Source organism: Nonomuraea sp. B1E8, from assembly GCF_039871515.1.
GTDB lineage: Bacteria > Actinomycetota > Actinomycetes > Streptosporangiales > Streptosporangiaceae > Nonomuraea.
The window spans coordinates 743,806-799,954 of record NZ_JBDPLS010000001.1; the positions used below are offsets into that span (position 1 = coordinate 743,806).

Sequence of the window (56,149 nt, forward strand, 5' to 3'; positions counted from 1 at the left end):
ACATCCTCCCGGCCATCGACATGGCCCGCGCCAACCCCGCGCTCGGCGCCCTGGTCGCCGACGAAGCCCCCGGGCGCCTCGACACCGCCCGCGTGGTGGCGGGCAGCGTGGTGTCCACGGCGGCGGCGGGCGTGCTGTTCTGCGAGCTACGCCGACGGGGCGGCCTGCTCACCCCCGTGATGCTGCATCTGGCCACCAACTCCTTCGGCTACCTCTTCGCCCGCCTCGCCGCCAAGCGAAAGCCAGGCCCTCCCGCCTCAGCCTGAGATCTTCCGCTCACCCCGTTTTGACCACGTACGGTGACGCCCCTCCGGCTCCGCGGTAGATCATCTACCCGTCCGGGAATGAAGGTTCTCCACCCGAGAGTGAAGATCCCTCCGGCGCCTTCTGGATCGTTCCACACGACCCCTACCTCGATGCTCTAACGTCTGCGAGGCGCCCTTCCCGGGAAATCGCTCCTCCTCGGGAAGGGCGTATATCAAGATCGCAGGTTCTGATATACGCTGGAGGTACGGAGGTGGTGTTGTATGCGTACAGTGATCGACATCGACAAGGAGCTCCTGGAGGAGGCCCAGCAGAAGCTAGGGACGCCGACCATGAAGGAGACGGTCCACATCGCACTGCAGGTGGTCATCGACAGGGACGCGGAGAGGGCCAGCGCGATAGAGGCCTTCGAGTTCTGGCGCACGGAGGGGAGCCCGGATCTGCTCGACCCGGAGATCATGAAGAATGCGTGGCGACGGCAGGACTGATGTATCTGCTGGACAAGAGCGCGCTGGCGCGCATCCGCACCAGCGACGCGGTCGCCAAGGCGCTCCATCCGCTCTACGCGGCACGGGCCGTGGCGACCTGCAGCATCATCGATCTCGAAGTCCTCTACAGCGCCCGCGACATCGCCCACTACCAACGCATCCTTCGGGCCCAGCGTGAGTGCGTGCTGCTCCCGATGGACCAGGAGGTGCAGGCACGGGCCCTGGACGTGCAGAAGCAGCTCGTAGCGATCTCTCAGCACCGCGGCATCGGACCGAACGATCTGCTGATCGCCGCCTGCGCCGAGGTGCACGGGGCGACGATCCTGCACTACGACCGTGACTTCGACATCATCTCCGAGGTCACAGGGCAGCCCGCGCTCTGGGTGGTGCCCCCCGGATCGGTGCCGTAGCACCGCGAGGCGGAGGTCAGGCCGTGGAGACGACCTGGAAGCCCTCCGCGTAGCGGCCCTCGCCGAAGCCGGCCTGCTCGCCCCAGGCGGCGAAGCGGCTCTTGACGAAGTCGGCGAAGCCCTCCACATGAGCGACCTGGCTCACATGTGACTGCAAGGCCGCGAGCTTGCGGTCCATGGCGCCGGTGACGTCCACCCAGTGATCCGGCGCGGGACCGCCGGTCAGCCACACCTCACGTACGGTCCACGCCTCCAGGCCCTCGTCCCGCGCCAGCTCGGGGAACGCGTAGGGGTTGCGGGCGTCGGGGTAGACGGCGTCGAGGGCGGCGCCGCCCACCGCGCGATGGTCGGGATGGCTGGGCGCGACGAACCGGTAGTTGCGATCCGGATGGTGGGTGATGACCAGGTCGGGCCTGACCTGCCGGATCACCCGGGCGATGGCACGCCTGAGCTCGAGCGACGGCACCACCTGGCCGTCCGGATAGCCGAGGAAACGCAGATCTGTGACGCCGACCGCCTTGGCGGCGGCCCGCTGCTCGGTCCTGCGCAGCTCGGCCATGCCCGAGTTGTCCAGAGTGCGTTCGTTGCCGCCCGCGTCACCGTCCGTGACCAGCAGGTATGTGACCTCCACGCCCCGGTCGACGAACAGCGCCACGCTCCCCGCAGCGCCGAAATCGGCGTCATCCGGGTGGGCGGTCACGACAAGAACCCGGTTGATCTCGCTCTCCGGCAGCATGGTTCCCCTTTCTGGACTTCCGTCGATCACAACCGGGGCACCGGCGATGGCATTCCGTGCGACGTTTGTCGGTGGGGCGTCTTAACCTAGGTAGGTGCCGACCCAAGTCTCTGTTGACCACCCCTTGCTCGATGGCCTCAACCCGCAGCAGCGCGAGGCCGTGATCCATCATGGCAGCCCGCTGCTCATCGTCGCGGGGGCAGGGTCAGGCAAGACGCGGGTGCTGACGCATCGCATCGCCTATCTGCTGGCCGAGCGCGACGCGCATCCGGGCGAGATCCTCGCGATCACCTTCACCAACAAGGCTGCCAAGGAGATGAAGGAGCGCATCGACCAGCTGGTCGGGCCGCGGTCCAAGGCCATGTGGGTGATGACGTTCCACAGCGCCTGCATGCGCATCCTGCGACGGGAGGCCAAGCGGCTGGGGTTCCCCTCCAGCTTCTCGATCTATGACCAGGCCGACTCCCAGCGGCTCATGGCGATGGTCTGCAGGGAGATGGAGCTCGACCCGAAGCGTTATCCGCCGCGCTCGTTCTCCGCCCAGGTCAGCAACTTCAAGAACGAGCTGGTCGACTACGAGACCGCGCTCGACAGGGCGGGCTCGCACCTGGAGAAGACGCTCGCGCAGGCGTACAAGGCCTATCAGCTCAAGCTGACCGAGGCCGGCGCGATGGACTTCGACGACATCATCATGAACACGGTGACGTTGTTCCAGCTCTTCCCCGAGGTGGCGGAGCACTACCGGATGCGCTTCAGGCACGTGCTGGTCGACGAATACCAGGACACCAACCACGCCCAGTACATCCTGATCAGGGAGCTGGTGGGGCATCCCGAGCTGCGCACCACCGACGGCGATCTGGTGCGGTCGGGGGCCGACCAGTCGGAGCTGTGCGTGGTGGGCGACGCCGACCAGTCGATCTACGCCTTCCGCGGCGCGACGATCCGCAACATCCTGGAGTTCGAGCGCGACTATCCCGACGCGCGCACGATCATGCTGGAGCAGAACTACCGCTCCACCCAGAACATCCTGGCCGCCGCCAACGCCGTCATCGCGCGCAACGAGTCGCGCAAGCCCAAAAACCTCTGGTCCGACCAGGGCGACGGCCCCAAGATCGTGGGCTACGTCGCCGACAACGAGCACGACGAGGCCATGTTCGTGGCCCAGGAGGTCGACCGGCTCAGCGACGAGGAGGGCGTCAAGGCCGGCGACGTCGCGGTCTTCTACCGCACCAACGCCGCCTCCCGCGTGTTCGAAGAGATCTTCATCCGCACCGGCCTGCCCTACAAGGTGGTCGGGGGCGTGCGCTTCTACGAGCGCAAGGAGGTCAAGGACCTGCTGGCCTACCTGCGGGTGCTGGCCAACCCGGCCGACGTGGTGTCGCTGCGCCGCATCCTCAACGTGCCCAAGCGCGGCATCGGCGACCGGGCGGAGGCCATGATCGAGGCGCTGTCGTCGCGCGAGCGCATCTCGTTCTGGGACGCGCTGCGCAGGGCCGACGAGGCCTTCGGCATGGCCACCCGCTCGCTCAACGCGGTGCGCGAGTTCGTCGCGATGATCGAGGAGCTGATCTCCAAGGCCGAGGGCGTGCCGCCGTCCGCACTGGCCGAGGAGGTGCTGGTGGCCACCGGCTACCGCGCCGAGCTGGAGGCCTCAGAAGATCCGCAGGACGAGTCGCGCCTGGAAAACCTCAACGAGCTCATCTCCGTGGCCTCCGAGTTCGAAGAGGCCAACCCGGAGGGCACGCTGGTCGAGTTCCTGGAGCAGGTGTCGCTGGTGGCCGACGCCGACCAGATCCCCGACGCCGACGGCGGGCAGGGCGTCGTCACGCTGATGACCCTGCACACCGCCAAGGGGCTGGAGTTCCCCGTCGTCTTCCTGACGGCGATGGAGGACGGCGTGTTCCCGCACATCAGGTCACTGAGCGAGCCCAAGGAGCTGGAGGAGGAGCGGCGGCTGGCCTACGTCGGCATCACCCGGGCCCAGCAGCGGCTCTATCTCACGCGCGCGGCCGTGCGCAGCTCCTGGGGGGCGCCGTCGTTCAATCCCGCCTCCCGCTTCGTCAACGAGGTGCCGGCGAAGCTCGTCGACTGGCGCACCGACCCGGAGAAGTCCGCCTGGAACGCGGCCACGCGGCGCGAGCCGGCCGCCCGGCCGGCCCCGGCGAAGAGCGGCGGGCGCACCGTGCCGTCGCTGGCGCCGGGCGACCGGGTCAGCCATGACGCGTTCGGGCTGGGCACGGTGGTGTCCGTCGACGGGGTGGCGGAGAAGACCAAGGTCAAGATCGACTTCGGCAGCGGCGGGGAGAAGACGCTGCTGCTGGCGTACGCACCGCTCGAGAAGTTGTGACTCCGGCCGGACCGGCGGGAAAGGGCCGGCGCGACCCCAGGACACCGGCGGCCAGAGCCGCGTTGACCGACCGGTGGTGAAATCCGCGCGACCGGTTGGCGCGCCGGTCCTCGGGCGGCGGTGTTCGTGCCGCCCGCCGCCGGCGGTGAGATCGCTGGTGGCGGGCGGCCAGGCAGACGGTCCGGCGGCCGGGGGTCAGACCAGGCGGCGCGCGGTGGCCCAGCGGGAGAGCTCGTGGCGGTTGGAGAGCTGGAGCTTGCGCAGCACCGACGACACGTGTGTCTCCACGGTCTTGACCGAGATGAACAGCTCCTTCGCGATCTCCTTGTACGCGTAGCCGCGCGCGATCAGCCGCAGCACCTCGCGCTCGCGCTGCGTCAGCGAGTCGAGCTCAGGGTCGATGGACGGGGCCTCCGACGAGGCGAACGCGTCCAGCACGAAGCCCGCCAGCCGCGGCGAGAAGACCGCGTCGCCCTCCGACACCCTGCGGATGGCGTCGGTCAGCTCCTTGCCGCTGATGTTCTTGGTGACGTAGCCTCTGGCGCCGCCCCGGATCACGCCGATGACGTCCTCGGCGGCGTCGGAGACCGACAGGGCCAGGAAACGCACCTGGGAGCCGGAGCCCAGGACGCGGCGCAGCACCTCCTGGCCACCGCCCCCGGGCATGTGCACGTCGAGCAGCACCACGTCGGGCTGCAGCTCGGCGATCGCCTTGACCGCGGAGTCCACGTCCTCGGCCTCGCCCACCACGTCGATCGAGTCGCCGAGTTCGGCGCGTACGCCGGAACGGAACAGCCGGTGATCATCGACGATCAACACCCGTGTCATGCCTTCTCCACCTTCATGGTCAACATCACTTCCGTGCCCTCGCCGGGCTCGGTGCGCACCCTGGCCGCGCCTCCGTGACGTTCCATTCTCCCGATGATGGACTCTCTGATCCCCATCCTGTCCAGGGGCACGGCGTCAAGATCGAATCCCTTGCCACGATCCTTCACGAAAATCGTGACCTCTTCACCCTCTACTTCTGCATAGACGGAGATGGACGGACTGCCAGAGTATTTGGCGGCGTTGACCATCGCCTGCCGGGACGCCTTGAGCATGGCGGCCAGCTTGCCCGCCGGGTCGAGGTCGATGTCTCCGACGCAGACGACCTCGATGGGCACGCCGTGCGCGTCCTCCTCCTCGGCCGCGATCCTGCGTACGGCGGCCGCCACCGTGGCGTCGGCGTCCTGGGCCGGCTGGTAGAGCCAGTTGCGCAGGTCGCGCTCCTGCGCACGGGCCAGGCGGGTGACCTCGCGCTGGTCGTGGGCGACCCGCTGGATCAGCGTGAGCGTGTGGAGTACCGAGTCGTGCACCATGGCGGCCACCTCGGCGCGTTCCTCCTGCCTGATGCGCTCACGCCGTTCGAGCTGCAGTTCCTTCCACAGGCCGGCCAGCCAGGGTGCGGCGATGACGGCCAGGCCGCCGACCACGACGGCGGTGAACAGCAGCCCTTGGCTGGCCTGGGCCAGCGCGTCCTGGGCGGCCAGGAAGCCGGCCGCGCCGATCACGACGAGCACGACGCCGAGCAGCGAGCGCACGCGGTTCTTCCGCATGCTGAGAGCGGCGCCGCTCATCCAGGTCTTGCGGCGTTCCGGGTCCGCCTGCTGCCAGAGGATGAGGGCGCCGATCCCGCCCACGGCGAACGGCAACATGCCGATGCCGCCTTGGGAGGCGCCCGTCAGCCAGCCGAACGCGAGCAGCGCCACCCCGATCGCGCTGAACGCGGCGAGCTGGCTCCAGTCACGCTGCGGCGGAGCGGTCCCCTGGTACGGCTGTTTCGGCGCGACCATCCACAACACCGCGTACGCGACCATGCCGATGCCGTCGACGACGCTGAGCAGCACGAACATCAGCCTGATCACCACCGGATCAAGCGAGAGCTGCGTCGCCAGCCCCTGGGCCACGCCGCCGATCAGGCGGCCCTCCATGGGGCGCATCATCCGCCGATAAGGCGTTTCGCCGGTGGGCTCGGCAAGTGTCTTCTGGTCAGCCATAACATGGCCATAGTCACACGTCCCGGGCACAAGGGCATCAGGGAACGACCCCCGGGTCGGGTCAGGGGTGTCCCGGATGCGGGCACACCGCACGCAGGTACACGATGGTGACATGACAGAAGCTCCGCCCAGGGAACCGGCCGCTCCTCACCGTGTGCTGCGACGCAGCAGCGAGGGGCGCTTCCTCATGGGAGTCTGCGCGGGCCTCGGGCGGCACACCGGCATCGACCCCGTGGTGTTCCGCGTGGGCTTCGCGGTGCTGATGCTCGGCTCGGGCATCGGCCTGTTCCTCTACCTCGCGGCGTTCCTGCTGATGAAGGAGCCGAACGGCAAGCCCGGCCTCATCGAGCAGTGGACCCGTCGCGACTTCGACGCCGACGCCGTGATGGCGCTGCTGGCCGCGGTGCTGGCGTGCGGCCTGGGGATCAACATGGCGACGGTGTGGCTGGGCGTGGGCACGCTGGTGGTGGGGGTGTTCCTGGCCGTGTCGCTGCTGGCCGCGCACGCGAGCGGGGTCGACCTGCTGGGGCTGGCCCGGTCGATGCCCGAGCGGCTCAGCAGGCGCAGGACCGGCGACGGGCAGCCGGCGCCGTCCTACACGCCTCCCAGGCCGGCCTCTCCGGTGCGGCCGCAGTCCGCGGCCACCGGTTTGAGCGAGACCGCGCAGACGTCGCCGGCATCGTCCCGGGCAGCGGTGACCGACCAGACTCAGCGGGCGGCCCCCGTCCAGAATCAGGGGGTGCCCGGCCAGGCCCAGGAGGCGTCCGGCCAGGCCCAGGAGGCCGCCGGTCGTTCGATCCGGCGGCCGTCCACCGAGCCGGCACAGGAGACGACCCGGGAGTTCACCGGGCTGGTGAACGAGAACGCGCAGGAGTCGCCTCCCGCCGGGCCCGCCCGGGCGCACGACGCCATGGAGCCGGATGCGGCCCTCGGCGACGCGGTGACTGCGGAGCATGCCGTGCCCGCGTACCAGCCGCCCGCCCATGGCCGGCGGCAGCCGGGCACGGCCGGCTACGGCGACCCGTTCGCCCCCAACGGCCCCTACCAGCCGCTCGATCCGGCCAGGAGAGGCGGCGGCTACTCGCCGTACGATCCCGCTCTGTACGCCCGCCCGGCCCCCGAGGAACGACCCAGACCGGCGCGCCGCCCGAAGTCGTTCATCGGCGTCTTCACCCTGTTGCTGGCTTTCATCATTGGAGGAATCGTCATGGCGGCCCAGGCCAGGACGGCCGCTGGCGTGAGCCCGACCATCGTCGGCGGCGCCATGCTCATCACCATCGGCGCCGGGCTGCTGATCGCCGCCTGGTGGGGGCGGGGCGCCGGGCTGGTCGCCGCTGGTACGTTCGTCGCGCTGCTCGTGGGCACGGGGCTGATGCTGGGCGGTGTGCCGAGCAATGTCGGATCGTCGGAGTGGACCCCGGCCAGCGTGGCGGAGTCGAGCCGCCACTATGACGTGGGGCTCGGCGACGGCCGGCTCGACCTGTCGGAGCTGGAGCTGGCGCCGGGGTCGACGACGACGTTCACCGCGTCGGTCAAGGCGGGCGAGCTGGTGGTGATCGTGCCACCGACGGCGAGAGTGGAGGTGCGTGCCTCCAACAAGGTCGGCGACATCACGCTGGACCAGTCGATCCAGGGCGGAGTGGACGTGCGGGTGAACGAAGTGATGCAACCCGAGGTGAAACCGGACGGCGAGCCCGCCACCCTCGTGCTCGATCTGCGCAGCGGCGTCGGCGACATCGAGGTGCGACGTGGCGCGTGACGTCGAGCGGCCGCGCCGCGTGCACAGGACGGACTGGATGGCCCTGCTCAGCGGCGTGCTTTTTGTCGTTTTGGGTATTTTGGTGGTGACAAGGGCGATCACGGATTGGCTGGTTCTCTGGGGTGTGATGGTGCTGGGATTGGCGTTCGCGGGACTGGTGGCGATCATCGCCAAGGGGCTCCGCGGCAAGTAGACCTTGACCCGGAATAACACCGGCGTACGTTCGGAGTGTCCGCCTTTCCCCCTGCTCCTGAGGGAGGACGTATGCCCCGAATCACCGTCACCGTCGACGGGATCACCTACGAGGAGGACGTCGAGCCGCGGCTCCTGCTCGTCCACCTGCTGAGAGACCGGCTCGGCAAGACCGGCACGCCGATCGGCTGCGACACCAGCAACTGCGGCGCCTGCACGGTCATGCTCGACGGCAAGAGCGTGAAGAGCTGCTCGGTGCTGGCCGTGCAGGCCGACGGCGGCGACGTCGTCACCATCGAGGGCCTGGGCGCCGACGGGTCGATGCACCCGATGCAGCGGGCCTTCCACGAAGAGCACGCGCTGCAGTGCGGATACTGCACGCCCGGCATGGTCATGGCCTCGATCGACCTGCTCAGAGACGATCCCGACCCGTCCGAGGAGACGATCAGGGAGGGACTCGAGGGCAACCTGTGCCGCTGCACCGGCTACTGCAACATCGTCCGCGCCGTACGGAGGGGCGCGCAGGAGATGGGGCGGGCGGTGAGCGCGCAATGACCGAGATGGACGCCGGCCTGGTCGCGGAGCAGATCGCCCAGAGCGACCAGCTCAACGAGCCGACCGGCCGCTCCGAGGTGGGCAGGCCGCGGCTGCGCAAAGAGGACACGAGGCTGCTCACGGGGCGGACGCAGTGGACGGACAACCTCTCGCGCCCCGGCATGCTGCACGTGATGTACCTGCGCAGCCCGATGGCGCACGCCAGGATCACCAGGGTCGACGTGTCCGGGGCGCGTGACCTGCCGGGGGTCGTGGCGGCGTACAGCGGGGAGGATTTCGCCGCCGAGCAGGGCAGCCTCCCGTGCGCCTGGCCGGTGAGCGAGGACATCGTCATCCCCGACCACCCGCCGATGGCCGTGTCCGAGGTGCGCTACGTCGGCGAGGCCGTGGCCTGCGTGGTCGCGACCGACCGCTACCGCGCCGCCGACGCGCTCGACGCCATCGAGGTCGACTACGAGCCGCTGCCGGCCGTGCTCGACATGAACGAAGCCCTCGCCGACGGCAGCCCGAAGGTGCACGAGGCGGGCAACAAGGCGTTCAGCACGAAGATCACGTCGGGCGACCTCGACGCCGCGTTCGAGGGCGCCCCCGTCGTCATCGACCGCACGTACGTGCAGCAGCGGCTCATCCCGAGCGCGATGGAGCCGCGGGCGGTGCTGGCCGACACCGACGGCGAGTCGTTTACGCTCTGGACGTCCACGCAGATTCCGCACGTCCTGCGGGTCATGCTGGCCATGGTGACCGGCGTCCCCGAGCACCGGATCCGCGTGATCGCACCCGACGTGGGCGGCGGGTTCGGCTCGAAGTTGCAGGTCACCGCGGAGGAGGTGCTGGGCCTGCTGCTCACGCGCAAGCTCGGCAAGCCGGTCAAATGGACGGAGTCCCGCTCCGAGGGCAACCTGACCGTGCACCACGGCCGCGACCAGATCCAGCACATCAGGCTGGCCGCCGACGCCGACGGGCGCATCAGAGGGCTGCAGGTCGACCTGCTGGCCGACATGGGCGCCTACCTGATGCTGGTGACGCCGGGCATCCCCATGCTGGGCGCGTCGATGTTCAACGCGATCTACAAGATGGACGCGTACGAGTTCGCCTGCACGGGCGTGTTCACCACCAAGATGCCCACCGACGCGTACCGGGGCGCGGGCCGCCCGGAGGCGACGTTCGCCATCGAGCGGATGATGGACGAGCTGGCCGCCGAGCTGGGCATGGACCCGGTGGAGGTGCGCAGGCGCAACTGGATCAGGCACGAGGAGTTCCCGTACACGACGATCTCGGGCCTGACGTACGACTCGGGCAACTACGAGGCGGCCACGGACAAGGCGCTGGCGTTGTTCGGCTACGACAAGCTGCGGGCCGAGCAGTCCGACCGGCGTGACAGGGGCGACCCGGTGCAGCTCGGCATCGGCGTCAGCACGTACACCGAGATGTGCGGACTGGCGCCGTCGAGGATGCTCGGCGAGGCCAACTACGGCGCGGGCGGCTGGGAGCACGGCGCGGTGCGCATGCTGCCCACGGGCAAGGTCGAGGTCATCACCGGCACCTCGCCGCACGGGCAGGGCCACGTGACGTCGTGGAGCCAGATCGCGGCCGACGCGCTCGGCGTGCCGTTCGAGGACGTCACGGTGTTGCACGGCGACACGGCGATCGCCCACAAGGGCATGGACACCTACGGCTCCCGCTCGCTGGTCATCGGCGGCGTCGCGGTGCTGAAGGCCTGCGACAAGGTCAAGGACAAGGCCCGCAAGCTGGCCGCGCACGTGCTGGAATGCTCGCCGGACGACCTGGAGTTCGAGGCCGGGGCGTTCAAGGTGCGGGGCACCGAGTCGCAGCGGACGATCCAGGAGCTCGCCCTGGCCGCGTTCACGGCGCACGACCTGCCCGACGGGGTGGAGGCGCGGCTCGACTCCGAGGCCACGTTCGACCCGGAGAACTACTCCTTCCCGCACGGCACCCACCTGTGCGCGGTCGAGGTGGACACGGAGACGGGCATGGTGAAGATCCGCTCGTACGTGGCGGTCGACGACGTCGGCAAGGTCGTCAACCCGCTGATCGTGGAGGGCCAGGTGCACGGCGGCATCGCGCAGGGCATCGCGCAGGCGCTGTTCGAGGAGGCCGTCTACGACGCCGACGGCAACCTGCTGACCACCACGATGGCCGACTATCTGCTTCCGTCGGCGGCGGACCTGCCGGGCTTCACCCTCGACCGCACCGAGACGCCGGCGACCAGCAACCCGCTGGGCGTCAAGGGCGTCGGCGAGGCGGGCACGATCGCCTCGACCCCGGCCGTGGTGAACGCCGTCGTGGACGCCCTGCGCCCGCGCGGCGTGCACGACGTTCGGATGCCGTGCACGCCGGAACGCATCTGGCGGGTCCTCAACGACGGCGCGCAGGAAGGAGTACGGCCATGATCCCCGCGCAGTTCGACTACGCGCGGCCCGCCTCGCTGGACGAGGCCTGCCAGGCGCTCGCCTCCGACGAGGAAGCCAAGGTGCTGGCGGGCGGCCAGTCGCTGCTGCCGCTGCTGCGCATGCGGCTGGCGTACCCGTCGACGCTGGTGGACGTCGGCCGGCTGCCGGATCTGAAGGGCGTGCACGACCGCGGCGACCACGTCTTCATCGGCGCGATGACCACGCACGACGAGGTCGTGCGCTCCGACGTGGTCACCGCGGGCTGCCCGCTGGTGGCGCTGTGCACGGCCATGGTGGCCGACCGGGCGATCCGGCACCGGGGCACGTTCGGCGGCTCGCTGGCGCACGCCGACCCGGCGGGTGACCTGCCTGCCGTGGTGCTGGCGCTGGACGGCGTGCTCGTGGCCAGGTCGGCGGAGGGTGAGCGGGAGATCCCCGCCGCCGGCTTCTTCGTCGACTACCTGGAGTCGGCGCTGGAGCCGGGCGAGATCCTGACCGGGGTGAAGATCCCGAAACTGGGCGCGGGCTGGGGTTTCCACTACGAGAAGTTCCACAGGACCGCGCAGTCGTGGGCGATCGTCGGGGTGGCGGCGGCGGTCAAGCGTTCCAACGGCACGATCACCGAGGCCAGGATCGGGCTGACGAACATGGGAGAGAAGCCGCTGCGCGCCCGCGCCACCGAGTCGGCCCTGCGGGGCGTGGAGCTCGGTGACCAGGTGCGCCTGGCGTGCGAGGAGGCGGCCGCGGACACCTCTCCGCCGGCCGACCTGCACGCGCAGCCAGACTACCGGCGGCATCTGGCCAGGGTGCTGACCCACCGGGCGGTACGCGCGGCGACGGGATCGCCCTGACCTCGCGGGGGCATCCCTTCCGGGGTGCCCCCGCCCCGGCGTAGTGTCGCTACCAGAGGGAGCGGATCGGTGACTTCTCCGCTCCGCGAAGGGAGCGGCTTCTCGCCCGCTCGCGCGGGAGACGACGGTCAAGCCCTGACCGATGCCCGAAAGAACAAGCTCAATCCTATCCGGAGATGCGATGCGGTTCGAACACGAGTTCACGGTCCCTGTTCCGGTCGAGCAGGCCTGGGCGGTGCTGCTCGACGTCGAGCGGGTCGCTCCGTGCCTGCCGGGGGCGAGCCTGGACGTCTTCGAGGGCGACGAGTTCACCGGCAGGATGAAGGTCAAGGTCGGCCCGATCACGGTGACGTACAAGGGCTCGGCCGCGTTCGAGGAAGTGGACAAAGACTCCCACACGCTGACGCTCAAGGCGTCGGGCAAGGAGGCGAGGGGGTCGGGCACGGCCTCCGCCACGGTCAAGGCGCGGATGACGCCGCGTGAGGGGGCCACGGCGGTGGCCGTGGAGACGACGTTCAACGTGACCGGCCGGCCGGCCCAGTTCGGGCGCGGCGTGATGGCCGAGGTCGGCGCCAAGCTGATCGACAGGTTCGCCGAGAATCTGGCCGCGCTGCTGTCCGAGTCGACCGTCGAGCCCGCCTCCCCACAGGAGGAGGATCGGCCTCTCGCGGCGGTGCCCGAGCCCGGCGAACCCGAGGAGCTCCGGCAGGAGGTGCGGCCCGTGGGCACGTTGCGCACGTCGCGCACGGCCGACGAGGAGGCGCTCGACCTGCTGGAGATCGCCGGGCAACCGCTGCTCAAGCGGCTGGCGCCCATCGCGGGCGCGGTCGCGGCGCTGCTGGTCATCGTCTGGGTGATTCGTCGGCTTATGCGCTGATTTTTGGGCAAATATTCGATCAAGTTCTGACGCTTCCCCTCCGGTAGGGGCAGCCATCCCCGCAGAGGACTACTGGGGGGGACTCGGCATGCCGGACTGCACGGTCGTCGTCATCACGTACAACGACGCGGCCCGCCTGCCCAGGGCCGTACACTCCGTGCTCGGGCAGTCGCTGCGCGACCTGGAAGTGATCATCTCCGACGACGCCAGCACGGACGGCACGCCGGAGGTGGCGGCCCGCCTCGTGGCCGCCGACCCCCGGGTCCGCTACCTGCGCAGGCAGCACAACAGCGGCGGGTGCGGGGCCCCGCGCAACGACGGCGTCGACGCGGCGACCGCGCCGTACGTCATGTTCCTCGACAGCGACGACGAACTGCCCCGGCACGCGTGCAAGAGCCTGCTCACCGAGATCGAGCGCACCGGCGCCGACTTCGTGTCGGGGCAGATCTCACGCCTGTACGAGCGGACCGGACGCCTGCAGCCGTACTATCCGTGGTTGTTCGCCCGGCGGCGGGTGGTCGAGGGCATCCGCGAGGAGCCCGAGCTGTTCCTCGACGGCTTCACCACCAACAAGCTCTACGACCTGAGCCGGCTGCGCGCCGCCCGGCTGCGTTTCCCCGAGGACATCCACTACGAGGACCACGTCTTCGCCGCCGAGCTGTACGCGCTGTCACGCAGGTTCGCCGTCGTGCCGTGGACGGTCTACCACTGGCACAGGGCGCCGACGAACGAGTCGATCTCGCTGAGCATCGACGACCTGGACAACGTGCGCCAGCGGGTCACCGCCGCCCGGATGAGCGACGACGCCCTGCGCCGGCACGGGGCCGGCGACCTGGTGCCGCACCGCCAGCGCCGCTTCCTCCGCCAGGACCTGCGCGTCTACCTCAACCCGCTGCCCTCCCGCGACCTGGTGTGGACCAAGGAGTTCGCCTCCATCGTGCGGCCGTACCTGGAGGAGATCCCCGGGGACGCGCTGGACGAGATGGCGCCCCTCGACCGGGTCTGCTGCCGGCTCATCCTGGACGACCGGATCGAGGACCTGCGGATCGCGGCGGGCTCGCTCACCGGGCCGAGGGCCGCCCCCAGGGCCGCCGTGCAGCAGGACGGGCGGACGTACTGGGGCACCACGGTCTCGCCCGGCATGGACATCACCCGGCTGCGGCTGGCGGACCTGCCCTACTCGGCGTCCAGGCTGCGGCACGAGGCGACGGCTCTGTCCTCCGACGGCGAGCGCGTACGGATGACCGTGCGCAGCTACGACCCGTTCGGCAAGCTGCCGCTGGAGTGGACGGCGTTCCTGCAGCTCGGCGGGAAGCGTGTCCCCATCACGCCGCGGCCGTCCGGCGACGGCGGGTACGTCAGCGAGGTCGTCTTCACGCCCACCGGCAAGTGCGATCCGCGCATCGGCTTCACCAGGACCTCCGACGGGCACACCACGACCGACCGGATCATCGTCGATCCGCGCACCGAGCCCATCGAGCTGCCCGGCCGCACGGTGAAGGCGGAGGGCCACGCCGCGTACCTGTGCGTGCGTCCCGTGGCCGGGCCGCGGCCCGTGTGGCAGCGGGTCAAGCGGCGCCTCATCAAGCGGTACAGCACGCCGCGGAACAAGCTGAGGGCGTACAAGGTGCTGATCCGCGTGTTGCCGCGGCGCGGGGACCTCGCGCTGTTCGAGTCGGACGTCGGGAAGGGCTACAGCGGCAGCCCTCGGGCCGTCCACGAGGAGCTGCGGCGGCGGGGGCTGCCGATCGAGGTGGTCTGGTCGGCGGCGAAGGGGGGCGGCGGGTTTCCCCAAGGCGTGCGGCGGGTGCGCAGGGGCAGCTGGCGTCACGTCTGGACGATGGCGCGCGCGGGATTCTGGGTGGACAGTCACGGGTTCCCGCTCGACTACCCGAAGCCGCGCGGCACCCGCTACCTGCAGACCTGGCACGGCCAGGGGATCAAGTCGATCGGCTTCGACGCGCCCGACCTGCGCGGCGACTTCGACCGGCCGCGGGCACGATGGCGGGCCGCGGTCGCCCGGTGGGACGCGCTGGTGTCGCCGAGCGCGGAGTTCTCGCGGGTGTTCCTGCCGTCCAACGGCTACACGGGCAAGGTCTACCGCTGCGGGACGCCCCGCTGCGACGCCCTCGTACGCGGGGAGGGCGCGCGCGATGTGCGGGAGCGGCTGGAGATCCCGCCCGGCAGGAAGATCCTGCTGTACGCGCCCACGTACCGGGACCGGGCCAAGGGCAGCGGCCGGTCGGTGCGCGTGGACCTGGAGCTCATGGCCGACGAGCTGGCCGGCGAGTGGGTCGTCGTCCTGCGCATCCATCCGGTCGAGCGGTATCGCGTGCCCGAGCACCTGCTGCACTTCGTCCGCACCGCCGGGTCCTACCCGGAGATCAACGACCTGATGCCCGCCTCGGACGCGCTGCTGACGGACTACTCCTCGGTGATGTGCGACTACGCGCTCACGGGCAAGCCGATGGTGTTCTTCGTCGACGACTGGGACGACTACCGGCTCTCGGAGCGCGGCGTCTACCACGACCTCCCGGCCATCGCGCCGGGACCGTGCGTGACGACCACCGAGGACCTGGTGGCCGCGCTCAGGGACCTGCCCGCCCGGCACGCGGCCTGCGCCGAGCGGTACGCCGCCTTCCGCGAGCTCTGGTGCGCCGACGAGCACGGCGACGCCGCCGCCAGGATCGTGGCCGACTTCTTCGAGGGCGCCCATTGAGCGTCGTCTTCGCCTGCCTCGACGCCGACTCCCTCGGCGGTGTCCAGCAGGTGACGCACACCCTCGCGCAGGGGCTGGCCGGCCGGGGCCACGAGGTGCACGTGATCGGCCTTCACCGCCCCGCCGCCCCCTTCCGGTACGTGGACCGGCCGCTCTACCACCACCACGTGGTCAGCCGCCGCCCCATGGACACGACCGGACGCCTGGCCCGCAGGCGGGTCGACAGGAAGCTGAAGGAACTGCTCGAAACGATCCGGCCGGGGTACGCGGTGATGACCTCGCCCTCGGCGGTGGCCAGGATGGCAGGGCTGCTGCCGCCGGCGTTCCGGCCCATCGGGCAGTATCACGGCTCCTACGACCACGCCCGCGACTGCTGGCACCTGGCCTCGATCAGGAGGCACTACCCCCGGCTCGACCAGGCGGTGTTCCTCAGCGAGGACGACGCGTGGCGGTTCTCGGAGCACGCGCTGCTGCCCAACGCGTGGAGCCTGCCGAACCCCCTGGCGATCTGGCCGGAGGAGACGTCCGCGCTCGACTCCCCGCGGGTGCTCGGCGTGGGCAGGCTGGAGGGGGTCAAACGGTTCGACCGGCTGATCACCGCGTTCGCCCGGTCGGGCGCGCCGCCGCCGTGGGAGCTGCACCTGATCGGCGACGGCGGCGAGCTGGCACGGCTGCGCGAGCACGCGGCCGGGGAGGGCGTCGGTGACCGGGTGGTCTTCCGGGGACGGGTGCCCGCCGCGCGCATGCCCGGCGAATATCTCGCGGCCTCGGTTCTCGGCCTGACCAGCGAGCACGAGGGCCTGCCCGTCGTGCTGCTGGAGTCTGCCGCGCACGGGGTGCCCGCAGTGGCGTTCGACGTGTCGGGGGGCGTGCGCTCGGCCGGGCCGGTGGCGGTGCCGCCCGGCGACGTCACCGCCTTCGCCTCCGCGCTGGGCCGGCTCGTCCGTTCCGCTGAGGAGCGGCGCCGCTCGGGCGCCGCCGCCCGCGCACGGGCCGAGGCCTTCCGCCTCGACGCCGTGCTGGACCGCTGGGAGTCGATGTTCGCCCACATCGACCGATGAGCGGCTACACCGCCGGTTCGGCCAGTTCCGGGCGCTGCTGCGGCACGCCCGCGAGCGCGCACTGGCCCGAGGTCAGCATCGCGGCCACCGGGCTCGGCTCGCGCAGCCGGTTCAGCCGGTCGCGCATGGCCTTGCGCATGCGGCTGGCCTTACGCTTCTGCATCGTCTTCTGGCAGGCGATCACGTGTTCCTTCGTGGGCTTGGGCGCGCCGGTGAGCTCGTACCCCATGGACTCCAGGCGGTCGCCGAGCATGTGCTCGCACAGCGAGATCTCCCAGTCCTCCAGCCGGTTCGCCCAGCTGCCCACGCGGGTGCGCAGGACGTCGCCGTGCGTGTTGCTGTGCCAGACCTTGTGCTGCGGCACCGCCACCTGGGCCGCCTCGCGCGGGGAGACCATCGACGGGGCGAAGTCCTCCTCCAGGAAGTGGCAGAGCTTCTTCAGCTCGGTCGCCGGGTCGTCCGTGAGGTCCTCGTAGCGCAGCTCGTAGTACGTGTCCTCGGGCAGGGTCCGGCGCAGCCGGCCGCCCGCGTCGATGGCCTCGGCCCAGGTGGACACGGCGTGGAAGGAGTCCAGGTTGTACCAGGGCATCTCTTTGAGCGAGGACACGCAGTCGCGGCCGTCCCTGATGAGGTGGATGAACTGGGCGTCGGGGAAGAGCCGCAGCAGCATGTCGACCTGCTTGACGTAGCTCGGCCGCTTGTCGCCCCAGCGGGGCTTGTCGAAGCGGTCGGCGTACATGCGGAAGGCCGTGCCGATCACCGAGCCGAGCGAGCCTGGACCCTCCACGCACTGCCGGACGAACTCGTCCTTGTCGATCTTGAGCTCGCGGAACTTGGTGCTGCGTTCGGTCGCGATCCACTGGGCGAAGGCGCGACGGCGCTGGGTGACCCGCAGGTCGCCCCAGGTGCGCCGGCGGTGGTAGGCGGGAACGAGGAAGCGCGTCTCCGGAGGCACCGCCATGCGCGGGTGCGAGTGGAGCATGAGCTGGAGCATCGTGGTGCCAGACCGCGGGCATCCGATGACGAAGACTGGCCGGTCGGACATTGCGTAGTAACCCCCGAAAACTTAGACGAGAACGTGCTCTCGGCTCTCCTGAGAGGAGGCCGCGCCGTGCCTGCGCGTGAAGAGCCACAGCCGGTAGACGAGGAAGACCTCGTTGGCCAGCAGCAGGACCCCCGACATCGCGGCGAGCGGGATCAGCGCCCATGCCCCCGCAAGAGGCGCGACCACGAACACCGCCGCATGGAACTCGATGCCGCTGATCAGGTGCGAGCGCACCCGGTGGCGGGCCAGGAACCTGTTGAGCCGTCGCGGAAAGCTGCGCCGCCGGGGCCCCCGCCCCAGCGCCACCCGATCCTGCGGCTCCTGCGGCTCCTGGTCGAAAGGATCCTGATCGAAGGGCTCATGCTCGTCGCCGGGCTCCTGCCGCCCCTCCTTGACCGCCTCGCGCACCCGCTTCATCTGCGGCGCGTTGACGTACCTGAACAGGTCGAGCACGGCCACCGCCGCGCCCAGGACGATGAAGTGCACCTCGCCCGTCAGCGCGTACTGCCCGTACGCCAGCCCCCCGGCGCACAGGACCACCCGGACGCGGTCTCCCACGTAGTCGAGCCAGAGCCCGAAGGGCGTGCCGGTGCCCTTGAGCCGGGCGACCTTGCCGTCCACGCAGTCGATCATGAAGCTCAGATAGAACGCGAGAGCGCCCGCCGCGAGCTGGTTCATCGCGAAGCAGGCGGCCGACACCGCGCCGAGGACCAAGGAGAACACGGTGAGCGCGTTGGGCGTCAGCTGGGTACGGTTGGCCACGGCCAGCGCGACCCGGCAGGCGGCCGGGTCCACGAAATACACGGTCCACCAGGAATCTCTCCGCTTGCGTGTCTCGTGGACGTCATCGAGCGAATAGGTCCTCATGGACTCCAGCATGGCCACGCGACGCGCCAGATCGATTACTCTCTGGAACTACTGGATGGTTTCCATGCCTGTTCTTGACCGTCCCGGCACGGAAAACCGCCACGTGGGTCCGGTGTCGCCGTCCCTGCACCAGCCGGTCATGACCAGGCCGCGCAGTTCGGCGCGCACCTCGAGTTTCCAGCTCTTCCCGCCGCCGCCGAGCCGGCGGGGGTCGATGGCGGCGACCACGCCGTAGCGGCCCGAGCGCCGCACCTCCAGGGGCACGCGGCGGCGTCCGTCGCAGAGCCACATGCTGACCCTGGCCGGCTTCCTGTCGACGCGGTGGAACGACACGTGCCCCCGCAGCCGGTACTCCGTGCCGGTCCACTCGCACGCGTCGACCCTGGCGACCAGTTTGAGCTCGTCCCGGGCGTCGAAGACCTCGTCGGGGATCCGGAGCCGGCGGTTGCGGAAGAAGGGGTAGTCGCCGTACCAGTTGGTGACGCGCAGGCCGCGCGGCACGATGCGGGTGGCGCCCTCGCGGGCCCGCCGGAACGCGCGCACCTTGCGCAGCTCCGCCACCAGCCCGCGCTTGACCAGGTGCAGCTCCAGGCGGCGCAGCGAGGGCGCGGTGGCCAGCGCCCGCACGCTCAGCTCGGCCAGCCACGCGTGGGCCAGCTCCACCACAGGACCGCACTCGTCGCAGTTCTCCAGCGCCTGGAAGAGGAACAGGATGTCCTTCTCCAGCACCAGCGCGTCGAAGCCGTCGAGCAGATCGGGCGCACGCTCCTCGAGGAAGGCGCGGACCGCGCGGATGGCCGCGAGGCGCTCGTACAGGTTGTCCGGCTCGGTCCTGCGCTGCGTGATCGACGTCGCCCCTGTCTCGCGCCTGCGCCAGTGGTAGACCACGTCGCCCACCATGTCCACGCTGGTGGCCAGGACGTGCGCCTGCATGGCGACGGGCACGTCCTCGTAGATGCCGGCGGGGAACGCCAGGCCGCAGCGCTCCCAGAAGGCGCGCCGGTAGACCTTGTTCCACACCGTGCGGTCCCTGACGAGCACCTGCTTGTCGGTGATGTGGGTGCACAGCTGCGGCCGCCTGAACACCTTCTCGTGCAGCGTCGACTCCTCCAGCCGGCCGTCCACGAGCCGTCCCACCGCGCCGCACGCGAGGTCGGACCCGGTCTCGGCCAGGCTGCCGACGAGCAGCTCGTACGCGTGCGGCGGCACGACGTCGTCGCTGTCGGCGAAGGCCAGATAGGTGCCGCGGGCGTGCCGGATGCCCTCGTTCCGCGCGGGGCCCGGCCCCTGGTTGCGCTGGGTGACGATGACAAAACGCTCGTCACGGGCGGCGAAGTCCTCGGCCACGCGCCGGCTGCCGTCCTCGGAGCCGTCGTCGACCAGGATCACTTCGAAGTCCTCCAGTGTCTGGGCGGCCAGCGACTTCAGGCACTCGGTGATGTACGCCTCCACGTCGTGAAACGGGACGACGACGCTGAGCAGGGGGATCATGACGATTGCTCCTTGCTTCCTGGACCCGGCTCGAAAGGACAGGTCGAGGGCAGCATGCCGTGGCCGCCGGGCCGGATCCGCATCCCTGATCAGCTCTTTACCTGACGCAGAATCGGCTACGTTGTGCAGTTGAGTCCGCGCTGAGAGTTAGGGGCAGCGATGCTGAGGAGCGTCCGTGACGATGATCTGCCCGTCATGCGCCGATGGCGCAACCACCCGCGGGTGCGCGCGGCCAGCTTCGCCACGCACGAGATCACGCCGGCCGAGCACCTGCGGTGGTGGCAGGCGACCTGCGCCGACCCGGGCCGGTGCGTGCTGATCTACGACCACCACGGGGTCTCCGCGGGGGTGGTGACCTACGCCGACCTGGCGTCCGGCGCCGCCTCCTGGGGCTTCTACCTCGACCTCGAGGGGCTCGAAGGGTCGGGCGACCTGCTGCGGGCGTGGATCGGGCTGGAGAAGGCGGCCATCGCGCACGCCTTCGGGCCGCTCGGGCAGGCGGCGCTCCGCGGCGAGGTGCTGGCCGACAACGCGCCGGTCAGGCTGCTGCACCAGCGGTTCGGCTTCGCCGAGGTGGATTCCTACCAGCGCGACGTCGACGGTGTTCCGCGCGACGTCGTGGCCATCGAGCTCAGGAAGGGGCAGGCATGATCTCCATCGCGGGGCGGCCGATCGGGGCCGGGCATCCGCCCTACGTCGTCGCCGAGATGTCCGGCAACCACAACGGGAGCCTGGCGCAGGCGCTGGCCATCGTGGACGCGGTGGCGGCCAGCGGCGCGCACGCGCTGAAGTTGCAGACCTACCGGGCCGACACGCTGACCGTCGACTGCGACGGGCCCGCGTTCCGGATCGGCGACGGGCACGAACTGTGGGGCGGCGAGCACCTCTACCGGCTCTACGAGCGTGCCCACACGCCGTGGGAGTGGCACGAGCCGATCTTCGAGCGGGCCCGCGAGCACGGGCTCACCGCCTTCTCCTCCCCCTTCGACCCCACGGCCGTCGAGCTGCTGGAGAAACTGGGCACACCGGCGTACAAGATCGCCTCGTCGGAGATCGTGGACCTGCCGCTGATCAGGCTCGCGGCGAGCACGGGCAAGCCGCTGATCATCTCGACGGGCATGGCGTCCGCCGGGGAGATCGAGGCCGCCGTGACGGCCGCCCGCGAGGCGGGCTGCGCGCAGCCGGCGGTCCTGTCGTGCACGGCGTCCTATCCGGCCTCGCCCGCCGAGAGCAACCTGCGCGCGCTGCCGCTGCTGGCCGCGCTCACCGGAGCGGTCGTCGGCGTCTCCGACCACACGCCGGGGCTGGGCGCCGCGCTGGCCGCGGTGGCGCTGGGCGCCTGCCTGATCGAGAAGCACGTCACGACGTCCAGGGCCGAGGGAGGGGTCGACGCGGCCTTCTCGCTGGAGCCGGGCGAGCTGCTGGCGCTGGTGGTGGAGAGCGAGCGGGCCTGGCAGTCGCTGGGCAGCCCGGTGATCGGGCCGCGCCCGTCCGAGCGCGAAGGGCTGCGCTTCCGCCGATCCCTCTACGTCGTGCGCGACGTGCGCGCGGGCGAGCCGGTGACCCCGGACAACGTACGCTCGATCCGGCCGGCGGGCGGGCTGCCTCCCGAGGCCGCCGCGCAGGTGATGGGCCGGTGCTTCACCCGGGACGTGGCGTTCGGCACGCCGCTGACCTGGGACCTCGTCTAGAGCAGGGCGAGCAGGGCGTCGGCTGCGCGCTCCCTGCCCTTGCCGTCGACGAGGCCGCTCCCCCGCCTGCCGTGTTCCTCGCGGGTGGCGGGGTCGGCGAGCAGCCGGGCGAGCGCGGCCACGGCCCGCGCGTCCGGCTCGCCGCCCAGCCCGGCGGCGACGCCCCGGCCGACCAGCTCGCCATAGCCGATGAGCTGGTTGTCCGCCACCCAGGTCAGCGCCGTGGGCACGCCGAGGTAGAGCAGCTCCCAGATGGCCGAGCCGGCGGCGGTGACCACGAGGTCGGCGCCGGCCATCAGCTCGGGCAGGCGGTCCGTCGGCGGGATCACGGTGATCGGGTCACCCGCGTCGAAGGGCGCCGGACTGATCACCGTGCCGCGGAACGGCTCGCCCGTCGCCAGGAGGGCCCGTGCCCACGCGGGGGCGACGCCGGCGCTGTCGGTGCCGCCGAAGAAGCAGAGCACGTGCGGCACCCGGTCACGCCGGGGCGTGCGCGCGCACCGGCGTACGCGGTCGCGCAGCAGCGCGTACCGTGCTCCGGCCAGCCACCGCCCGCCCGTGCCGGACCCGTGGCGGCGCTCGGCGCCGAGGTTCTGGTCGAGATAGAGGTCGGCCTGCTGGCCCAGGGGGTCGCCGTCGGCGATGGCCAGCACCGCCAGGCCGGCCTGCCTGAGCGCCGCCCCCGTCTCGGCGTGCAGCTCGTACGAGTCCAGCACGACGGCGGCCAGCCGCGACTCGCGGGCCAGCGCCGCCAGGCGGCCGGGAGCGGGCGGCGCGTCGACCAGCGGCAGCCCGCGCTGCTCCAGCTGCGCCAGCGCCCACTCCGAGCCGCGCACGTGCCCGAGGAAGACCACCTCGGCGCCCCGGGCGCACAACTCCTCGGCCAGCGCCACGCAGCGCACCAGATGGCCGACTCCGATGCTCTCCCCGGCGTCGCAGCGGAAACCCACCCTGTGGCGGCCGCTCACGCGTCCTGCAGCGCCTTCTGCCGCACGTGGGCGTTGAGCCCGCACACCTCGGGCCGGGCTCGCAACCAGCCCACCAGCGCCTTGACCGGCACGTAGCGGTCGCCGAACTCGCCCACCACGCGGGAGATCAGCTCCCAGTCGTCCTCGGTGTCGAGCGTGACCCGCAGGTCGTCGGCGGCGGGCCGGTAGGTCAGCCCGAGCAGCCGCGCGTCGCCGGGATGCTCGTAGACGTAGGAGGTGACGTGGGTGCGGTGGAAGGCGGCGGCCTCCCGGTCGGCCCGCTCCAAGGCGGTCCTGCCGACGATCTCCACGTCGAGCCCGCGCGGCAGCGTGCGCACCAGGCTCGTGCTCAGGTAGTCGAGGCCGGGCACGGCCCGGAAGACCAGCGCCGCCTCCCTGATCACGGCCGGGTCGAGCAGCGGGCAGTCGGCCGTGAACCGCATCACCGCGTCGGCGCGCCGGCCGGCCATCGCGTGCACGAAGCGCGTCAGCACGTCGTCGACCGGCCCCCGGTGACAGGCCACGCCGAGCGCGCGGCACTCGGCGGCCACGGCGTCGTCGGCCGGCTCGGTCGTGGTGGCGACAACGAGATCGTCGAGGGCGCCCGCCTCGCGCGCGGCGCGTACGACCCAGGACAACACCGAGCGGCCGCCCAGGTCGCGCAGCACCTTTCCGGGCAGGCGTGTGGAGCCCATCCGAGCCTGAACAATTCCGACAATGCGCACCGAAGCCCCATTCCCCCGTGTGACGCTGAGTCCCAGCACGATCGCGCTATGCTACCGCCTGCTCATACGACGACAGTGCGCAAGCACGATTCAGGGGGCCACGTGAGCATTCTCAGCGGATCGTCGATCTTGATCACCGGAGGCACCGGGTCCTTCGGCAAGGCGTTCATCAGGCACGCGCTCGACTCGCTCGGAGTGCGGCGCCTGGTGGTCTTCTCCCGCGACGAGCTGAAGCAGTACGAACTCAGGCAACTCTTCGACGACGACGAGCGGCTGCGCTGGTTCATCGGCGACGTCCGCGACCGCGACCGGCTGACCCGCGCCATGCACGGCGTCGACCACGTCATCCACGCGGCGGCGCTCAAGCAGGTCGACACCGCCGAGTACAACCCGTTCGAATACGTCCGCACCAACGTCTCCGGCTCCCAGAACGTCGTCGAGGCCGCCATCGACTGCGGCGTGCGCAAGGTCGTCGCGCTCTCCACTGACAAGGCGTCCAGCCCGATCAACCTCTACGGCGCCACGAAGCTCGTCGCCGACAAGCTGTTCGTCTCGGCCAACCACTACGCCGCCGCCCACGAGACCCGCTTCTCCGTCGTGCGCTACGGCAATGTCGTCGGCAGCCGCGGCTCGGTCGTGCCCCTCTTCCTGAGGCTGGCCGAGCAGGGCGGCTCCCTGCCGATCACCGACAAGCGCATGACGAGGTTCTGGATCACGCTCGACCAGGCCGTCAGGTTCGTGGTCGACTCGTTCGACCTGATGCAGGGCGGCGAGCTGTACGTGCCGCGCATCCCCAGCATGCGCATCACCGACCTGGCCGAGGCGCTGGCCCCGCACAGCCCGGTCTACGAGATCGGCGTGCGCCCCGGCGAGAAGCTGCACGAGGAGATGATCGGGCCCGACGACGGGCGCAGGACGCTGCGGCTGGCCGACCGCTACGTGCTCCAGCCGACGATCGCGACCTGGGGCTACCGGCCGCCGCACGCCGGCGAGCTGCTCCCCGAGGGTTTCGCCTACCGATCCGACACCAACGACCAGTGGCTCTCGGTCGACGACCTGCGCGGCATGGTGACCGGCTGATGTTGCCCTACGGACGCCAGTCGATCACCGAGTCCGACGTCGAGGCCGTCGCCGAGGTGCTGCGCGGCGACTGGCTGACCACGGGCCCCGCGGTCGGCGCGTTCGAGGCCGAGCTAGCCCGCTGGACCGGCGGCGTGCCGTGCGTGGCGGTCACGTCCGGCACCGCGGCGCTGCACCTCGCCTACGTCGCGGCCGGGGTGCGGCCGGGCGACGAGGTCGTCACCTCGCCGCTGACGTTCGTGGCCACCGCCGCCACGGCCGCGCTGCTGGGCGCGCGGGTGGTCTTCGCCGACGTGCAGCCCGACACGGGCAACCTCGACCCCGGCAGCGCCGCGGCGCTGGTCACGCCCCGCACGCGGGTGGTGACGGCGGTCGACTACGCGGGCCATCCCGCCGACTACGACGAGTTGCGCGCGGTCGCCGACGACGCCGGGGCGCTGCTGATGGCCGACGCGGCCCACTCGATCGGGTCTGCGTACAAAGGGCGGCCGGTGGGGGCGCTGGCGGATCTGACGACGTTCTCGTTCTTCCCGACCAAGACCGTCACCACGGCGGAGGGCGGCGCGGTGGCGGCGGCCGACCCCCAGCACTTGAGGGGGGCCGCCCGGTTCATGAACCACGGCCTGGTCAGAGACCCAGCCGAGCAGCGCCACCCCGGCGAGGGCGGCTGGCACCAGGAGGTGCACGCGTTCGGGCTGAACTACCGGCTGCCCGACGTGCTCTGCGCGCTCGGCCTGAGCCAGCTGCGGCGGCTGCGCCGTTTCCGCGCGCGACGCGCGGAGCTGGTCGCCCGCTACCACCTGATGCTGAGCGACGTGCCCGGCCTCGTCCTGCCCGCCCAGCGCGCCTACGTCGAGCCGGCCTGGCACCTCTATCCCGTCAGGGTCCTCGACGGCCGCCGGCGGGAGGTCTACGACCGCATGCGCGCCGCGGGCATCGGCGTGCAGGTCAACTACCTGCCGGCCTACCGGCATCCGGTGTTCGAGGACCTCGGCTACCGGCGCGGGCTCTGCCCCGTGGCCGAGGCCTACTACGCCGAGGAACTGTCGCTGCCGTTGTTCCCCTGCCTGTCGGACGTCCAGCAGGAGCGGGTCGCGGAGACGCTGGCCGGCATTCTGTCCTGATCAGCGTTCGGCGAGCAGCAGGCCGCCGTCGTCGTCCCTGTCGATGAGGAAGCGCCGGTCTGCGACGGTCGCGACCGGCCGATCCCCCGTCCGCACCAGCGGGCGGATGGGCCTGCCCTGGTCGATGAGCACCTCCCACCACGCCTCGTCACCGACGCGCTCGTCGATGTCGGCCAGCGGCACCCGCGCGCGGAACTCCCGGCCCTCCAGCGCGACGGGGAAGTACATCTCCTCGCCGTCGCTCCTGCGTCTCAGCCGCAGCACGGGTTCGCCGTCGCCGGCGTCGGAGATCCTCCCCGCGCACACCAGCTCGCCGCCGTCCACCTGGCACGAGCCGATGACCGCCCTGGGCGTACGCAGGCGCAGGCCCCAGGCACCCTTGGGCATGCGCACCGGCACCACCCACACCCCCGGCAGCCGCAGCGGCTCCGGGACGAGCGGCCGTGACCAGCGCGGCCCGCCCACCCGGCCGTCGAGCCGCAGCCCGTGGCCCGTCAGCCGCGCGCGCAGGTCCCAATGACCGTGCCTGGCCAGCTGCGCGGGCGTCAGCGTCTCCGGGTCGAAGGCGAACCTGAACGGGAAGGTGTGCTCGGCCACCGAGGGGCCGTCGTCCCGCTCGAAGTCCTCCCAGACGGGCGCGCTGCCCGCTTCCGACAGGAGCACGGTCTCGCCCGTCCCGCGCTCCTGCAACCACACGCGCAATCGCACCCGTCTCAGCCGGGTGGCGTCGAACCTGCCCAGCGACACCCGGCCCACGCCGTGCAGCACCCCGTCGCGCCACTCCAGGCTCACCAGCCGGCCCACCAGGCGCAGCTCGCCCGAGACGTCCGACAGGTGGCCAGGCATCGACGGGTGGCGGCCGCGCCAGCGCCGGCGCAGCAGCCCCACCGGTCCGACCTTCGGCAACAACCGCCCGTCGCGAGCCTGGGCGAACACGTCGGCCAGCTCCTCCAGGCGGCGCCGGTGCAGCAGGTGCACCTGGAGGCGGCGCTCGAACGGGATGCTCTGCCAGGCTTCGCGCGAGACGCCGTCGAGGTAGTGGCAGGCCAGGTCGAGCAGGCCGGCGTCGGCCGACGGGCCCATGGCGGCGATCGCCTCGACGGCGACCGCCATGTCGATGTCCATCGTGTCGCTGTCGAAGCCGGGCTTCAGCCCCGGCGCGGCACGGCCGAGCAGATCGGCGGTCTGCACCACCGACAGCAGGCGGTCGCGCAGGTTGCCGGGCTCCAGGCTGCGCTGGGTGATCGAGGCGCCGGGCTCGTCGCGCTGCCGCCAGTGGTAGACGACCCTGGACAGCACGTCCACCGAACGGGCGCCGACGTGGGCGGCCATGGCGACGGGCTGGTCCTCGTACATGCGCTCGGGGAAGCTCAGGCCCAGGTCGTCCCAGAAGGAGCGGCGGTAGACCTTGTTCCACAACATGCGGTCGCGGATCAGTAGCGGGTGACGGGTGATGTGGGTGCCCTTGCGCGCCCTGGCGAACGCCTGCCGGTGCGCCCACGAGGGCACGAGCAGGTTGCGGTGCAGCCGCATGACGTTGCCGCAGGCCAGGTCGGAGCCGGTGCTTTCGAGCGAGGCCACCATCCGGCCGAACGCGTCGGGCGGCACGGTGTCGTCGCCGTCGACGAAGGCCAGGTAGCGGCCGCTCGCCTGCCGTACGCCGACGTTGCGGGCCCGGCCGACTCCGTGGTTGTCCTGTCTGATGAGGCGGATCCGCCGGTCGCCGGCCTGCCTGGACGCCACCACGGCCGGGCCGCCGTCGTCGCTGCCGTCGTCGACGCAGATCACCTCGAGGTCGGCAAGGGTCTGCGCGGCGATGGAGTCCAGGCAGGGTCCGATGTACTTCTCGACGTTATAGAACGGCACGATCACCGACAGAACCGGCACATGCACTCCTCATCGTTACGTCAACCGGACAACAGGCGGATGACTCGGCGGGCGACCTTGCGAGGGCGGGCCAGGCGGCGGGAGAGGCGGTATCCGAGGGTTCTTCTGTAGGCGGTGGCCCTGCGCTGCGTCCTGCGCAGGCGGGACTTCGACCTGACCAGCTCGCGTTCGCGGTAGGTCAGCTTGGTCTCCAGGCGGGCGATCCTGGCCAGGGCGGCGGTGAGCTGGTCGGCCAGACGGTCGCGGGCGCCGAGCAGGTCACGGTAGGTGGGGGCCTGGTCGGCCGGCTCGGCGGGCTGACCGAGCTCGGCGTCGAACTTCCTGGCCCGGTCGAGGTCGTTCCGGTCGCAGGGCCGCCCGGCCATGCCGCACAGGGTCAGCGCGAGCTGGTCGGCCTCCAGCGGCCACGGCCACGGATGGTGGTGCCCGGCCGCCAGCAGCCTGACCGCGAACCGCCACAGGATCCGGCAGAGCACGACGCGCGGCTCGGGAGGCACGGACGGCGCCGCCGCGGGACTGATCGCGGCGAAGCGCGTGCCGTCGTGGACGAGGCTGTCGGTCGCGGCCACGACGGCGCCGCCGCCCTCCAGCCACTTGGCGAGGCGGGCGAGCAGGTCGCGTACGGTTTTGACGTCCTCGCGGGCGCAGGCCTCGACGAGGATCTCCTCGACGACCCGGCCGGTGGGGATCCGGCGCTCGTCGCCGTCGGGCAGCCGCCGGGTGGCCGTGCCGGTGAACTCGTACAGGGCCGAACCCTCCTCGATCAGGCCCAGCGGCAGGTCGCCCTCGACGCCGGGGGCGACCGGCGGGCGGGTGGCGACGGCGACCCAGAGCGGCGCCAGCTCCTCGCCCAGGCGGTGGCGGAACACCACGCGGGTCAGCCGCAACGGGTCGGCCACCAGCATCCGGTCACCGCCACGCGCGCTGAGCGGGAACGTGAGCGCGTCGGGCAGGTCGCCGGCCAGCGCCTCACTGGCCAGCAGCGCGCGCGGCGCCTGGCGTCCGGGGTAGGCCGCGTAGCGGCGCTGCACGAGCAGACCCGCGGACTCCAGGCCGCGGTCGACGGCCAGCGGCCCGCTGGGGTAGCCCGGGTCGAAACCGTGCGGCGCCCACTGGTCGTCGCCGCCCTCCCGGTCAGCGGGCCTGGCCTCGATGAACCGGTCGATGCCCAGGTCGTTGCGTACGCCGAGCACCAGCCGCCCGCCGGGCGCGACCAGCGCCGCCAGCGCGGCCACCGACTCCTTCCACCCGGCGGCCGGCGCCTCGGCGGAGTGCGTGCGCGCCAGCCCGTCGATCGCGAGAACCAGGTCGTACGGCTCGTCGGCGTCCAGCATCTCCAGCCGGCCGCAGAACACCTCCAGCCCCGGGTGCCGCGAGCCGAGCGCGCACGCGTCGGGGAAGGAGCGCACCAGCACCGCCGCCTCGGAAGCCAGCGCGACGACCTCGTCCACCAGCGCCTGCGGATGCGGCCCGACCAGCAGCACCCTGCCGCTCGCCGGGGTCATCCGCCTGACCAGCTCAAGTGCCGCGCCGCGCCAGTCCGTGATGCCGCCCGTGTCGGACAGGTCGGACCACAGCAGCATCTCCCCGCCGATCAGCCGGACGTTCTCGGGCGCCTCGCTCATGCGCGTGTTCATGACCTCGCTCCGTGCCCGGTCGCCGAGGATCCGCAGTGCACCCGCTTCCATCCGAACATTCGCCGTAGCTCCTCCGGTGTCGCCTGATAGTCGAAACCCAGCTCCTGCCTCGCCGTCTCCGCCGCCAGCCCGGGGTCGACGGTCGTGCCGTGCAGCTCGGGCCAGAGCCTCATGCGGCGCGCCGCGCCGCCGTATTCCGGCCGTTCGTCCTCGAACTGCATCGGATCGCCGTACACGGCCACTTCGCAGCCCACCGACGCGCCGTAGAACAGCGCGCTGCCGAGCCTGTTGGAGGCCACCCTGCGGTGGCGCCGCAACTGGCGCAGCTGCTTGCGCAGGAAATCACGCCCCTTCGTATCCCAGCGGGATCCGCGCTCGCCATGGCAGATGACCCGGAAACCTCTCGACTCGTACGCTCGCCGAATGTCCGGATTTGCGAACTCCAACCAGTAAAGGCAGACCGTGACCGGGTCGGTCTCGACATCTCGTATTTCGTCGGCAAGTCGACCGTGGTCACCACTGACGGAATGCTTCTCCCATCCATGAAAGGGATACCAGATCGTACCTTCACGATCGGGAACCACGCCCAAGTCCGGCTCGAGGTGAAGGAGGTAGATCCACGGCGCGCCGATCAGGTAGTGCCCCCTGCGGCCCATGGACCAGCCACGGCGGCGCAGCACGTCCGACCAGACGAAACGGGGATAGCCGGGGCTGCACCAGTGGTCGTTCGGGGGAAATCCGTGGAGATAGTTCCATCCGTGCTGGAGAAACCCCTGGATGCGCTTCGGCGCCTCGTCCGGCAGGCCGCAATATTGGCCGAGAATGCGGGAGTGCCCGTACCAGTGATTGGATTCGTCCATCATTTCCCCCGTACGGTTGGCGTGTCCCAGCCGACATTCCCAGCCCTCCGCACGGCCCACGCGTCGTTATACGCTTCCATTACCCACCACGGGGCCTTGGTTTCTCCTCACCTGTCGATCGCGGATACACTGGGTCGCGCCTTGAGGACAGAGAGTGAGTGATCATGAGTCATCTCGATCGCCTGCGGGCCACCTTCCGCATGGCGCTCAACCTGCCTGACGGCACCGACGTCGACGGGCTCGAATACCGTGCCATCCCGCAGTGGGACTCCTTGGCCCACATGGCGTTGGTCGCCGCGATGGAGGACGAGTTCTCCGTCATGATCGACACCGACGAGATGATCGACATGAGCTCGTTCGCGAAGGCGGCCGAGCTGCTGGAGAAGCATGGCGTCGGCGCTGCCGCCCGCTGAGGCCAGGGTCACCCTGGTCACGGGTTCGACGGCGGGCATCGGCCGGGCCATCGCGACCGCGCTGGCCGCCGCCGGTCACGACGTCGTGCTCCACGGCCGCGACGAGGAGCGGGCCGCGAAGGTCGCCGCCGACGTGGCCGCCGAGACCGGCGGCCTGACCGGCTCCGTCCACGGCGACGTGGCCGATCCCGGGCTCGTCTCGGCCATGATGCGGCGCATCTACCAGCGGCACGGCCGGCTCGACTCCCTGGTGATCAACGCGGGCGTGCACGCCGCGGGCCTGCTCGGCATGGTCCGCCACGACACCATCGGCCGCCTCTTCGAGGTCAACGCGATCGGCGCCACGCACACCCTGCAGGCCTCGCTCCGGCTGCTGCGCCGGGGCACCAGCCCCGCCGTGGTGCTCGTCTCCTCGATCATGGGCCGCGCGGGCGGCGCCGGCCAGGCCGTCTACTCCGCGACCAAGGCCTCGATCATCGGCCTCACCCTGGCCGCCGCCAAGGAGCTGGGGCCCGCCGGCATCCGCGTCAACGCCGTGGCGCCCGGCTACATCCAGACCGACATGCTCAGCACGCTCGACGAGCACACCCGCACGGCCACGGTCGCGGCGACCCCGCTCGGGCGCCTCGGCAGGCCGGCCGACGTCGCCCGCGCCACGGCGTTCCTGCTCTCCTCCGACGCCGGTTTCATCACCGGCCAGGTCCTCGGCGTGGACGGCGGGCTGGTGCTGTGAGCCAGGAGCCGCCGTTCCCCCATCCGGAGGCCCGGCTCGTCGTCGCGGGAGACGAGACAGCGCTCTCGGGCGGTGAGCTGGGTGACGACATCGACCGCGCCGCCGAGGCCCTGGCCCGGCTGCGGCCGGGGCCGCTGTTCTGCGGGATGCGCAACAACCTCGCGTCGGTGCTGCGCTATCTCGCCGCCTGGCGCTCCGGCCGGCCGATCGCGCTGCTCGACCCCGACCTGCCCGTCGGGGCGCTGGCCGACCTGACGGGCAGGTTCCAGCCGGCCGCGCTGCTCGGGTTCACCCACGCGGCCGACGGCTCGTCACCGCGCGTCCCGCGGGCGCCACGACCTCCGTCCCACCGCGACGCGGGTCACCCGCCCGAGCCGCATCCCGACCTGGCGGTCCTGCTCGCCACGTCCGGCTCGACCGGCAATCCCCGGCTCGTCCGCCTCTCGCGCCGGGCCGTGCTCGCCAACGCCGCCGCCATCGTCACGGCGCTGTCCATCGAGCCCGCCGAGATCGTGCCCACCAGCCTGCCGCTGCACTACAGCTACGGCCTGTCGGTGCTCAACAGCCACCTGATGGCGGGGGCCACCGTCGTGCTGACGGAGGCGGGGCTGCTGGAGCGCTCGTTCTGGACCCACCTCGACGCCCACCACTGCACGTCGCTGGCGGCCGTCCCCTACCAGTACGAGATGTTGCGCCGGCTGCGTTACGACCGGGCCGAGCACCCCGCGCTCGCCACGTTCACGCAGGCGGGCGGGCGCCTCAGCGAGGAGCTGGTCAAGGAGTTCGCCGCTCAGGCCGACCGGTTCTTCGTCATGTACGGGCAGACCGAGGCCACGGCCCGCATCGCCGTCCTGCCTCCTGACCGGCTCGCCGACAAGCCGGGCTCGGCCGGGCTCGCCATCCCCGGGGGCCGGCTGACCATCGACGCCGGGGAGGTCGTCTACCACGGTCCCAACGTCATGATGGGCTACGCGGAGACCGCCGCCGACCTGGCGAGGGGCGACGACCTCGGAGGGGTGCTGCGCACGGGCGACCTCGGCCGGCTCGACCCCGAGGGCTTCCTCCACATCACCGGGCGGCTCAAGCGCATCGCCAAGATCTTCGGCGTGCGGGTCAACCTCGACGACGTCGAACGCCTGCTGACCGCCTCCGGCCCGGCGGTGGCCACCAGCGGCGACGACCGGGTCACGGTGTGGACGGAAGGGCTCGACGCGGCGGGCTGCGCGGGGCTGGCCCGGCGGCTCGGCGCGGAGTTGCGCATGCACTGGAGCGGGTTCGACGTCCGCAGCGTCGACCGGCTTCCCCTCCTGGCGAACGGCAAGATCGACTACCGCGCGCTGGAGTCCCACGCATGACCTCGGGCGTGTTCACGCTGGGCGGGGCCGAGCGGGAGGCGGTGCTGGCGCCGGCGCTGGCGGCGCTGACCGAGCGGCACCGGCAGGCGTGCCCGCCCTACGACCGGATTCTCGACGCGATCGGCGCACGGCCTCCCTACGAGCGGGTGGCCGACCTGCCGTGGTTGCCGGTGCGGCTGTTCAAGACGCACGAGTTGCGCAGCGTACGCAAAGACCAGGTGTTCAGGGTGCTGACGTCCAGCGGCACGACCGGGCAGCGGCCGAGCCGGGTGTTCCTCGACCGCGAGGCGGCGGCCGCGCAGACCCGGATGCTGGCGGCGACGTTCAGGGGGGTGCTGGGCGAGCGGCGGCTGCCGATGCTGGTCGTCGACAGCCGCTCCGTGGTGCGTGACCCGGCGCTGAGCGCGCGCGGCGCCGGCGTGCTCGGGATGATGAACTTCGGCAGGGACCACACGTTCGTGCTCGACGAGCGGGGCCGGGTGGACGCGGAGGCGGTCAAGGGCTTCCTGGCGCGGCACGGCCGCGAACGGTTCCTGATCTTCGGGTTCACGTTCATGGTCTGGCTCCACCTGCGCGGTCTCGGCGCGGACCTGTCGCGGGGGGTGCTGATCCACTCGGGCGGCTGGAAGCGGCTGGCCGAGCAGGCGGTGGACAACGCCGGGTTCCGGCGGCGGCTGGCGGACGAGTGCGGGCTGAGCAGCGTGCACAACTTCTACGGGATGGTCGAGCAGATCGGCACCGTCTTCCTGGAGGGGCCCGACGGCGACGGGCTCTACTGCCCCGATTTCGCCGATGTCGTGATCCGCGACCCTCAGACGTGGCAGGAGGCGCCGCCCGGCGTGCCGGGGCTGATCGAGGTGGTCAGCACGCTGCCGACGTCCTATCCGGGGCACGTCCTGCTGACGGAGGACGTCGGCGTGGTACGCGGCGTCGACGACGGGTGCCTGCCGGGACGGCGGTTCGAGGTGCTCGGCCGGTTGCCGCGGGCCGAGGCGCGGGGTTGCAGCGACACGTTCGGGCAGGGCGGCTGATGCCGGGCCCGGAGGTGACGGTCAGGTTCCCCGCCGCCGCGCCACCCGTCGCGGGGGTGCCCGTCGAGGTGCTGCTCGGGCAGGTGCGCGGCCGGCTGGAGACGGGTGACGAGCGGGTCCGCGCGTTCCTCACCGCGTTCGGCAGGCGGCTGCTGCGGCCCGCACTGGCGCGCCGGCATCCTGAGCTCGGCTCGCTCGGCTTCTTCCTGCGGCCCAGCGAGCTGGCCCGCACGGTGGAAGGGCTGGCCGGCGAGCACCTACGCGTCCCGCGCGGCCTGGTCTTCCACGTCCCTCCCGCGAACGTCGACACCGTCTTCGTCTACTCGTGGGCGCTGTCGGCCCTGATGGGCAACCGCAACATCGTGCGCCTGTCGCCGCGCTCGGGCCCGGTGGCCGGGGTCATCCTCGACACGCTGCACGAGGCGCTGGCCGAGGCCGACCCGGTGATCGGCGCCACCCAGCGGATCGTCTCCTACGACCGCGACGACGCCGTGACCGCCGCGCTCTGCGCCGCCTGCGACCTGCGGGTGGTGTGGGGCGGCGACGCCACGGTGCAGGCACTGCGTCGGCACCCGCTCGCCCCGCACGCCCGTGACCTGGCCTTCCCCGACCGGTCGTCGTTCGCGGTGATCCGGGCGGCGGCGTGGTCGGGCGCGCCCGCGGCGGCGCGGGTCAGGGTGGCCGAGGGGTTCGTCAACGACGCCTACTGGTTCGACCAGGCGGCCTGCTCGTCCCCCAGGACCGTGTTCTGGGTGGGGGCGCCGAGCGACTGCGACGCGGCGCGGGCCGACTTCGCCGAGCACGTCGCGCGGGTGCTGGGCGAGCGCGGGTGGGGGGTCGATGCGGCGATGGCCGTGGAGAAGCGGGTCGCCGCCTACGGCCTGGCCGCCGACGGGGTGGCGGAGCGGGTGGAGTTCCGGGGCAACGTTCTGGCGGACGTGACGCTGGCCGAGGGCGCCGCGCCTCCCAGGCGGTGGCTGGGAGCGGGGACGTTCACGCACGCCAGGATCGGCGCGCTGGCGGAGCTGGCCGCGCTGGTCGAGCGGCGCGACCAGACGATGACGCATTTCGGGTTCGCCGGGGCCGAGCTGGACGAGTTGGCCAGAGGGCTGGCCGGGCGCGGGGTCGACCGGATGGTGCCCGTCGGCGGCGCGCTGAGCTTCCACCGGGTGTGGGACGGCGTCGACCTGCCCGCCGAGTTCACCCGACTGGTGACCGTGACCCGATGACGCTGGCGGCGCCCGAGAGCACGCACGTCCGCCCTCCTGGGTCGCCGGGACGCGGGTTCGGCCCGGGCTGGGCGCCCGCCCTGCTGGTGGGCGCGGGCACGGTGGCCGCGCTGGTGTGGTGCGGCGTTCCCGTCCGTGACCTGGCGGCCTTCGCGGCGTACGTCGGCGCCGGCGTGGCGCTGCCGGGGACGCTGCTGTGGCGGGCGCTGACCGGAGGCGGCCGGACGCCGGCGGAGGACCTCGCGGCCGGGCTGGCCCTGGGGTACGCGGTCGAGGTGCTGGCCTACATCCCGGCCCGGGCCGCGGGGCTGCCGCTGCTGGTGCTGGCTCCGCCCGTGGCCGTCGTGGGCACGTTCCTCTGCGTGCCGCGCCTGTGGCGGCACTGGCGTGGTGCGCCCGGCCGGGAGCGCGTGCCGGGGTGGTGCGCCTGGGCGCTCGCCGCGGTGGTCGGCTACCTGGTGGCGTGGTGCGTGATCTCGCTCTACCGCCACCCGGTCTCCAGCGCGTACGTCGACATGCCCTACCACCTGGCGCTGGTCGGCGAGGTCAAGCATCACGTGCCGCCCACGCTGCCGTCGGTGCTGGGCGAGCGGCTCTCCTACCACTGGTTCGTCTACGCCGACATGGCGGCGGCGAGCTGGGTCACCGGGATCGAGCCGGTGACGCTGGTCTACCGGCTGTCCACGCTGCCGATGATGGTGGCGATGGTCGTGCTGGTCGCGGTGCTCGGGCGCCGGCTCGGCGGGCGCTGGGGGGCGGGGATCGCGGCGGTGGGGGTCACGTACTTCCTGTTCAGCCCGGCGTTGCAGGAGGGCGTGAGCTTCACGTCGCGGTCGATGTTCACCGCCTGGGCGAGCCCCACGCAGACGTTGGGGGCGCTGCTGTTCGCGCCCGTGGTGCTGATGCTGGCCGGCGGGCGGCGGAGCTGGGTGGCACTCGCCGTGCTGCTGCTCGCGCTGACCGGGGCGAAGGCCACGTTCCTGCCGTTGCTGCTGGCGGGACTGCTGCTGGTGCTGGTCGTGCGCGGGGTGGTGGAGCGGCGGGTGCGCGCGGAGCAGGCGGCGGCCGCGGGGCTCACGCTGGGGTGCCTGCTGATCGCGCAGTTCGTGGTGTTCGGGCGCGGCGCCCAGGGCACGGCGGTCGCGCCGTTCGCCACGATGCGCTCGCTCTGGGGGTCGGTGGCGGGCGTCGGGATGCCGGAGCTGGCGTCCGTGCCTGCCTGGCCGCTGGTGGTGCTGACGGCGGTGCACCTGTTCTGCCTGGCGTGCGTGTGGGGTGGGGCGGCGGCGCTGGGGCGGCGGGCGCTGGAGCCGCCGATGTTGCTGGTGCTGGGCATCGGGGCGGCGGGCGTCGGCGCGGCCGTGGTGTTCGGGCATCCATCGTTGTCGCAGCTGTACTTCCTCGAAGGCGCGCGGCCCTACCTGTCGATCGCCGCCGTGTGCGGGGTGCTGGCGGCGCGGCGGGTGCCGTGGCCGATCGTGGCCTGCCTGGCGGGGATGGGTGCGGGGGCCGCCCTGCTGGCCTCGGCGCCCGGCGTCGCGGGCGATGTGCTGGCGGCGGTGGCGGTGCCGTACGCGGTGCTCGCGGCGGCGGCGTTGCCGCTGTGGCGGCGGGGGTTCGGGCTGGCGGTGGTGGCGCTGCTCACGGGGTACGCGCTGCCGGAGTCGGCACGCGACGTGGCCGCGCACGTCACCCCCGAGGAGGGCGAGCGCAGGCGGGAGATCCCCGAGGGGGCGATGGAGGCGGGCCGGTGGCTGCGCGACCATTCGTCGCCGGGCGACGTGGTGGCCACCGACCTGCACTGCCGCCCGGTCGCGGAGTCGCCGTGCGACAGCAGGCACTACTGGGTGGCCGGGTTCACGGAGCGGCGGGTGCTGGTGGAGGGGTGGGCGTACGCCGAGAGCACGCTGTCGCGGACCCCGCTGTTCAGGGCGTCCTACCTCGACGTGCCGTTCGCCGATCCGGCGCGGCTGGCGGCGAACGACGCGGTGTTCCAGCGGCCGACGGCGGAGAACGTGCGGCAGCTCGCCCAGAAATATGGCGTCAGATGGCTTTTCACCGACAAAAATCGGAAACTGGAGAGATTCGCCCAGCTGCGTTTCCGGAACGAGAGTTCCTCGGTCTACCAGCTTTTCTGAAGGTAAAGATAATCCCCTTTCATGGAACGATGACGAGAAACCGCGCCCGTCCTGCTCGACATCCCCCGCACCATTTTCGTGGAGCCACGGCCACGAGCTAACAGATGGGGATCCTATGAACACGCGTGCCGCCCTGGAGCCGCGCCCCCGCCTCGCCGATGACGCCGCCAACCGGCTGGCGTGGGTGGACATCGTCATCCCCGTGCTCAACGAGGAGCGCGCCCTGCCGGGCTGCGTACGCACGCTGGCCAGGTTCCTCGACGAACGTTTCCCGCTTCCGTGGCGCATCACGATCGTCGACAACGGCAGCACCGACGGCACCTGGGGGGTCGCCACCGCGCTGGCCGGGGAGTTCGACCTGGTGCACGCCCGCCGGCTCGACATCAGGGGCAGGGGCGCGGCGCTGCGGGCGGCCTGGCGCGACAGCCCCGCCGACATCGTGGCGTACATGGACGTCGACCTGTCCACCGATCTCGACGCCCTGTTCCCGCTGGTGGCGTCGGTGGCCAGCGGGCATTCGGAGATCGCCATCGGCACCCGGCTGGCGCACAGCGCGCGCACCCGCCGCTCGCTGCGCCGCGAGGTCGTGTCACGCGCCTACAACGCCCTGCTCAGGTACGGTTTCGGCGTCCGGTTCAGCGACGCCCAGTGCGGTTTCAAGGCGGCCAGGGCCGACGTGGTCAGGCCGTTGATGGACAAGGTCGAGGACGACGCGTGGTTCTTCGACACCGAGCTGCTGCTGCTGGCCGAGCACAACGGGCTGCGCGTGCACGAGGTGCCGGTCGACTGGATCGAGGACACCGATTCGCGCGTGCGCGTGGTGAAGACCGCGCTCGACGATCTGAAGGGGCTGGCCAGGGTCGCCTGGTCGATGTCGACGGGCCGGGCCTCGGTCGCGGTGCGGCGGTCGGAGCCGAGGCCCACGCATCCGGACGCGGTGGTCACCCGGCCGCGGGCGGTGACGCTGGCGAAATTCCTGTCGTTCGCGGCGATAGGCGTCTTCTCCGTCGTCCTGTACACCCTCATTTATCTCCCGCTGCGCGATATATGGTCACCGGCCATGACGAATCTCGGCGCGCTCGTCCTCACGGGGATCATCAACATCGAGGCCAACCGCCGATGGACCTTCAGGAAACGCACCACCGTACATTTCCGAGCATTTCTGCTCTTCCTCGCGAACTATGCCCTCACCACCGTGGCCGTGCTCAAGGTGCCCCCGGGCTCCGGGCCGCTGGCCGAAGTGGGCGTGGTCGTCGCCACGTACTGCCTGCTCACCCTGATCCGCTTCACGGCCCTGGACCGCTGGGTCTTCCCGAGGAAATGATCGATGGAGACGACTGAGATCCGCCGCCTGATCGAGCTCGAGGACACCCACTGGTGGTATCGCGAGCGCAGGGCCATCCTCCGCCGGCAGCTGCGCGAGCTCGGCCCGCAGCCCACCCCGTTGAGGCGGGCGCTGGACATCGGCGCCGCCGGCGGTGGCAACACCCGGGTGCTGGTCGAGGCCGGCTGGCACGCCACCGCCACCGACTGCAGCGAGGCGGCGGTCGAACTGGCCAGGGAGCGCGGGCTCAGGGCGGTGCACGCCGACGCCAGGGCGCTGCCGTTCGCGTCGGGCAGCATGGGGCTGGTGACCGCGTTCGACGTGCTCGAGCACATCCGCGAGGACCACCTGGTCACCGAGGAGATCGCCAGGGTGCTGGCGCCCGGCGGGCACGCGCTGATCGCGGTGCCGAGCGACATGGCGCTGTGGTCGGCCCACGACCACGCCGTCGGCCACGTACGGCGTTATGGCCGCGAGTCGCTGATCAGCGTGGTCCGCCGCGCGGGGCTGACCGTCGACCGGGTCTGGAGCTGGAACGTGCTGCTGCGCCCGCTCGTGCTGCGGCACCGGCGCCGGTCCGCGGGCAGCGACCTGAAGAGGACGCCGTTCCTCGTCAACGCCGGCCTGTCGGCGGTCGTCCGCGCCGAGAGGTATCTGCCGGTCGGCTCGCGCAAGGGCGTCTCGCTGTTCCTGCGTGCCCGGCTGGTATGAGGACGGTGCCCGGAAAGTGATGTGCGGGCGGCACTTCCGGTCGCGGCGATGGCTCTAGGCTGTCTTCTGTGGTGATCCAAGCCGTGCTCGCGGCCTCGCTGGCCCTGACCTCCACGACCTCGCTCCCGGCCCAGGCGGCCGTCGACTGCAAGCGGGTCAAGTGCCTGGCGCTGACGTTCGACGACGGGCCGGGCACGACCACGCCGGCCGTGCTCAAGACGCTCAGGAAGGCAGGCGCGAAGGCCACCTTCTTCCTGGTGGGCAGGCAGGTGGAGAAACGCCCGAAGCTCGCCAGGCAGATGCTGGCGCAGGGGCACGCGATCGGCAACCACACCTACGCCCACGCCTCGCTGCCGTCCTACGACGACGACAGGATCCTCGACGAGCTCAAGCTCACCCAGCAGGTGATCGAGAAGGCCACGGGGCACCGGCCTTCGATGTTCCGCCCGCCCTACGGGCACACCGACGAGCGGGTGCTGGGCCTGGCCGCGCAGACGGACCTCGCGCAGGTGTTATGGACGGGCACGACGCTCGACTGGAAACTGCGTGACCCGAAGAAGATCAAGGCGGCCGTGCTCCGGCTGGCCAAGCGCGACGGCGTGCTGCTGATGCACGACGTGGTCCCGGCGACGGCGAAGGCCATGCCGGGCATCGTCAAGGAGCTCAAGAAGCGGGGCTACCACCTGGTCACCGTGCCCACGCTGCTGCGGGGCAAGAGGCCGGTCGCCGGGGAGAGCTACCCCTAGCCGGCCTGGCGGGCGTCATGACGCTCGTGGGAGGCGGCGACGCAGGCGCTGTGCCGGCGTGACCAATTCATGAGCGTCAGCATGGCCTCATAGAGCTCCAGCGCCATGGGCGTGGCGTGGTGGATAAGCTGCTCCGGCGGGGCTGGTCAATCGGCTCGGTGTCACAGACGGGCGGCGGTGCAGCTGAGGACGTCTGACCCTCGATCGACCCGGGCCGGTCGTTCTGGTCCGCTCTGTCACACGGTTTTGGCATACTGCCGCCGCATGATGATCAGTCTCTCTCAGATCAACGCCTTGGCGCACGAACGGCTTCCCACCTATCTCGCGGACCGATACTGCTCGCTGTTGGAACCGTCAGGCCAGATTCTTTCGGCTGCCCAGCCCGGAGACGAACAGGTCGGCTTCCTGGGCGGCGAACCTCGGCTTCCGGAAACCCTCGCGTGGCCGGTGTGGGAAGGTCACGGTCCGCTGTCCTTCGTTGCCGCACTCGACTGCGGCCCGTTGTCGGCCACCAAGACCGGGCTGGCCCTGCCCGTGGGCGGCACACTGATGTTCTTCTACTTCGACGGGCAGGCCGACGACTACCAGAGCTGGGTTCACCCATCACAACCCGAGTCCCGGCCCGGCTCCCGGATCCTGTACATCCCTGCGGGAACACCCGTGCGCCCATGCCGGACACCGAGCCGGCTGAAGCCCTACAAGCAGGTGCCGCTACGCGCCGATCCTGCCGTTACTCTGCCGCTGATCGAGGGCTTCGAGATGTACGAACCACTTGGCATTGCCCCCGAGACGCTGCGCAGTGACCCGATGTACGCCGAGTTCAACGACGCCGTGCGCAACCTATGTGTTGCCTACAAGCATCAAATGGGTGGTCCGCCCAGCAATGTCCAGGGCGAGGTCGAGTACGAGGTCGCCGACTTCCCGCCGGATTGGGACATCGACGACCATACCCCCGACAACCCTCATGAGGACGACATTATCGCCGAGGTGTCCCGGTGGAAGCTTCTCGCTCAGTTCGCCAGCGACGACGACGCCGGCATGATGTGGGGCGATGGGGGCGTCCTCTACTGGCTGACCACCGCCGAGGACCTCGCTGCCCGGCGTTTCGACCAAGCCCGTTTCACCTGGCAGTCTCACTGAGCTCCGCCGGTCTGGGGTATCGGGCGGCGCTCCTCGGCTCGACCGTGTTGTCGGCGTTCGCCCTGATGGCCGCGCTGGCGCTGCTGCCCCGTCGTGAGAAGCCGGTGCGAGAGGACCTTCCGGTCACCGTGTGAATTGCTCACTGTGTGAAGAATGTGGCTAAAGTGCCATGTGCACGTCAGCGATCGGGGGAACGCCGCGTTGCCGGATTGACCGTACCCGCGCCCCTGATCGCGAAGCCACGCGACAGGAGCCACCATGGGCTACCCGCCAGGCGGGCAACAGCCGCCACCACCCGGACACCATCAGCCGCCGCCGCATTACCAGCAGCAGCAGCCGTGGCCTGGCCCGCGGCAGGCCCCTCCCGGCGCTCCGTACCACCGCCCGCCCGCCGCCCCGCCGCGCGGGCGCGGGCCGGTCCGGATCGTCTTCGGCGTGCTGATCGCCGGCTTCGGGGTGCTGTGCACGCTCGCCGGCGGCGGGGTCATCGCCCACGCCTTCTCCAACAGCAACCAGGAGATCTACAACCAGGAGTACACGAAGAACCTGTGGCGCAACCTGCCGGCGGAGACGCTGTTCCCCCCGGCGATCGGCATGCGAGACCCGGATCGGCGCGACAAGGCGGGGGGCGGCTGGACGCGGGCCGCGATCTCGCCCGAGACCTCCTGCGGCAAGGCGCTGGCAGGCGGGCTCGCCGAGGAGGCGAAGAAGCGGGGTTGCCAGGCGGCCCTGCGCGCCACCTACGTCGACGGCACGGGAGGGACGGCGGCCACCGTCGCCATCGTCGTGTTCCCGGCGGACGACTCCGGCAACGACCTGGACGCCATCCTGTACGAGGCGCAGCGCGAGGAGCGTGACTACGGCGTCCGGGCCCTGCCGGCGAAGGGCGTCAAGTGGACGGACGGCGCGCGGGCAGGAAGCGGCGCCGACTCGGCCGCGACGCTGTTCGTCGCGGTGACCTCGGGGCCGGCCGACGGACGTCGCGCCGGCAAGCTCCCGCCGCCGTGGGGCAATCGCGAGAGCGAACAGCGCATCGACCGCTCCCCCTGGGGCGAGATCGCCACGGGCCTGGCCGAGAGCACCACCGCCCACCTGAGGGACCAGATCCAGGAGGCGAGACCGTGATCCGCAGGACGACCGTCGCAGCCCTCCTCACCGTCCCGCTGCTCCTCTCGGCGGCCGTTCCCGCTCGCGCCGCCGCGCCGGCCGGCTGGGAGCTCAACGCCATGGACGTCCCGGAGGCCCACCGGACCAGCCAGGGCGAGGACGTCACGGTCGCGGTGCTCGACACCGGCGTGGTGACCGGCCATCCGGCGTTCAGAGGACGGGTCACCTCGGGGCCCGACTTCATCCGCTACGGCGCCAGGAAGGGGGACCCGCACTGGGGCGAGCACGGCACCGCGATGGCCTCCAACGTGCTGTCCGTCGCCCCCAAGGCCCGCGTGTTGTCCCTGCGGGTCATCCTCGACCACGAGGACCCCGGCAGGGACCGCATCGAGGAGGAGTGGGAGAACTGGCGCAAAGGCGGCACCTTCAGCAAGGAGGTCCTGGCGATGCAGAAGGGGATGTCCAAAGCCATCCGCTATGCGGTCGATCAGGGCGCCAAGGTCATCTCGATGTCCCTGGGCACCGACGAATGGGGAGGTTTCCGCGACTACCTCGACGACGTCGCCGCAGCCGTCGACTACGCCAACGGCAAGGGCGTCACCGTGCTCGCCTCCGCGGGCAACGGCGGCTCCACGGACCGTCTCGCCACCGACGCCAACAACGTGGTGTCCTACCCCGCCGCGTACGCCGGTGTGCTCGGCGTGGCCGCCGTCAGCCCGCAGGGGCGGCGCGCGGAGTTCTCCCAGGTGCACACGTACACCACGATCGCCGCGCCGGGCGTGGACGTCCGCAGCGCCACCAACACCGGCGGATACCGGATGGTCAAGGGCACCTCGCCGGCGTGCGCGCTGGCGGCGGGCGCGGTGGCGCTCATGTTGTCGCGCAATCCCGACCTGAGCCCGCGGCAGGTGCGCGACATCCTCGTCCGCACCGCTACGAAGCCCCCGAACGGCTACACCCTGTTCCTCGGCCACGGGATGGTCAACGCGGACCGCGCGGTGCGGGCGGCGGCCACGACCAAGGGCGCCGAGCCGAAGGCGGCGGCGTACGAGGGGGAGAAACATTTCGGCGACGGGCCGGTCGACTCGCCCATCACCCACCCCCCGATCGACCAGAGTTACCTGGTCATCGGAGGCGTGGGGATAGGAATCGGGCTCCTGTGCTTCGCCGGCACGTTCTTCCTGGTACGGCGGCGGCGCGCCTGACCCTTGCGCTAGTCGCCGGGGCAGAGCACGGCCTCGGCCGCCTTCTTGACCAGCGGGTCGATGGCTGGATCGGTGTGGTCGGCGCCCATCGTGACGGACACGACGAACTGCACCCTGCCGTCCCGTGAGTTGTAGGTGAGTGCAGTGAAACCGCTCGAGCCGCCCTTCGTGGTCCCGTACTCGCCGCACATCTGCGAATCGGCGGGGTTCTGCGACGGGGCCTCGGACGCCTTCGGCTCGGGAGCGGGGCGACCGGCGTTGAGTGCCTCCTTCTCCTGCTTGGTGAGGATCTTGTCCCTGGCGAAGGCGCGGTGGAAGGCGCTGAGGTCGTCGGTGGTGGAGATGACACCACCTGCGGCGTAGCCGTAGCTCATGTTGAGGCGGTCGACGTCGCGGAGCTTGCCGTGCTTGTCGGGGTGGTAACCGTGCCCGTGCGGGCCCTTGATGCCGCCGGGCCACTTGGTGGGCAGGTAGGTGTCGTCCATGTGGAGGGGATCGAAGATACGCCGCTCGAACTCCCGGGACACGGAGTGGTCGGTGAGGTCCTCGATGATCAGCCCGAGGAGCATGTAGTTGGTGTTGGAGTAGGAGAACTTCTCCCCCGGCTCCTGCGACCGCTCCACGGTGCGCGACTTCTTCACCAGCTCCAGCGGCGGGTAGTAGGTGTCGAAGTCGAAGGCGTCGACGAGCTCCGGTGTGTACCAGTTGGGGATGCCGGAGGTGTGGTGGATCATCTGCTCCACGGTGATTTCGCCGGCCCGCTCCACCAGGTCCTTCTCGACGACGACCGGCAGCAGGTCGCCGAGCTTGTCGTCCAGCGACAGCTTGCCCTCGGAGACCAGCTTCATGATGACGATCTGGGTCATCAGCTTGGTCTGCGACCCGATCCTGAAGCGGGCGCCCGCGGGGATCCTGCCGCCCTTGTCGTTCAGCAGGCGGGTGCCGGCCGAGCCCTTGCCGGTCTTTTTGCCGTCGACGTAGACCGCGCCGATCGCGCCTACGATCTTCGAGCTCTTCGCCAGTTCCGACAGGGCCTTCTGCACGTCGCCCAGCCGGGGCCGGTCCGCGGCGGCCGTGGCGGCGGGCGCGGCGACGCCCAACGCCAGCATCGCGCAGGCCAACCCGGCCAGGCCGGTCACTGTCGCACGATTCACGATATTTCCTTTCAATGGGTCCCCGTCAGCGTCACTGCGCGGGGCAGAGCAGCGATTCGGCGGCTTCCTGCACCTTCTCCGGCAGGTCACCGGTGCTGGTGTTGGGAACCTTCAGGGTGAGGGTCACGCCGAGTTGCAGGCGCCCGTCCTGCGTGGTGAAGAGATAGGCCAAGGATCCGGGGCCCGACCCGAGGGCCGAGATGCCGATGCACGTGCCGGGCTGTTCCTTCGGGGGCCGCTTGCCGGCCTGATACCGCCAGAAGGCGGTGAGGTCCTTCGCGGTGGAGACGACGCCGCCCGCCGCCCACCCGTTGGTGGCGTTCTGCCGGTCGGCGTCGCGCAACCTGCCCTTGTCGTCGGGGTAGTACCCGTGCCCGTGCGGACCCTTGATGCGCTGCGTGGGCTTGGTGGGCAGGTAGGTGCTGGTCATGCCCAGCGGCTCCCACAGCCTCTTGGCGAAGGCCTTGCCCAGGCTGTCACCGGTCTCCTTCTCGATGATCAGGCCGAGCAGGACGTAGCCGGTGCTGGAGTAGGAGAACTTCTCGCCCGGGTCCTGCTCGCGCTCCAGCCCTCGCGAGACCTTCAGCAGATCCATCGGTGAGTGGTAGGTGAGGTCGAAGAGGTCGAGCTTCCCGCCGTAGTCAGGGACGCCGGAGGTGTGCTTGAGCAGGTGGTCCACGGTGATCTCGCCGGCCCGCTCCACCAGGTCCTTCTCGACGACGACCGGGAGCAGGTCACCGAGCTTGTCGTCCAGGGAGAGCCTGCCCTCCTCGACCAGCTGCGCGATCACGGCGGAGGTCATGCCCTTCGTGTGCGACCAGCCCCGGAAGCGGGAGTCGGAGGGAATCTTGCCGCCCTTGCCGCCGATCAGGCGGGAGCCGGCCGAGCCGTGGCCGACGCGCCTGCCGTCGTAGAACGCCTCGCTGATGACGCCCACCACGCCGGCGTCCTTGGCGAGCTCGTCCATGGCCCGTTGCACGTCCCCGTTCCCGGGCAGGGCGGCGGCCGTCGCGGGAGCGGGGTGGGCCAGCAGCGCGGCACATACCAGGGCGGCCGTCGTACGTTTCACGGTGTCTCCTCCAGATCAACCGGCCTGAGCGGTGAGAATTCGCCGGGGGCACACGACTGCCGGGGCCGGGGTCGAGCCCGGCCCCGGCAGGCGCACCAGCTCCCCTCGCCGTCCTTTATGGCCGAGTGGATGTTTCCTCCTCGTTTCCCGTGAGGGGTGCCCCGGCGTTCTGTAGTCCGCATCTAGAGTTCGGCTAGCCTTGCTCCCCGTGAGCGAGGACAGGAAGCCCAACAAGAAGGCGCAGAAGTCCGCCGAGACCCGGCGCCGGATCCTGGCGGCCGCCGGGGAGCTGTTCGTGGCACAGGGCTACGGCGCGACCATGCTGCAGCAGATCGCCGACAAGGCGGGCGTGGCGGTGCAGACCATCTATTTCGTGTTCGGCAACAAACGCCGCCTGCTCAAGGAACTCGTCGACGTCACGATCGCGGGCGACGATCGTCCCGTGGCGACCCTCGACCGGCCGTGGTTCCGCGACGCGCTGGACGCCGCCACCGCTCAGGAGCACCTGCGGCTTTACGTGGCGGGCACCCGGGCGGTGCTGGAGCGGGTGGCCCCGATGACCAAGGTGCTGCAGATCGCCGTGGCCACCGACCCGGAGATCGCCGACATGTGGCCCGACGAGCGGGATCCGCGCTACACGGTGACACGGACCGCCGCGGACAGCCTGATGGCCAAGCCGGGGGCACGCCCCGAGGTGTCCCACGCCGCCGACCTGCTGTACGGCGTGCTCAGCCCGGAGCTCTACCTGGTGTTCACCCGTGACCGGGGCTGGACGCCCGAGCGGTTCGAGCGCTGGGCCCACGACACTCTGCGTTCCCAGCTCTGCACGAGCTGACCAGGCGTGCCGTTGGGCCGCCACCGTCGCCTCACGTACGAGATGATCACGAGGCGGCGCAGAGCGTGTCGCCCAGTTGGGAACGTTGGTAGAAGACCTCGCGACCGGTGCGCCGCCTGGTGATCAGGCCGCTGTCGGTCAACACCTTCAGATGCTGGCTGACCGCCCCTGGCGCCATCGACAGACGCCGGGCGAGGATGCTCGTCGTGGCCGCGTCGCTGAGCGTGGTGAGGATGCGCGCACGGGTGCGGCCGATGAGCGCGGTGAGCGCGTCGGTGGTGGGGACGGTTCCGTGCGACCAGACCGTACCGACGCCCGGCACGGGATAGACCAGGTTCGGCTGGTAGGGCTCCGCCATGACGATGGTGTCCGGCCAGTGGAACACGCTCGGGATGAGGATCATGCCGTCGCCGCCGAGCGGCCCCCTGCGTTGCCAGGCCCGGGTCTGCACACGCAGGCGGCCGTCGTTCCAGGCGATGTTCGGGTGCAGGTCGTTGAACATCGCGCCGGCGCCGTCGCGGGCGAGCTGGCGGGAGCGGCGCAGCAGCTCGGCCTCGAACAGCCCGCGGATCTGCGGCCAGTACCGCTCCATCGCCGTGTCCCAGTACAGGCGCAGCTCGGCGGTCGCGCGGGCGAGGCCGGCGGCGGGATCGGCGAGGAACTCCCGCACGATGGGGGTGCCGGCGGCGGGAACCCTGGCGGCCTCCGCGACCGCTTCGTCCGGGTCGGCCGCGGCGATGAGGTCCAGTTCCGCGGCGATGTCGGGCAGCGGGCTCGTCGGGGGCGGCGTCAGGAAGTCGGCGAAGTACGGCCCGAGCGGGACCAGCGCGAACAGCAGCCCCAGGTTCAGCCCGGCGAGACGGGGGCGTACGGCGCGGACCCACGGCCAGTGCAGCGCGTGCCTACCTGGGTCCTGCAGCAGGCGCAGGCTCGCGATGGCCTCCGACGCCGGCGAGAAGGCGAACCTCAGCCGCGCGAGATCGGTCGAGGCGAAGTCGAACTCGGCATATGAGGATTCAGCCACGGATTAAACATTTCAGAGATTCGCGCCGGTGGCCAACGATGAGCGCCATGGCAGTCCTCACCGTTGAGCCGCGGTCGTTGCCGCGCCCGTTCTGGATGCTCTGGCTCGGCACGGTCGTCAACCGCACCGGCGCGATCGTGCAGCCGTTCCTGGCGGTCTACCTGGTCCAGGCACGGGGTTTCACCGCGGCGCAGGCCGGCGCCGTCATGGCGGCTTTCGGCGTCGGGTCGCTGCTGTCGCACGTGGTGGCCGGATGGCTGGCCGACCGGTTCGGCCGCCGGCTGACGCTCACCGGCGGCATGCTGGCCACCTCGGCGGCGATGGTGGTCCTCGGCACGTCGAGCGGGTTCACCGCCGTGACGGTGATCGCGTTCCTCCTGGGGCTCACCATCGAGTCCTACCGGCCGGCCTCGCAGGCCATGGTCGCCGACCTCGTGCCGCCGGCCTTGCGTGCGAGGGCCTTCGGGCTGCTCTTCTGGGGCGTGAACCTGGGCTACTCGGTGGCGATGGTCGGCGGTGGGTGGCTCGCCGATCAGGGCCCGCAGGCGATGTTCGCGGTGAACGCGGCCGTGGCGGCAGTCTTCGCCGCGGTGGTGTGGCGGGCGGTGCCCGAGTCGCGACCGGCCGGCGGCTCACTCGGCGGGATGCGGCTGCGGGTGGTCCTGCGCGACCGGCTGATGCTGGCGGTCTGCGCGGTCACGGCGGGCTACGGGGTGATGTACGGCCAGGCGTACACCACGCTGCCGCTGGCCATGGCCGGGCAGGGGGTCGACCGGACGCACTTCGGGCTGGCCATGGCGCTCAACGGCGTACTGATCATCGTCGTCCAGCCACTGACCGGGGCCTGGGTGGCGCGGCGGGATCCGGCGCGCGTGCTCGCGGCGGGAACGGCCATCGTGGCTGCGGGTTTCGCGCTCACGGCGTTCGTGGACGACGCGGGCGGGCTCGCGCTGACGGTGGCCGTCTGGACGGCGGGAGAGATCCTCGTCGCGGGCACCGTTCCGACGATCGTGGCGGCGCTGGCCCCGCGCGAGGTGCAGGGCACCTATGCCGGCGTGTCCGGGATGAGCTGGTCGGCCGGCGCGGCCCTCGCGCCGGTGATCGGCACCGCGCTGCTCCCGCTGGGGGCGGCCGTTCTGTGGGCCGGCGTCGGCGTCATCGGCGCCGTCTCGGCCGCGGGGGCGCTGCTCCTCAGCAGACCCGTACATCAACGAAATGACTAGGAGATATGACATGCAACACCGATTCCACGCCGACCTGACCACGGACAACGCCGTCCTGCTGCTGGTGGATCACCAGATCGGGCTGTTCACCGGGGTGCGCGACATCACGGTGGGCGAGCTGAAGCACAACGTCACCCGCCTGGCCAGGGCGGCGCTGCGCCTGGATGTGCCCATCGTCGTCACCACCACCTCCGCCGACGGCATGTGGGGTCCGCTGATCCCCGAACTGCAGGCCGCCCTGCCGGACAAGGTGGAGGTGATCGACCGAAGCACGGTGAACGCCTGGCACGACGATCGGGTCCGGAGCGCCGTCGAGGCGGCCGGGCGCAGCAAGATCGTCATCGCCGGGGTCTCACTCGAGGTCTGCGCCGCCTTCCCCGCGATCTCCGCGACCGCGGCGGGTTACGACGCCTATGTCGCCGTGGACGCCTCGGGCACCTTCTCGGCGACCAAGCGGGAGACCGGCCTCCTGCGGCTGCAGCAGGCGGGCGTGATCGTGAGCGACTACGCCACGCTCGCCGTCGAAATGCTCGCCGACAACGCGCATCCGCTCGCACCGAACGTGTACGCCGACCTCGACATGCCGTTCGCCACCCTCGTCGGGCAACTGGCCGCCGCGAACGCGCGTTGACCGTTCGCTCCTGATCGCCTAACGACTTCCTGGCAAGACGCGTCGCGGTCGGCGAGCTGCGTGCGCACGACATGGCGACCGCGGCGAGGACCCTGTTCGCCACCGTGGCCGTCGGCCGCGGGACCTGATCCCCCGTCGACGTCTCCCACCTGGTCCGGCTGCTCTTCCCCGAGAAAAGGTGACCGTCATGCGCACCCAGAGCGCCAGGTGCTGCGTCGGCGGCGGAGGTCCCGCCGAGATCATGACCGGGCTGTTGCCGGCCCGGCAAAGCGTCGAGGTGATCGTGCTGGAGAAAGCACGCCGACTTCCTCAGGGTTTTCCGGCGCGAAACCGTCCACGCTGGAGCACGGCCCCGGCGCGCTCCGCACCGCGCCAGCATGACGCCGCCGGTCCTTGACTATCCGGCGGCGTACAACCTGGCGATCCGCGCGCCGAGATCGGCGCCGTAGTTCTGGTGGTAGACCTGGGCGGAGCAGTAGACCGGGCCCCCTTGCCGAACCAGGCCGGCGGTCCAGGTGACGGCGTTCTCCACGCCCGGGTCGCTCATCTGCAGGCCCGTGGCCACGATGTCGTCCACGCTGACGTCGACGAAATAGTCGCTGACGCCCTTGCGCTCGTACAGCCGCCACTCCAGCTTCGCGCTCCTCGCCCCGGCCAGTCGGGCCGTCAGGTCGACGGTGACCTTCTGCCACGCGTGGTCGTTGGCGGCGACGTCCTGCTCCCACACCACCTTGCCGTTGAGGAGAAGCTGCTTCACGTGGTAGCCGGCCGGGTTGCCACGGCCCCGGCCGTCCCCGTGCCAGAAGCTCACGCTGTACTTGCCGGCGCCCGGCGTGAGCTGGACCTGGCGGCTCGCGCTGCACCACATCCCCGCCTTGGTGGCGGTGTCCTTCTGAACGACGAAGCTCAGCCGCCCGTTGCCGGTGTGGGCGAGGTTGTCGCCCGTGGGCCGGGTCCACCCGCCGTCGCGGGACACGTAGGGGAGCTTGTACTGCACGACCCCGGCCAGCTCGCCCGTGCGTACGTGCTCAAGGGCCTTCTTGGTGACGGCCTCGACGTAGCCGACCGTAGGCTTCTGGGCGGCGTGGCTCAGCGGGTGGGCATACGGCATCAGGTAGACCTCAGTGCCGGGAAGCCGCTTGGCGAGCTGCTTGACCTGGTACGACAGGCTCCACGTCCACGACGTGTCCCGGTGCGGCGCGTCCCGGAAGGGGAAGATCACTCCATCCAGCAACGGGACCTGCTCGGCGATGAACGCGCCGGTGAACTGGCTGTAATAGACCGTGGGGACGAACTTCAACGAGGGATTGATCTGCCTGGCGGCCGCGCGCATCTTCTTGACGTACTCCGGCGTGAACGTCTTGAGGTCGTAGCCGTAGTCGTCCACGGTCCAGCCGGTCAGGTTCGGGTGGGTCCTGGAGAGGGTGGCGATCTCGCGCGCCCATGCCACGTAGTCGTGCTTGTACGGCCGGGAGACGCAACAGCCCGCCTGGCTCGGCGTGTACACGAGCACCCAGACGTCGATCCCGGCAGCGGCTGCGGCCGGGAGGAACTCGTTACGCAGGTCCTCCCAGTGCACGTTGTCGCCGGCCATCGGGTAGACGTAGGTGTTGGCGTTGAGGGCCTTCAACCCCGCGATCATCGCCTTGGTGTCGACGTGCCTGATCCCGTCGGCCCGCGGCTCCTCCTCCCGTATGAGGTTTCCCGCGGTCCCCACCACACCGGAGGGCTCCGCGTGAGCCACACCGGGGAGCGCCGACAGTAGCAACGCGACGACCATGACCAGCACAGAACGGGACACCAGGTTCCCTTCACCAACATCCGTGGACGAACGCGGTCAGCATAGGAGGCGCCGGTATGGCGCCGGTATGCCGCCGCTTCAACGTCGACAGCGCGGGACGGGCGGTGGCGAGTCCGCCCGGCTGCTCCTGCTGTACGATGCCGAGCAGATCGTGGTGGGACGAGCTCTCGTTCCCGTTCGCCACATCGATGGCGATCGACTTGCCGACCTCCAACTCGCCCTTGCGCACATCTTCGGGAGGGAGTGTTTGGAATGACCCGACTCATCGCTCAGGCCATCCGCAAGGACGGGTACTGGATCGCGCTGTTCGAAGGGCACCCCTCCGGAGGCGTCTCCGGGGACACGCTGGCCGAACTCCACCAGGAGGTCGAGGCCGTCAAGCACTTCGTCCTCGATCTTCCTGCCGATGTCACGATCGACGTCGAATATGTCTACGACCTCGGCGATGAGCAGGCCGCCGCTGAGCTTGGCGAGTTCCGGGCAGTCGATGCGCGAGCCAAGGCGCTGACCAAGGCACGCGACGCCATGGCCCAGCGGGCAGCCAAGGCGCTTGCAGCGGCCGGCATCAGTGAGCGCGACGGGGCCGTGATGATGGGCCTGTCAAAGCAACGCGTCCACCAACTCAAGCACGCTGGCTGATCTTCGGCCTGCGCGCTTCTCATGCAGCGACGTGCCGACATCGCACTCGCCCTGCTCCTGAGACGTTCACTACCTGGCCTGACCGTTCATGAGCTTCTCCCACAGCACCTCGGCCTTGCCCACTGTTGTCGGATGGCTCTCCCTGACGGTCTCGCCGAACTCGCGGCGCTGGGTACGCCGCACCCACGCCAGCCCTCCCGCGGCGCAGAACTCGTACACACACGGCTTGCACTCGCACGTGTGCCGCAGCACCCGCACCCGGACGAAGCGTGCCATCGGCACCTCCCACTCGACGGATTCGGCGTCCGGCAGCGGAGGACAGACGTGAGGGCCGTGGAAGTCGGGCAGCTTACTCATCGTGCGTTGTCTCCTCGTGCGCCATAGAGCGAAAGGCTGATTCGCTGTCTGATGAACCGGCGGAGGGTGTCATCGCGCAGCAGCGTACGGTTGGTGTACTACCCCCGTCTAGCCTCTGGGGTGGCTATGGCTTGTTTGCGCTAGCCGCGTAGCGTGTTGGAGTGATTGACAGGGAAGGGCCGATTCCGCCGTACCAGCAGATCGCGGCCGCGATTCGTCAGCTCATCGAGTCGGGTGAGATCCCGCCAGGCCGACGCATCCCTAGCCTGGTCGAACTGGAGGCCGAATTCGGCGTCGCACGAGACACCCTTCGCAAGGCCGTGCGAGTTCTCAAGGACGAAGGACTGGTCGAGACCGTGCAAGGGATGGGCGTTTACGTGAAGTCGCCGACAGGATCCAACGCCAAGGGGACTTGAACCGCAATTTCACCCCCGGCACTTGCCTTCCGAGGACGCCGGAGCGCCGTTGGGCTCCACTGTGGCCACCTCGGCCCACACCAGATTCCAGCGCAAGGCTACGGGACCGGCTCCCCACCTGATGGATGTCTGCTGGACCAGCCACAGCCCGCGCCCACGAGAGTCACTGTCCGCAGGCTCACGAGGCTGGGGTACGGTCGGCGCGCCTTGATCGATCACTTCTATCCTGGCCAACGCACCACTCACCTCGAAGACCTTCACGACCACCATGCCACCGGCCCGCCCGGAGCCGGTGTGCAGCACGGCGTTGCCCACCAGCTCGCTCGTGACGAGCCGCACCCCATCCGTTTCGCGATGCCCCGCAGCCGCCAGCGCGTCCACGACCCAGCGGCGAGCAAGCGACACCGAACGCGCAACACCGGGAAAGGTCATTTCGACCAGGATCCGATCGTTCACCAGGCAACCTCCCACACTCGCTCGGGCGCGCACTCGTCGTGTGCGTCCACCCATCGATCACGCCCGCGCCCCCACGTGAAGATCCAGCGCTCGCCCTGAAGCGCGGCCCGGACGAGTAGCGGCCCCGACTCCCGCCGGACCGAGACACACGGCTCCGCACGTCGTGGCAACTCAACCGAAACGGCCAGGCCGCGCGCCCTCAGCGCCCAAGCCAGCCGCGCCAGGTGGAAGAACTGCTCCTGCTCGCGACTCGGCCGCACCGAATCCAACCCCCGCCGATCGTCCCGCTTCCGTGTTGTCCGGGTACGTCGCATCGCTTCGAACCGCCTTACAGCCCCAGAAACATCCGATTTTGGTCACCGTGTACTTCGTACAACTGGATCTGAGCGCGCCATGAGCCGACTCGTTGCGACGCCCACGGGCAATGACGCAGCTCATAACGGTTATGAACACCGCCGACAAACACAGAGTGTGCAGCAACCACTACGCTCCGCGCAAGCGATGCATCAGAATGAACTTCGTACAAGTTGTGACCACAAGATCGATCCAGCAGACTTTGTTGTAACTCACGGAGGTGAAATGACTACCCAGCGCAGCCCATCGGCTCGTCAACGCCGCCTGGCCGCCATACTGCGCAGCTTGCGCAAGGAAAAGGGCATGTCACGGGAGACGGTCGCGGATCGGATGGGATGTTCGCCGCCGACGATCACCCGCATAGAAGCGGCACAGACCGGCGCACGCATCGCCGACGTGACCATGATGCTGGAGATCTACGAGGTGCCGGACCACACGAAGGAGGTGCTCCTCCAATTGGCCCGCGACGCCCGAAAACGTGGCTGGTGGGACAAAATATCCGATTCGATTCCCGAGTACTTCCAGAGCTACGTGGGCCTCGAAGAGGACGCATCATCCATCTCTGGATACGAGAGTGAATACATACCCGGCCTGTTCCAGACCAAGGAGTACGCGAGGGCCATCTTGAACGCGGAGCCGACGCTGCCTCCCGAGGAGGAGTTGAACGACACCCTCTCGATCCGCATGAAGCGCCAAGAGCGACTGTCGTCAGACAATCCTCCCGAAATGTGGATGGTGCTCAACGAGGCTGTGATCCGGCGCCACGTCGCCGGGGGCGTCATGCGTCGTCAGCTACAGCACCTCCTCGATCTCTCGTCCCACAACTTCATCACTGTCCAGATCCTCGCCTTCGACAGCGGGGCCCACCCAGCGATGAACGGCGGATTCCGCATCCTGAAATTCCCAAAACTATCGGATCCGGACATTGTGTACCTTGAGTATTGGAAGGGCAGCATTCATCTAGAAGACCCTGACGACGTTGCAGACTACAACCGGCTATTCGATCATCTTCGCGCAAGAGCACTCGGCCCTGATCAGAGCCGACGCCTCATCGAGCAGGCAGCAGGAGGATCCAATGAACGGTAGGCAAGAAGAGGACCGGGAGCAGAACATCCGTACCGCATGGCGGAAGTCGAGCTTTTCCAATGGAACCGGCGGAGACTGCGTTGAAGCAGCGCTGGTCGACGGAACCGCTGATGCTGCCACTAGCGAGCTCAGCCTGCAACACAAAGCCAGCCAGGGACCTCTCATCGCGCTACGCGACTCCAAGGATCCCGAGGGGCCCAAGCTCTACTTCACTCGAAGCGAGTTCGCCGCCTTCTGCCGTGGCATCATGGCAGGCGAGTTTGACGACCTGGGGTAGAAGTAGATTCGACAGACGCCTCGCCAACCTGGTTGGTGAGGCGTCTCCCTGTCGAGGCGGACTACGACTCTGAAGTCTTCGTTCGGGACTGTCACCTTCAAGTGACTCCTTTTCCGGGCTGCCTGGGGAGCCTCACACGACAGACATCGCCTGTAACGGGACAACACTCCAAGGAGTACTCACGATCCGCGACGATCCGTTGCAGGGATGCTTTCAGCTCCGGACGCCCGAAGTCAGGGCGAATACGGCGGGCGATGACCACGATGGTCACTTCAGAAGCTCCCGCGAGCAGGAGGGCCGAAGCTGCGGACTGAGCATGACCACCTTGTACCCAGGTGTCCTCCAGCACGACGATGTGCTGTCCGGCCGCGGCCGCCGGATCAGGCACGGTGAAATGCTCGGGCCGTAACTGACGCCGTTCCGCCTCAGGCACATCGCGTGCAGCATGGAGATCTATCTTCTCCCAGTGACCTGGAAGCACTGCCCCCAGAGTAGCGAGGGGATGGGTTCCTACACGCCCTCGAAGCGAGGGCACGACCGCCATTCCGGTGACGGGCTTTGGAGCGAGCGCACTCAGGCAATGCGCGTGCGCCTCGGCAAACCCTATGAGAAGAAGGAGAAGACGCTGGTAAGAGGGATTTCGGAGCCGATAACGATCAGGCATTGGCTCTTTGTAGCGGTACATGTCCCGGTCTGCTTGCGTGCCCACGGCGGCGTAGGTCAACGGCACGACCCGCTGTGCAACGGGCACACCGCCAGGCCTCGTATCGAGGGTGCAGCGGTAACACCTCGTGTACTGCGGAGAAACAGGGCCGGTGCAGGTGTCGCATGTGACGCTCTGCAACCGGAGCGGGTTCGTCATGATCGCGCCAAGACGTTCACGAATCATGTCCCGGAGCTGCGGGAGTGTCTCCGCCAAGTGTGTCAGCCAATCCTTGAAAGGAGGTCCTCAAGCTGCTTGGGCCGGCGGAGCAGGTCGTCGACGATGACCATGGCCTCATCGACATCACCAGCCACGTGGACGTCGGGCTTGCTCGCCGTAGCCTTTCCCCATTCGGTGCGATCGACCACCGACCGCATCAAAATCACAGGACGACCGTGTTCAACCGCCTTGCGTGCCTGAATGCGTGTGCCGCTTCTTTCGCCGGCCTCAACGATGATCGTCGCCAGACTGTAGCCGGACATCGTGCCGTTGCGAAGCGGGAACGTCGACTTGTCCGGCGCTCTGTCCGGCCAGAACTGGGAGAACACGGCGCCTTGGTCGGCGACCTCTCGATGGAGGTCTCGGTTCTCCGGCGGGAAATGGCGGTGAATCCCCGTGCCGATGATGGCCACTGTCCGGCCCCCTGCCCCGAGTGCGGCCCGGTGCGCGGCCGTGTCGACACCTGCTGCGAGGCCCGAGACCACTGCGAGGTCGCGCTCCACGAGCCGCGTGGCCAACTCCGCCGCCACCGACCTGCCCTGCGATGAAACAGACCGGGAGCCGACCACAGCGACTCCGTCGTCCTCTTCGAGGAGCGTCCCACGAGCGAACAGCAGCGCAGGCCGATCGAACACATCTCGCAGCCGGTGCGGGTAGCGGTCGTCTCCCAATGTCATGACGTGGATGCCGCT

56 protein-coding genes (2 of these 56 running past the window's edge) are annotated in these 56,149 nt (G+C 70.3%); 36 read left to right on the plus strand and 20 right to left on the minus strand.

The window, feature by feature from the left end; translation table 11 throughout:
• The 3 genes from ABGA98_RS03345 to ABGA98_RS03355 form a co-directional block, all read left to right on the plus strand.
• On the plus strand, positions 1-266 hold the 3' portion of the coding sequence (locus ABGA98_RS03345; RefSeq protein WP_347616672.1) for a CPBP family intramembrane glutamic endopeptidase. It extends 439 nt beyond the left edge of the window; the window shows 266 of its 705 coding nt (coding positions 440-705); the start codon falls outside the window, past its left edge; its stop codon occupies positions 264-266.
• 270 nt (positions 267-536) lie between these two features.
• Positions 537-752, plus strand: a complete 216-nt coding sequence (locus ABGA98_RS03350) for a type II toxin-antitoxin system VapB family antitoxin (protein WP_201761319.1) — start codon at positions 537-539, stop codon at positions 750-752.
• A complete protein-coding gene (locus tag ABGA98_RS03355) occupies positions 734-1,162 on the plus strand; it encodes a PIN domain nuclease (protein ID WP_347616673.1) in 429 nt (142 codons plus the stop codon). Before ABGA98_RS03350 ends, ABGA98_RS03355 begins: the two co-directional genes overlap by 19 nt.
• 16 nt (positions 1,163-1,178) lie before the next feature.
• Here ABGA98_RS03355 and ABGA98_RS03360 read toward each other — a convergent pair whose 3' ends face one another.
• A complete protein-coding gene (locus ABGA98_RS03360) occupies positions 1,179-1,898 on the minus strand; it encodes a PIG-L deacetylase family protein (RefSeq protein WP_347616674.1) in 720 nt (239 codons plus the stop codon).
• A gap of 124 nt (positions 1,899-2,022) precedes the next feature.
• On the opposite strand from ABGA98_RS03360, the gene pcrA reads away from it, so the two are divergent.
• The gene (gene pcrA / locus ABGA98_RS03365) at positions 2,023-4,245 is read left to right on the plus strand and encodes a DNA helicase PcrA (RefSeq protein WP_347617696.1); all 2,223 of its coding nucleotides are present in this window, start codon (positions 2,023-2,025) and stop codon (positions 4,243-4,245) included.
• A 195-nt stretch (positions 4,246-4,440) separates the two neighbouring features.
• On the opposite strand, the gene ABGA98_RS03370 is transcribed toward pcrA, so the two are convergent.
• On the minus strand, positions 4,441-5,073 hold the full coding sequence (locus ABGA98_RS03370) for a response regulator transcription factor (RefSeq protein WP_347616675.1): 633 nt from the start codon (positions 5,071-5,073) through the stop codon (positions 4,441-4,443).
• A complete protein-coding gene (locus ABGA98_RS03375) occupies positions 5,070-6,281 on the minus strand; it encodes a PspC domain-containing protein (RefSeq protein ID WP_347616676.1) in 1,212 nt (403 codons plus the stop codon). The genes ABGA98_RS03370 and ABGA98_RS03375 overlap by 4 nt, the downstream gene beginning before the upstream one ends.
• Positions 6,282-6,435: 154 nt before the next feature.
• Between ABGA98_RS03375 and ABGA98_RS03380 the strand changes: the two genes are divergently transcribed.
• The 8 genes from ABGA98_RS03380 to ABGA98_RS03415 all read left to right on the plus strand — a co-directional run bounded on the left by ABGA98_RS03380 (position 6,436) and on the right by ABGA98_RS03415 (position 16,706).
• A complete protein-coding gene (locus ABGA98_RS03380; RefSeq protein WP_347616677.1) occupies positions 6,436-8,040 on the plus strand; it encodes a PspC domain-containing protein in 1,605 nt (534 codons plus the stop codon).
• A complete protein-coding gene (locus ABGA98_RS03385; protein ID WP_347616678.1) occupies positions 8,030-8,233 on the plus strand; it encodes a hypothetical protein in 204 nt (67 codons plus the stop codon). Before ABGA98_RS03380 ends, ABGA98_RS03385 begins: the two co-directional genes overlap by 11 nt.
• 71 nt (positions 8,234-8,304) lie before the next feature.
• A complete protein-coding gene (locus ABGA98_RS03390; RefSeq protein ID WP_347616679.1) occupies positions 8,305-8,787 on the plus strand; it encodes a (2Fe-2S)-binding protein in 483 nt (160 codons plus the stop codon).
• Positions 8,784-11,198, plus strand: coding sequence for a xanthine dehydrogenase family protein molybdopterin-binding subunit (locus ABGA98_RS03395; protein ID WP_347616680.1), 2,415 nt, complete (start codon positions 8,784-8,786; stop codon positions 11,196-11,198). The genes ABGA98_RS03390 and ABGA98_RS03395 overlap by 4 nt, the downstream gene beginning before the upstream one ends.
• Positions 11,195-12,049, plus strand: a complete 855-nt coding sequence (locus ABGA98_RS03400; RefSeq protein WP_347616681.1) for a xanthine dehydrogenase family protein subunit M — start codon at positions 11,195-11,197, stop codon at positions 12,047-12,049. The genes ABGA98_RS03395 and ABGA98_RS03400 overlap by 4 nt, the downstream gene beginning before the upstream one ends.
• 181 nt (positions 12,050-12,230) lie before the next feature.
• Complete coding sequence (locus ABGA98_RS03405) at positions 12,231-12,926, plus strand: SRPBCC family protein (RefSeq protein ID WP_347616682.1); 696 nt, start codon at positions 12,231-12,233, stop codon at positions 12,924-12,926.
• An 88-nt stretch (positions 12,927-13,014) separates the two neighbouring features.
• On the plus strand, positions 13,015-15,645 hold the full coding sequence (locus tag ABGA98_RS03410) for a CDP-glycerol glycerophosphotransferase family protein (RefSeq protein WP_347616683.1): 2,631 nt from the start codon (positions 13,015-13,017) through the stop codon (positions 15,643-15,645).
• Positions 15,642-16,706, plus strand: coding sequence for a glycosyltransferase (locus ABGA98_RS03415; protein WP_347616684.1), 1,065 nt, complete (start codon positions 15,642-15,644; stop codon positions 16,704-16,706). The genes ABGA98_RS03410 and ABGA98_RS03415 overlap by 4 nt, the downstream gene beginning before the upstream one ends.
• 4 nt (positions 16,707-16,710) lie before the next feature.
• Here ABGA98_RS03415 and ABGA98_RS03420 read toward each other — a convergent pair whose 3' ends face one another.
• The 3 genes from ABGA98_RS03420 to ABGA98_RS03430 all read right to left on the minus strand — a co-directional run bounded on the left by ABGA98_RS03420 (position 16,711) and on the right by ABGA98_RS03430 (position 20,109).
• On the minus strand, positions 16,711-17,688 hold the full coding sequence (locus ABGA98_RS03420; protein WP_347616685.1) for a sulfotransferase: 978 nt from the start codon (positions 17,686-17,688) through the stop codon (positions 16,711-16,713).
• A gap of 84 nt (positions 17,689-17,772) precedes the next feature.
• A complete protein-coding gene (locus tag ABGA98_RS03425) occupies positions 17,773-18,618 on the minus strand; it encodes a CDP-alcohol phosphatidyltransferase family protein (protein WP_347616686.1) in 846 nt (281 codons plus the stop codon).
• Between the two features lie 48 nt (positions 18,619-18,666).
• Positions 18,667-20,109 carry a glycosyltransferase family 2 protein gene (locus tag ABGA98_RS03430; protein ID WP_347616687.1) on the minus strand — a complete coding sequence of 481 codons (1,443 nt, stop codon included), beginning with the start codon at positions 20,107-20,109 and terminating at the stop codon, positions 18,667-18,669.
• 159 nt (positions 20,110-20,268) lie between these two features.
• On the opposite strand from ABGA98_RS03430, the gene ABGA98_RS03435 reads away from it, so the two are divergent.
• Complete coding sequence (locus ABGA98_RS03435) at positions 20,269-20,760, plus strand: GNAT family N-acetyltransferase (protein ID WP_347616688.1); 492 nt, start codon at positions 20,269-20,271, stop codon at positions 20,758-20,760.
• Positions 20,757-21,800, plus strand: coding sequence for a pseudaminic acid synthase (pseI, locus tag ABGA98_RS03440; RefSeq protein ID WP_347616689.1), 1,044 nt, complete (start codon positions 20,757-20,759; stop codon positions 21,798-21,800). The genes ABGA98_RS03435 and pseI overlap by 4 nt, the downstream gene beginning before the upstream one ends.
• Here the strand turns inward: pseI and ABGA98_RS03445 are convergent.
• Entirely contained in the window at positions 21,797-22,768 is a 972-nt protein-coding gene (locus ABGA98_RS03445; RefSeq protein WP_347616690.1) for a hypothetical protein, read from the minus strand. The two genes, pseI and ABGA98_RS03445, sit on opposite strands and share 4 nt — an antisense overlap.
• Positions 22,765-23,532: a glycosyltransferase family protein gene (locus ABGA98_RS03450; protein ID WP_347616691.1), complete on the minus strand. Its 768-nt coding sequence runs from the start codon at positions 23,530-23,532 to the stop codon at positions 22,765-22,767. Before ABGA98_RS03450 ends, ABGA98_RS03445 begins: the two co-directional genes overlap by 4 nt.
• Before the next feature lie 63 nt (positions 23,533-23,595).
• Here ABGA98_RS03450 and pseB point away from each other — a divergent pair, with 63 nt between their 5' ends.
• Positions 23,596-24,573 (plus strand): UDP-N-acetylglucosamine 4,6-dehydratase (inverting), encoded by a 978-nt coding sequence (pseB, locus tag ABGA98_RS03455; RefSeq protein WP_347616692.1) that lies wholly within the window; start codon positions 23,596-23,598, stop codon positions 24,571-24,573.
• Complete coding sequence (locus tag ABGA98_RS03460) at positions 24,573-25,697, plus strand: aminotransferase class V-fold PLP-dependent enzyme (protein ID WP_347616693.1); 1,125 nt, start codon at positions 24,573-24,575, stop codon at positions 25,695-25,697. Before pseB ends, ABGA98_RS03460 begins: the two co-directional genes overlap by 1 nt.
• Here ABGA98_RS03460 and ABGA98_RS03465 read toward each other — a convergent pair whose 3' ends face one another.
• From ABGA98_RS03465 to ABGA98_RS03475, 3 genes are read right to left on the minus strand one after another with little or no spacing between them, the layout of a single operon-like run.
• Entirely contained in the window at positions 25,698-27,584 is a 1,887-nt protein-coding gene (locus ABGA98_RS03465; protein ID WP_347616694.1) for a glycosyltransferase family 2 protein, read from the minus strand.
• A 20-nt stretch (positions 27,585-27,604) separates the two neighbouring features.
• The gene (locus tag ABGA98_RS03470) at positions 27,605-29,221 is read right to left on the minus strand and encodes a hypothetical protein (RefSeq protein WP_347616695.1); all 1,617 of its coding nucleotides are present in this window, start codon (positions 29,219-29,221) and stop codon (positions 27,605-27,607) included.
• Entirely contained in the window at positions 29,218-30,081 is an 864-nt protein-coding gene (locus ABGA98_RS03475; RefSeq protein ID WP_347616696.1) for a hypothetical protein, read from the minus strand. Before ABGA98_RS03475 ends, ABGA98_RS03470 begins: the two co-directional genes overlap by 4 nt.
• A gap of 164 nt (positions 30,082-30,245) precedes the next feature.
• Between ABGA98_RS03475 and ABGA98_RS03480 the strand changes: the two genes are divergently transcribed.
• From ABGA98_RS03480 to ABGA98_RS03535, 12 genes are all read left to right on the plus strand, one after another.
• A complete protein-coding gene (locus tag ABGA98_RS03480; RefSeq protein WP_347616697.1) occupies positions 30,246-30,494 on the plus strand; it encodes an acyl carrier protein in 249 nt (82 codons plus the stop codon).
• On the plus strand, positions 30,469-31,227 hold the full coding sequence (locus ABGA98_RS03485) for an SDR family oxidoreductase (protein WP_347616698.1): 759 nt from the start codon (positions 30,469-30,471) through the stop codon (positions 31,225-31,227). The genes ABGA98_RS03480 and ABGA98_RS03485 overlap by 26 nt, the downstream gene beginning before the upstream one ends.
• A complete protein-coding gene (locus ABGA98_RS03490; RefSeq protein ID WP_347616699.1) occupies positions 31,224-32,582 on the plus strand; it encodes an AMP-binding protein in 1,359 nt (452 codons plus the stop codon). The genes ABGA98_RS03485 and ABGA98_RS03490 overlap by 4 nt, the downstream gene beginning before the upstream one ends.
• Positions 32,579-33,613, plus strand: a complete 1,035-nt coding sequence (locus ABGA98_RS03495) for an acyl-protein synthetase (protein ID WP_347616700.1) — start codon at positions 32,579-32,581, stop codon at positions 33,611-33,613. The genes ABGA98_RS03490 and ABGA98_RS03495 overlap by 4 nt, the downstream gene beginning before the upstream one ends.
• Positions 33,613-34,842, plus strand: coding sequence for an acyl-CoA reductase (locus tag ABGA98_RS03500; protein ID WP_347616701.1), 1,230 nt, complete (start codon positions 33,613-33,615; stop codon positions 34,840-34,842). The genes ABGA98_RS03495 and ABGA98_RS03500 overlap by 1 nt, the downstream gene beginning before the upstream one ends.
• Positions 34,839-36,980, plus strand: coding sequence for a hypothetical protein (locus ABGA98_RS03505; RefSeq protein ID WP_347616702.1), 2,142 nt, complete (start codon positions 34,839-34,841; stop codon positions 36,978-36,980). Before ABGA98_RS03500 ends, ABGA98_RS03505 begins: the two co-directional genes overlap by 4 nt.
• A 115-nt stretch (positions 36,981-37,095) precedes the next feature.
• A complete protein-coding gene (locus ABGA98_RS03510) occupies positions 37,096-38,304 on the plus strand; it encodes a glycosyltransferase (protein ID WP_347616703.1) in 1,209 nt (402 codons plus the stop codon).
• A gap of 3 nt (positions 38,305-38,307) precedes the next feature.
• Positions 38,308-39,015 carry a class I SAM-dependent methyltransferase gene (locus ABGA98_RS03515; RefSeq protein WP_347616704.1) on the plus strand — a complete coding sequence of 236 codons (708 nt, stop codon included), beginning with the start codon at positions 38,308-38,310 and terminating at the stop codon, positions 39,013-39,015.
• Between the two features lie 68 nt (positions 39,016-39,083).
• A complete protein-coding gene (locus tag ABGA98_RS03520) occupies positions 39,084-39,761 on the plus strand; it encodes a polysaccharide deacetylase family protein (RefSeq protein WP_347616705.1) in 678 nt (225 codons plus the stop codon).
• Between the two features lie 264 nt (positions 39,762-40,025).
• Entirely contained in the window at positions 40,026-40,901 is an 876-nt protein-coding gene (locus ABGA98_RS03525) for a YwqG family protein (protein ID WP_347616706.1), read from the plus strand.
• A 258-nt stretch (positions 40,902-41,159) separates the two neighbouring features.
• The gene (locus ABGA98_RS03530; protein WP_347616707.1) at positions 41,160-42,026 is read left to right on the plus strand and encodes a hypothetical protein; all 867 of its coding nucleotides are present in this window, start codon (positions 41,160-41,162) and stop codon (positions 42,024-42,026) included.
• A complete protein-coding gene (locus ABGA98_RS03535; RefSeq protein WP_347616708.1) occupies positions 42,023-43,213 on the plus strand; it encodes a S8 family serine peptidase in 1,191 nt (396 codons plus the stop codon). Before ABGA98_RS03530 ends, ABGA98_RS03535 begins: the two co-directional genes overlap by 4 nt.
• Positions 43,214-43,221: 8 nt before the next feature.
• On the opposite strand, the gene ABGA98_RS03540 is transcribed toward ABGA98_RS03535, so the two are convergent.
• Together ABGA98_RS03540 and ABGA98_RS03545 are read right to left on the minus strand one after the other, a co-directional pair.
• Complete coding sequence (locus ABGA98_RS03540; protein ID WP_347616709.1) at positions 43,222-44,367, minus strand: serine hydrolase domain-containing protein; 1,146 nt, start codon at positions 44,365-44,367, stop codon at positions 43,222-43,224.
• A 31-nt stretch (positions 44,368-44,398) separates the two neighbouring features.
• Complete coding sequence (locus ABGA98_RS03545) at positions 44,399-45,436, minus strand: serine hydrolase domain-containing protein (RefSeq protein WP_347616710.1); 1,038 nt, start codon at positions 45,434-45,436, stop codon at positions 44,399-44,401.
• A gap of 208 nt (positions 45,437-45,644) precedes the next feature.
• Between ABGA98_RS03545 and ABGA98_RS03550 the strand changes: the two genes are divergently transcribed.
• Complete coding sequence (locus ABGA98_RS03550) at positions 45,645-46,271, plus strand: helix-turn-helix domain-containing protein (protein WP_347616711.1); 627 nt, start codon at positions 45,645-45,647, stop codon at positions 46,269-46,271.
• 46 nt (positions 46,272-46,317) lie between these two features.
• Here the strand turns inward: ABGA98_RS03550 and ABGA98_RS03555 are convergent, their stop codons facing one another.
• A complete protein-coding gene (locus ABGA98_RS03555; RefSeq protein WP_347616712.1) occupies positions 46,318-47,295 on the minus strand; it encodes a DUF5937 family protein in 978 nt (325 codons plus the stop codon).
• A 47-nt stretch (positions 47,296-47,342) separates the two neighbouring features.
• On the opposite strand from ABGA98_RS03555, the gene ABGA98_RS03560 reads away from it, so the two are divergent.
• The 3 genes from ABGA98_RS03560 to ABGA98_RS03570 all read left to right on the plus strand — a co-directional run bounded on the left by ABGA98_RS03560 (position 47,343) and on the right by ABGA98_RS03570 (position 49,546).
• On the plus strand, positions 47,343-48,518 hold the full coding sequence (locus ABGA98_RS03560) for an MFS transporter (protein WP_347616713.1): 1,176 nt from the start codon (positions 47,343-47,345) through the stop codon (positions 48,516-48,518).
• A gap of 10 nt (positions 48,519-48,528) precedes the next feature.
• On the plus strand, positions 48,529-49,149 hold the full coding sequence (locus tag ABGA98_RS03565; protein ID WP_347616714.1) for an isochorismatase family protein: 621 nt from the start codon (positions 48,529-48,531) through the stop codon (positions 49,147-49,149).
• Positions 49,150-49,336: 187 nt separating this feature from the next.
• Complete coding sequence (locus tag ABGA98_RS03570; RefSeq protein WP_347616715.1) at positions 49,337-49,546, plus strand: hypothetical protein; 210 nt, start codon at positions 49,337-49,339, stop codon at positions 49,544-49,546.
• Here ABGA98_RS03570 and ABGA98_RS03575 read toward each other — a convergent pair whose 3' ends face one another.
• On the minus strand, positions 49,547-50,950 hold the full coding sequence (locus ABGA98_RS03575) for a hypothetical protein (RefSeq protein ID WP_347616716.1): 1,404 nt from the start codon (positions 50,948-50,950) through the stop codon (positions 49,547-49,549). It abuts the gene before it with no gap.
• A gap of 10 nt (positions 50,951-50,960) precedes the next feature.
• Entirely contained in the window at positions 50,961-51,179 is a 219-nt protein-coding gene (locus tag ABGA98_RS03580; RefSeq protein WP_347616717.1) for a hypothetical protein, read from the minus strand.
• Positions 51,180-51,202: 23 nt separating this feature from the next.
• Between ABGA98_RS03580 and ABGA98_RS03585 the strand changes: the two genes are divergently transcribed.
• A complete protein-coding gene (locus ABGA98_RS03585; protein ID WP_347616718.1) occupies positions 51,203-51,589 on the plus strand; it encodes a hypothetical protein in 387 nt (128 codons plus the stop codon).
• 69 nt (positions 51,590-51,658) lie between these two features.
• On the opposite strand, the gene ABGA98_RS03590 is transcribed toward ABGA98_RS03585, so the two are convergent.
• Entirely contained in the window at positions 51,659-51,946 is a 288-nt protein-coding gene (locus ABGA98_RS03590; protein WP_347616719.1) for a hypothetical protein, read from the minus strand.
• Between the two features lie 161 nt (positions 51,947-52,107).
• Here ABGA98_RS03590 and ABGA98_RS03595 point away from each other — a divergent pair, with 161 nt between their 5' ends.
• The gene (locus ABGA98_RS03595) at positions 52,108-52,362 is read left to right on the plus strand and encodes a GntR family transcriptional regulator (protein ID WP_347616720.1); all 255 of its coding nucleotides are present in this window, start codon (positions 52,108-52,110) and stop codon (positions 52,360-52,362) included.
• Positions 52,363-52,371: 9 nt separating this feature from the next.
• Here ABGA98_RS03595 and ABGA98_RS03600 read toward each other — a convergent pair whose 3' ends face one another.
• Complete coding sequence (locus ABGA98_RS03600; protein ID WP_347616721.1) at positions 52,372-52,818, minus strand: ATP-binding protein; 447 nt, start codon at positions 52,816-52,818, stop codon at positions 52,372-52,374.
• Between the two features lie 579 nt (positions 52,819-53,397).
• Here ABGA98_RS03600 and ABGA98_RS03605 point away from each other — a divergent pair.
• Together ABGA98_RS03605 and ABGA98_RS03610 are read left to right on the plus strand one after the other, a co-directional pair.
• Entirely contained in the window at positions 53,398-54,258 is an 861-nt protein-coding gene (locus ABGA98_RS03605; RefSeq protein WP_347616722.1) for a helix-turn-helix transcriptional regulator, read from the plus strand.
• The gene (locus ABGA98_RS03610; protein WP_347616723.1) at positions 54,248-54,535 is read left to right on the plus strand and encodes a DUF397 domain-containing protein; all 288 of its coding nucleotides are present in this window, start codon (positions 54,248-54,250) and stop codon (positions 54,533-54,535) included. The genes ABGA98_RS03605 and ABGA98_RS03610 overlap by 11 nt, the downstream gene beginning before the upstream one ends.
• A gap of 97 nt (positions 54,536-54,632) precedes the next feature.
• Here the strand turns inward: ABGA98_RS03610 and ABGA98_RS03615 are convergent, their stop codons facing one another.
• Both ABGA98_RS03615 and ABGA98_RS03620 read right to left on the minus strand, forming a co-directional pair.
• The gene (locus ABGA98_RS03615; protein ID WP_347616724.1) at positions 54,633-55,220 is read right to left on the minus strand and encodes a hypothetical protein; all 588 of its coding nucleotides are present in this window, start codon (positions 55,218-55,220) and stop codon (positions 54,633-54,635) included.
• A gap of 239 nt (positions 55,221-55,459) precedes the next feature.
• Positions 55,460-56,149 carry the 3' portion of a DNA-processing protein DprA gene (locus ABGA98_RS03620; protein ID WP_347616725.1) on the minus strand. 216 nt of this gene lie beyond the right edge of the window, so only the last 690 of its 906 coding nucleotides appear in the window; its start codon lies off the right edge, out of view; the stop codon is at positions 55,460-55,462.

Coding starts and splice junctions, on each gene's coding strand:
- ABGA98_RS03360 (WP_347616674.1), bottom strand. CDS start 1,898: ATGCTGCCGGAGAGCGAGATCAACCGGGTTCTTGTCGTGACCGCCCAC.
- ABGA98_RS03370 (WP_347616675.1), bottom strand. CDS start 5,073: ATGACACGGGTGTTGATCGTCGATGATCACCGGCTGTTCCGTTCCGGC.
- ABGA98_RS03375 (WP_347616676.1), bottom strand. CDS start 6,281: ATGGCTGACCAGAAGACACTTGCCGAGCCCACCGGCGAAACGCCTTAT.
- ABGA98_RS03390 (WP_347616679.1), top strand. CDS start 8,305: ATGCCCCGAATCACCGTCACCGTCGACGGGATCACCTACGAGGAGGAC.
- ABGA98_RS03395 (WP_347616680.1), top strand. CDS start 8,784: ATGACCGAGATGGACGCCGGCCTGGTCGCGGAGCAGATCGCCCAGAGC.
- ABGA98_RS03400 (WP_347616681.1), top strand. CDS start 11,195: ATGATCCCCGCGCAGTTCGACTACGCGCGGCCCGCCTCGCTGGACGAG.
- ABGA98_RS03405 (WP_347616682.1), top strand. CDS start 12,231: ATGCGGTTCGAACACGAGTTCACGGTCCCTGTTCCGGTCGAGCAGGCC.
- ABGA98_RS03410 (WP_347616683.1), top strand. CDS start 13,015: ATGCCGGACTGCACGGTCGTCGTCATCACGTACAACGACGCGGCCCGC.
- ABGA98_RS03420 (WP_347616685.1), bottom strand. CDS start 17,688: ATGCTCCACTCGCACCCGCGCATGGCGGTGCCTCCGGAGACGCGCTTC.
- ABGA98_RS03425 (WP_347616686.1), bottom strand. CDS start 18,618: ATGAGGACCTATTCGCTCGATGACGTCCACGAGACACGCAAGCGGAGA.
- ABGA98_RS03430 (WP_347616687.1), bottom strand. CDS start 20,109: ATGATCCCCCTGCTCAGCGTCGTCGTCCCGTTTCACGACGTGGAGGCG.
- ABGA98_RS03435 (WP_347616688.1), top strand. CDS start 20,269: ATGCTGAGGAGCGTCCGTGACGATGATCTGCCCGTCATGCGCCGATGG.
- pseI (WP_347616689.1), top strand. CDS start 20,757: ATGATCTCCATCGCGGGGCGGCCGATCGGGGCCGGGCATCCGCCCTAC.
- ABGA98_RS03460 (WP_347616693.1), top strand. CDS start 24,573: ATGTTGCCCTACGGACGCCAGTCGATCACCGAGTCCGACGTCGAGGCC.
- ABGA98_RS03470 (WP_347616695.1), bottom strand. CDS start 29,221: ATGAACACGCGCATGAGCGAGGCGCCCGAGAACGTCCGGCTGATCGGC.
- ABGA98_RS03475 (WP_347616696.1), bottom strand. CDS start 30,081: ATGGACGAATCCAATCACTGGTACGGGCACTCCCGCATTCTCGGCCAA.
- ABGA98_RS03480 (WP_347616697.1), top strand. CDS start 30,246: ATGAGTCATCTCGATCGCCTGCGGGCCACCTTCCGCATGGCGCTCAAC.
- ABGA98_RS03485 (WP_347616698.1), top strand. CDS start 30,469: ATGGCGTCGGCGCTGCCGCCCGCTGAGGCCAGGGTCACCCTGGTCACG.
- ABGA98_RS03495 (WP_347616700.1), top strand. CDS start 32,579: ATGACCTCGGGCGTGTTCACGCTGGGCGGGGCCGAGCGGGAGGCGGTG.
- ABGA98_RS03500 (WP_347616701.1), top strand. CDS start 33,613: ATGCCGGGCCCGGAGGTGACGGTCAGGTTCCCCGCCGCCGCGCCACCC.
- ABGA98_RS03505 (WP_347616702.1), top strand. CDS start 34,839: ATGACGCTGGCGGCGCCCGAGAGCACGCACGTCCGCCCTCCTGGGTCG.
- ABGA98_RS03510 (WP_347616703.1), top strand. CDS start 37,096: ATGAACACGCGTGCCGCCCTGGAGCCGCGCCCCCGCCTCGCCGATGAC.
- ABGA98_RS03515 (WP_347616704.1), top strand. CDS start 38,308: ATGGAGACGACTGAGATCCGCCGCCTGATCGAGCTCGAGGACACCCAC.
- ABGA98_RS03525 (WP_347616706.1), top strand. CDS start 40,026: ATGATGATCAGTCTCTCTCAGATCAACGCCTTGGCGCACGAACGGCTT.
- ABGA98_RS03530 (WP_347616707.1), top strand. CDS start 41,160: ATGGGCTACCCGCCAGGCGGGCAACAGCCGCCACCACCCGGACACCAT.
- ABGA98_RS03560 (WP_347616713.1), top strand. CDS start 47,343: ATGGCAGTCCTCACCGTTGAGCCGCGGTCGTTGCCGCGCCCGTTCTGG.
- ABGA98_RS03565 (WP_347616714.1), top strand. CDS start 48,529: ATGCAACACCGATTCCACGCCGACCTGACCACGGACAACGCCGTCCTG.
- ABGA98_RS03570 (WP_347616715.1), top strand. CDS start 49,337: ATGCGCACCCAGAGCGCCAGGTGCTGCGTCGGCGGCGGAGGTCCCGCC.
- ABGA98_RS03585 (WP_347616718.1), top strand. CDS start 51,203: ATGACCCGACTCATCGCTCAGGCCATCCGCAAGGACGGGTACTGGATC.
- ABGA98_RS03590 (WP_347616719.1), bottom strand. CDS start 51,946: ATGAGTAAGCTGCCCGACTTCCACGGCCCTCACGTCTGTCCTCCGCTG.
- ABGA98_RS03605 (WP_347616722.1), top strand. CDS start 53,398: ATGACTACCCAGCGCAGCCCATCGGCTCGTCAACGCCGCCTGGCCGCC.
- ABGA98_RS03610 (WP_347616723.1), top strand. CDS start 54,248: ATGAACGGTAGGCAAGAAGAGGACCGGGAGCAGAACATCCGTACCGCA.
- ABGA98_RS03615 (WP_347616724.1), bottom strand. CDS start 55,220: ATGTACCGCTACAAAGAGCCAATGCCTGATCGTTATCGGCTCCGAAAT.